Here is a 57,671-nt window from a genome sequence, read left to right on the forward strand (position 1 = left end):
ACTAACAACTATTCCCCAGAACCCCCACTGGTCTAACAAACGGGGGAAACAAAATGGCTATTCTAAATGGACTTATCAAAAAAATGAGTGGATCGGCTGGTCAGTTGACTTTCAAGACTGTCAATGGTCGTACCGTAGTATCGGAGAAAGTGACCAAGGTACGCAACACCCGCACCAAGGGACAACAGCGTCAGCGCATGAAATGGGTGAACATCGTCCGCATGTATGCAGGACTCGTTCCGCTGCTGAAAAATGCCTTCGAGAGGAAAGCGCAGTACCACACCGACTACAACATGTTCGTCCGTGCGAACAGCGTGGCAGCTCCTGTCTATCTCACCAAGGCTGAATCGGATGGCGGCGCATGCATCGCAGCTCCCTATCAGATCACCCAAGGCACGCTGCCCTCTATCTCGGTGAAGGGTACTGGCGACGAGGCGGTAACCAGCATCAACCTCGGAGGTCTCGCCATCGACGAGAATACCACGGTGAAGGACTTCGCCAAGGCGGTGGTGACCAACAATCCGGAGTTTGACTACGGCGACCAGATCAGCTTCTACAAGGTGTTGCAGCGTCTGAACGCGGAAACTCAGATTCCCTACTGCGCCTTCAGTGCAAGCTACGTAGTGCTCGACAAGGAATCGACTGCAAAGCTCTGGGATCTCGTTGACAAGGTGGGATTCGCTGCAAAGGAGGGCTTCCTCGCCCATGGCGAGAACGAGGGCGACGGTGTGTTTGCCTGGGTACACAGCCGCAACGACTACGGCAAGACCAAGGTATCGACCCAATACCTCATCGACAACAACAGCATGTTGCAGGCGTACAAGACGGACGATGCGTTCACCAAGGCGTGCAAGAGCTACGGCAGCAGCGCCGATGTGTTCCTCACTCCCGACGGCAACGGTTCGGTAGCTCCCGTCACTCCCGCTGTCCCCGATGTGACTCCCTCCGACGGGAAGTTTGAGGTCAAGCTCCTCGCCAATCCCTCTGTCGGTGGCACGGTGACCGGTGCAGGTCGCTACCCTGCGGGTCAGTCGGTGGAGATTAGTGCCTCGCCTGCCGAAGGCTACCAGTTCAACCGATGGAGCGATGGCGACACCAATGCCTCACGCAGCATCACGCTCAGTTCAAACACCGCCCTCACTGCCTACTTCCAGTCGGATAGCGACACTGGTGGTCAGGAGCCCGGTGGTGGTGGTGGACTGGAAGGCTGAACCACAGAGTCCTGCGGAACGTCCGCGGGACTCTTTAACCCTCACTTTTAGCGTATGAAACGAATACTCTCATTAGCCAGTTTCGTCTGTGCTATCCTCTTCGCTGTAGCTGGCATGATAATGCCTCCGCAAGGTGAGATTTCGGGATCCGTCCTCATCCTCGTTGCCCAGCTCTTGATACTGTGTGCCACCTTCCTCGGCATTAAAGACTATCACAACATCATCAACAGAAAATTATCATGACTCAAGATTCTAAAAACAAGTGGAGCGTCATCATCAACATTGCTTTGACCACCATCACCGCCGTGCTCTCGGCCCTTGGTTTCACCATCGGGTGACACTCCCTCTGGCAAACCCATGAACCGCCCCGTGTGGTTCGTGGGTGTTTTTTATCCACGGATCACACTCTAAGCGGATTCTTTTGGGGGTTGCTTCGCAAGAAATCTTTGGAGGAAATCTTCATGTAAAATCTAAGGACCTAAACGGTCCAGAAATCTATATTTAGTTTTAATCCGACAACCCTAAAATATTTCTTGTGAAGCAACATCTTAATCAAGATTTCCACATAAGATTTCTTGCGCTCGCGCAACCCAAAAATAAAGGATGCAAAGGTAAGAGGTCAATATCATCAATCCCAAGCGTTACAGTTGACAGTTGACAGTTTCCAAAAACGTTTTTGCGTTTCAAATAACAGATAACAGATAACAGTTTCCAAAAACGATTTTTTTTGTGTTACAAGCGTTACAGTTTGACAGTTGACAGTTTTGGGAAATGGATTTTTTTTGGGGGGGGTGCTTCGTAAGATGTTTTGGAGTAGCGAAGACAGAGTGAGAGACGCGGCTTTCACTATGCTGAGTCACGACAAAACAAACCATAGGTAAATCTTTGGAGGAAATCTTCATGTAAAATCTAAGGACCTAAACGGTCCAGAAATCTATTTAAGATTGCTATCTCCCTAAAATATTTCTTGCCGTAGGCAACATCTTAAACAGGATTTCCCCAAAAGATTTCTAGCCTTCAGGCTACCCCAAAAAAATCCACGGATCACACGGAGGACACGGAGAAAGATTTTCGTTAAAGATTTTTTTTGTGTTACAGGCGTTACAGTTGACAGTTGACAGTTTCCAAAAACAATTTTTTTAAGATGCCACAGAGAAAGGTCAATGTCATAACGGAACGTCGGATATTTGGGGATGACAACGACCTACCCCGTGACATACGTGACATGAAGAGTGGGGTTTCGGGGGATTCTCTGCTCCGTTATAGTAGCGACACTGGAAGTATGACCAGTGTCGCTTATCTTCCTTTATGTATATTATACCTTGTCTTTGTCTTCGTCAAAGTAACTGCCTATAGGCATTTCACGTTTGCAGTATAGACATTCATTATAACGCTCTCGGCTTCTGCGCTCCTTGGCGAACATTCTTTCTGTTGACTCGGCATCTTCGGTAAATGAAAGGTGGTTGTCAATGGCCATGGAACCTGCCATGCCTTCCACATCGAGGTCTTCTGTACCAATGAGCGTGAATGTCCAGCCTTGCTTCTTCAGCTTCTCAATGAGGTTCTTGACCATCTTGAGATTGTACTCCACAGAACAGTTTTCCTCGCCGTCGGTGATGATGGTAACAAGAACATTATCATCGGCTTCTGTCTGTGCGTTGATCTTGGCAATTCCCTTGCCGATAGCATCGTAAAGTGGAGTGGCTGCACATGGCTTGTAATCCTTCAGAGTCAATGGACATGCCTCTGCTGCATTGATATTGTCATAGTGGAGCTTGAAATGATCGCTGTCAAAGGTGATGAGGGTGATTCGCTGCTCCAGGTCTTTGTGGGCTTTCTGCATCTTCTGACAGGTGGTGATGGTCTCGTTGATACCTGCTAGTGCTTGTCTGCGGATGATATTCATACTGCCTGATTCATCGATGATAACAAGGTTATATACTCTCTTGGTGGTTTTGCTTTCTGTTGTCATAATTGTTGGAATTTAGATGATTAAACATTGATTTATAAGACGTCTTTATACATTAAGAAGAATATAGGGTAAAAAAATTAAGCAGAAAACTGTAAAAACTCGATTTTTTTGATTGAAAAAGATTATCTTTGCAGTTAACTACAAAAGTTCAATATGATGGAACATGCTGATAAATACATCATTGACGGATTCCGCTCGTTCGATCCTGCTATAACCAAAGAATACTTCTATGGTTACTGCCGTCGCGCATATAACATATATGATTATAAATACCAACTCCGCAACAAGACGGGACTGGACTTCTACTCACTGGCACATGAGTATTACATCCATCTGCTGAAATTCAAGTTCAAGCCTCTATTGGATAAGCCAAAGGAGATGAAACTCTCCACTTGGATGGCCAAAGGTTTTCACTTTGTTGTACTCGATGCGCTGAAAGCATACAACAAGGAATTTGAACACAAAGCTGAGGAAGCTGCTGACGTGGTACTGGAATATGTTCGATCTACCGATAAGGAAGAGGGATTGCTCTCTTATGTGGCAGAGGCTGTTGCAGCTCACTACCATGACCGTATCATGCATGAAATTGCATTCATGATCTTCCGTGCCGGTTTCAAACAGAAAGAGGTGGCTGCGCAACTGGGAATAACTCCAGCAGCCGTTAATCAACGATACAAGAAAATGATGGAAGAGGTGGTGACTCCTTTCGTTATAGAAAACTATGGATCCGGTCTTTACACAGGCACTATGGAATTGTTGTGTAAAAGAATGGACAAGGAGACTCCACGCGGCACATCTTGTTATGCTCGCATGTACGAGGAGCTCGGACATTCTATTATGGCAAAAAATCAATCATATATGGACAACAAGCGTATTACTCCTTCTTTTATATCTTCCCTCAAATCAAACGAGATATTTGTTTTCGGTTCAAACCTTCAAGGTATTCACGCAGGTGGTGCAGCACGTATGGCTCACACGAACTTCGGTGCTGTCATGGGTAACGGTGTCGGTATTCAGGGGCAGTCGTATGCCATTCCTACCATGCAAGGTGGCGTAGAGACTATCAAACCTTATGTGGATGAGTTTCTGGCATTCGCTTCTCAGCATCCTGAAATGCACTTTCTCGTGACTCCTATAGGTTGCGGCATTGCTGGCTTTGAACCAGAAGACATCGCTCCACTATTCATAGCAGCTAAGAATGTGGAGAATATATCTCTGCCAGAAGAGTTCTGGAGTATAATAAGCTAATTTATTGAAAACAAACATGAAACAAGGGGACTTGCCCCCGTGTTTTCACTTTTGTCCTTACAGGACGTAGTTGATAATATGCCATGATATCCTCAGGGCGTTGCCCTGAGCTAGGAAAACCATTGGGCTTTCAGCCCGTTATTGCTTGTTACGTGATTCCGTGTCGTGTGATCCGTGTGACATTTAAAAATTTCTGTAGTTTCTATGTGATATAAAGAAAAAGGGAAGCGTCTTCACAGATTGCTTCCCCCGAGGAAAATGATAAATATAGATTAAAATTACTAGTTGCGTGATACAAAGGTACAATTTAATTTCAGAATAGCAACACTCTATCAACACCAAAATGCATTTTAAGCACGTTTTTTAACCATTTATGCATATTATAAGTGTGCTATTAACATTTATTAAGCGCCTCATAGATGCGTTGCACCGGTAATCCCATCACATTGAAGTAACTGCCATGAAGGGAAGTCACGCCAATATATCCTATCCACTCTTGAATGCCATAGGCGCCAGCCTTGTCGAAAGGACGATATGTGCGGATGTAATAATCAATCTCGTCGTCTGACAATGTCTTGAAAGTGACATCAGTAGTGACAGAAAACGATTCGCGATGATGACGGGTAACCAGACACACTCCGGTTGTCACTTGATGGGTTTTACCACTCAGCTTGTGCAACATGGTGCGGGCCTCTTCCTCATCGGCTGGTTTGCCGAGCACTTCCTGTCCTACAATAACCACGGTATCGGCTGTAATGACAAGTTCGTCATCATGCAGGGTCGGCAAATAGGCGTCTGCTTTCTTCTGCGAGATAAATCCTGCCACCTGATCTACGGGAAGCGATGGTGGATAATTCTCGTCGATGTCGGGTATTACCCTTACCTCAAAATCCACATCAATGCCTGCAAGTAATTCGCGACGACGCGGAGAATTGCTTGCAAGGATTATCTTGTATTTGCTGTTTAACATCATTTGTCGTGTCCCTTAACTTCTCTCTAACTTCCCTAACTTCCCTTAACTTCCCCACATGCGCAACTGAGGGAATTACCACCCGAAGGCTTTTTCATTCTTCAGCCATTTGCCTTGTGCTTTCAATACTTGCTCCAATACGTCGCGACCGCAGCCGTAGCCTCCATCGTAGTCGCTGACATAAAGACTGGCTGCCTTGACTTCGGGACAGGCGTCGTGCGGACATACAGGACAGCCTGCCAAGCGTAGCACTTCGAGATCGGGTATGTCATCGCCCATGAACATGACCTCTTCGTCGGTCAGTCCGTATTTCTCCTTGAACTGCTGATAGACCTTGATCTTAACGGATGCTCCAAGATGGATGTCTGTCATTCCCAGGCCTTCGTAGCGTTTGCGTACTGACTCGATAAGACAACCTGAGATGATGGCCACACGGAGTCCCATCTTCACCGCCAGTTGAATGGCATAACCGTCTTTGATATTGACGGTACGCAAAGGGGTTCCGTCGGCACCAAGTGAGATGGTTTCGGCAGAGAGAACTCCGTCCAAATCGAAGATTACGGCTCGAATCTTTTGTAAATCGTAGTTTATCATTTTGTCAATGCTGTGCGTTGTATGTCTTTGGAAAACTCTTCATAGATAGTTGCCAACCAAGGTGTAGAGGACAACAGATCGAGATGGTGGGTGACCACATTCATGTCGTTGCGAACGGCAGGACCTGTCTGTGCTTCAACAGGAGTGAGCTGATGGACTTTTCGCGCTGTCTCGTCGATCAACGGCAACATGACACGGAAGTCTATGCCGTGACGTTGCAACACCTCTGCCGACAACGCATAACAATGGTTGGCGAAATTGCAGGCAAAGACGGCTGCAACATGCAGGTATTGGCGGTCGGCGCTGGACAACGGATAGGCTTTTGCCTTGATGCTGTCTGCCAAGGCTAAAGCGGTCTGCAAGGTCTGATCGTCGCTTCCCTCTACAAACAAGGGAATGACTGAGAAATCGACCAACCGCTCCTTGGAAAACGACTGCATGGGATAGAACACTCCGTAATGGCGGGCATGCGCCAACACGTCAATAGACATGGATCCTGCGGTATGAAAGAAGATTTGTTCTTCCCTACCCTTCACCACTTGTCGGGCTATGTCTTCAAGGGCATTGTCGGAAACCGAAAGGATAAAGGCGTCTGCCCTAACAGGCAGTTTGTCTATCCTGTCGGTAGGACACGCACCAACACGCTGCGCCAGTTCCTGGGCAGACTGCATGGTACGACTATATACTGCCACGATGTCATGGCCCACTTGATGGAGGGCAACGGCAAGATTGGTGGCGAGGCGTCCTGCGCCAATCAATACGATCTGCATCAGAACTTGTTGAGGTGTACGTTCTCCCACTTCAGCCGGTCTTCATTCTGAGGCTTGCGTTCGTCTGCTTTATGACCGACTGCCAAGATGCAGAGGCAATGAAGGTTTTCGGGAATGTCGAGCACACCCTGGATAACCGTATCGGCACTTGTACCGTCGGAAAGTCCTCTGCCTCTCATCTGCACCCAGCATGAACCAAGTCCGAGGGCCTCTGCCTGATACTGCATGGAAATGGCAGCAATAGAACCGTCTTCCACCCAACAGTCGTTCTGCAGGGGATCACCCAGCACAACAATGGCCAATGCAGCACCCTTCAGAAACTGTCCGCCCAAATCTTTGGCGTCGGAAAGTTTTTCCAGGTCGGTCTTGTCGTCAACCACGACAAACTGCCAGGAGCGCTGCCCCTTGGAGGTGGGTGACATCAGTCCGGCACGCAATATTGTCTTTACATCGTCTCCGTCGATTTCCTGTTCGGTAAACTTACGGTGGGAACGACGCATCTGTACTAAATCCTTAAATTCCATATTCTGTGTTTATAACTTATTATGATGGGATTGTCAACAAGGTCCGTCCAGATCAGATGCTCAGTTCATCAAGCACCTTGATCAGTCCTTTGTTTAATGGTTTGTCGCTGCGGATGGCTTCGCTGAATGGCACAAAGACCACTTCGTTATTGCGCACGCCAATCATCACATTGCGCTGGCCCTGCATCAGTGCCTTGATGGCTCCTACGCCAGTACGGGAGGCCAGGATGCGGTCGTGGGCGGAGGGACTTCCACCTCGCTGCAAATGTCCCAGAATAGATACTCTCACGTCAAACTCAGGGAATTCCTTCTTCACACGGTCTGCATAGTAGAGCGCACCGCATTTGGGACTCTCGGAAACGATGACGATACATGATTTCTTAGACTTTCGGATGCCGCGCTCCATGAAACGTGCGAGCTGATCGACATCGGTAGATTCCTCAGGAATGATGGCTGCCTCTGCACCACAGGCGATGGCTGAGTTTTGAGCAAGGAAACCAGCGTCACGACCCATGACTTCGATGAAGAAGATGCGTTCGTGGGAGTTGGCAGTATCGCGAATGCGATCGACACACTCCATGATGGTATTCATCGTAGTATCGTAGCCGATGGTTGAGTCAGTACCGTAAAGGTCGTTGTCAATAGTGCCTGGAAGTCCCACTACGGGGAAGTCGTACTCCATAGCAAAATTGCGTGCACCGGTCAACGAACCATTACCGCCAATGACCACAAGGGCATCTATCTCTTCCTTGATACATGTATCGTATGCCTTCTGCATGCCTTCAGGAGTCATAAACTCCTTGGAACGGGCAGTTTTCAGGATGGTACCGCCTCGCGTGATAATGCCACTCACATCCTCAGTCGTGAACGATTTCACTTCGTCTTTGATCAGTCCGTCGTAACCGCGGTAGATGCCTTTTACACTAAGTCCATTACAGATACCCGAACGGGTGACGGCGCGAATGGCTGCATTCATACCGGGAGCATCTCCTCCCGATGTAAGTATTCCTATTGTTTTAATCTTAGACATAATAATATGGTATTAATGAGTTATCCTTCTTAATATTATAATAGGTGTAGTTCTGCCCACAAGACGGCAAGTCCCAACAACCATCCTACTGCAACTTTCGATGTGAGATGGCGCAGATACCATCCCAAACGAACATGTTCCATCTTCATGAGTGCCACACCGCTGACCGATCCTACACAAAGCAGGCATCCGCCTACAGCCGTTGAGAACACCATAATCATCCAATATGCTCCGTTTACCGCCATCTCCCCACTCTCTGCCAGAGGATAGAGCATGATATGGTTTAAGCCCACGGTAAAGGAGTCTGCCACGGCACTAAGCAGTCCTGCTCCAATGCCAAGCAACCAATTGTTATGGAATGTTTCTGCCAACCAAATGCCTATATCGCCAAGCACTCCCGTTTCAAGCATGACACCCATGCCCATCATGATTCCCATGACAAACAGAATTTGCTGGATGGTGCCATATTGTAAGGCACGGGGGATGCGACGCTGCGCCATCTGATCAGCATTCATCAATCGGCGGTTGAAAGCTTCGTTGACAAGCCAAAGCACGCTCAAGACGCACAAAGCGCCTAAGAAGGGGGAGAGTTTGGTGATATTGTGAAATGTTGGGATGAACCACAATCCGCCGATGCCCACAAAGAGCATGACCAATCGTTGCCAACGGTTCAGACGAGTATCGTCACCACGGTAAGGAGAGGCTATCCACTCGGTATCGAGGCGGTCGGGCAACTCACGATTGATGAGCATGGTAGGAACTATCCAGGCTATCAGGGCAGGCAACAGCATATAGGCTGAGAAATGGCTGGCGGTAACCATGCCATCGCCCCATAGGATAAGTCCGACGGGATCACCTATTACCGTAAAGCATCCGCCACAAGTTGCAGCAAGCACAATGGCAGAACCTACGAGCATCCGTTGGCGTCCGCTCTGCAAAACATTATTCATGATGACAAGCATCATCGTAGTGGTGGTAAGGTTGTCAAGATTGGCAGAGATGATGAAAGTGGCCAGGGTAATGGTCCACAGTAATCGTTTGGAGTTGCGTGTCCGGATCCATTCGGAAATGAAATCGAAGCATCCGTTGTTGTTCAACAGTTCGATAATCGACATGGTGGCCAACAAGAACATAACGATTGCCGCAGCCTTGCCTACATACTTCAAGAAGACATTCTCGCAAATGAAATACTTGACTGTTTCACTATTTGGAGTGCGGCCTGATAGGTATTCGAGGTAATCCGCAGGGTGTTGCTGCATGACAAAGTCTGTGCCATAACAAACATAGACCACCCATCCAGCCGTGCCAAGGAACATGGCAATTGCAGCTTTGTTGACACCGGTAAAATGACCAGTGGCAATCAGCAAATATGCCGCAACGAACATGAGTACGATAATCAGTGTCATAGGTTTACGCCTTTTATTTTGTTGCGACTACAAAGGTAGGCTATTTTCAGCAAATGCGCAACGTTTTTGGAGAATATTTCAATCACGGTCATCGAGCACAGGGAATTTTTCACGTCTTCTTAACAGTTCCGACTGGGAGAGTGCTACGCTGACAGCCTCTGCTGTATCGCCAAGAGAAACCATCGTGCGACCGATAGGGTCAATGGCGCAACTCCCACCAATATAATGTGTGACTAAATCGTCACCGACCCTGTTGACTCCTATGAAATAGGATTGATTCTCTATAGCCCGGGCGGCTGTAAGTATCTGCCAAGCCGATTGGCGACCTTGGGGCCAATTAGCCACCAAGAGGATGACATCATACGCCCGATCGTCTGCATAACGTATCCAGCAGGGGAAGCGCAGGTCGTAACAGGTCAGCAGAAGGATTCTCATTCCTTCATACTCGACAATGGTGTGATGCTGTCCGGGAGTATAATGTAGGTTTTCGCCGCCATAAGAGAAAAGATGATGCTTGTCATAATACACCACACGGTCATGGCGTCCGTCAACAAAATAAAGTCGGTTGCGATATGCCCCTTCATCATCTCGTACGGCAAGACTGCCACAGATGGCACAACGGCGCCGTGCCGCTTCTTCCTTCATCCACTGCAAAGCCACGCTATGCTTTTCATCTGGAACATTCTCCATGGTGTCTGTTACAAATCCGGTACTCCACATTTCCGGCAAGACATATAAATCGCTTCCTGGCTGGGAGTCCATAAGAGCTGTTGCACGCAAGATATTCCCGCGTTCATCCATCCATTTAGAGTCAATCTGTAACAGCGTGACTTTCATCTTTTTAACGCCTTATCAATAATTCATTTGTTTAATAGACATTTTGCCATTCAGCGATACAACGACTTCTGCCTGATAACAACTGGCATCATCTGGAATTCCTATGGTTGCCAAGAAACGGAATCCGTCGGCACCGACCTTATCATATTCCAAATTTCCCAATACCGACTGTTCCAAGACACCTTTGGGCACATATTTTTTAAACATCTGTTTGCGGAAATCCTGTGAATAAACGCGTGCTGAACCCTGGAAGATACTCAGATGGATAATATTGTCGTAATAGACATTCTCCACTTGAAGTCCGTCGTCATTATAACTGTTTTTCGTCACCTTGTATTTGGACGGATTGACTGCCACATAACAATGATAGCGGTTTTTGTCGTACATCACCACGGTATCGGTCTTTGTGATCTGTCTGCTTGTAAGAACCTTGCCGTGGCGTTTTCGCTTAAAGACATTCGCGTCTTCCGGATCGGTACTCTTGACAAGTTTCACCACGTCACCTCCGGCATTCTTGAACCACAATACATGGGGCATTTGCTTGACGATAGGATATTTGATGTCGTTGTCGCCAATAAACAAGGTGTCGTTGATCACACGGAAATAGGCAGGCACACTGGTAGAGTCAGAAAAATAGACGGTATCGCCCTGCATCTTAAAGACCACCATCTCTGATTCCTGATCCATCCAAACGCCTTGCAACAACTGTTTGGCTTGCTTGCTTTCTGCACGCTCTTCTACTTGACCAGCCGATTGTTGTTTACAACCGACAGATAGAAAGACAGACACAACGAGACAAAGAGTATATTTCAATTTACACATTCACTTACCAATACATTGATATTCAAATCCATTTTCTTCAAGTTCCTCGCTATCAAAAATATTACGACCGTCGATGACCAGCGGGCGTCGCATGGCCTTACGAATCACTCCCCAGGTGGGCAAGCGAAACTCTTTCCATTCGGTCAGCAACAGAAGTGCATCTGCTTCAAGTACAGCGTCATACATATCACGACAATAAGAAATACTATCGCCGATACGACGCTTACACTCTGCCATGGCCACAGGGTCGTAGGCACGAACCGTACATCCTGCCTCAAGCAGCAATCCGATCATGACGAGTGCTGTGGACTCACGCATATCGTCGGTTTCCGGCTTGAACGAAAGTCCCCAAAGGGCTATCGTCTTACCTTCAAGCGACTCTCCGTCGAAAGCACGTTTCAGTTTATCGAAGAGTATGCTCTTCTGACGCTCGTTGACGCGCTCCACCGCCTTGAGCACCTCCATGGAATAGCCGTTTTGATCGGCAGTTTTGATCAGCGCCTTCACATCTTTAGGAAAACAACTTCCACCATAGCCACAACCTGCATAGAGGAACTTGCGGCCAATGCGGGTATCTGCTCCTATTCCTGCACGTACCATATTGACATCCGCACCCACGCGTTCACAAAGGTTGGCAATATCGTTCATAAATGAAATACGCGTGGCAAGCATGGAATTGGCTGCGTATTTAGTCATTTCCGCAGACGGAATATCCATAAAGATGACACGGAAGTTATTGATAAGAAATGGCTTATAGAGTTTTGTAAGCACCTTCTTGGCCTGTTCACTCTCCACACCAACCACTACACGGTCGGGAGACATGAAATCCTTAATAGCATTTCCCTCTTTAAGGAACTCAGGATTAGACGCCACATCGAAAGGAACATCCACTCCACGCTTGGCAAGCTCTTCCTCTATAGCCTTGCGCACCTTACGGGCCGTACCAACAGGAACTGTCGATTTGGTAACCACAACCACATAATGATTCAGATTCTGACCGATGGTGCGTGCAACCTGCAATACATATTTAAGGTCTGCAGAACCATCCTCATCGGGAGGTGTTCCAACAGCCGAAAATACAATCTGCACATCATCAAGTACAGCAGTCAAATCGGTAGTGAACTTCAGACGACCGGCTGCCACATTCTTCTTAACAAGTTCGTCAAGTCCGGGCTCATAAATGGGAATCTCCCCATTCTTAAGTCGCTCGATTTTGCCGGCATCAACGTCCACACACGTCACATTAGCTCCCGTATCGGCAAAACAAGTACCCGATACAAGACCCACGTAACCAGTTCCAACAATTGCTATATTCATATTCCTTAATTAATATTATTATAAAGAGACTGACATAAGCCACCTATCTCTTTTTTTGTGGTTTTATGTTTGCAAAAGTAACAATTATTCTTTTAATACGGAAATTTTTTTTTGCTTTTATAGCGCTTTTATCTTTATTTTTATTTGTAATTCTCGTAAAAAATGAGTAATTTTGCACACGTGATTGAACTGAAGAGACATTTAGAGATATTGTTGCTTGACAACGATTGCGTCGTGGTCCCCGATTTCGGAGGCTTCGTAGCATATCATGTATCTGCACATTTTGACGAAACAGACAATACGTTTATTCCGCCAATGAGAACTCTTGGCTTCAATCCGCAACTCAAGATGAACGACTCGCTCTTGGCACAGTCATACGTGGAAGCCTACGACATCAGCTATCCCGAAGCCATACAACGCATCGAGAATGAAGTGGCCGAGTTGCGCGAAACAATCGCTCAACAAGGATCATATATACTCGACGGAATAGGTACGCTGTCAGGCAACGATGAAGGCGGATACCTCTTCACACCCTGTGAAGCAGGAATTTTGACACCAGACCTTTACGGCTTAAACACCTTCAACCTTGCTCCAATAGCCGAAAGCCTCTCTCTTGCCGACACAAACCAAAAGACAGAAGAAACTGCGAAAGCCGACGTTCCTGCTCCAAAGGTACAAACGCCCGCAACTCAAACAAAGAGCGTTGCAATCCCCCAGCCCACCCTTACTGAGATCTTGGATGAAGACGAAGACGAAGAGCGAACCATCAGTATCAAACTCTCGTGGATTCGCAATACCGTTGCCGTGGCTGCATCTGTCATTCTCTTCCTCATGATGAGTACGCCCATAGCCAACAGCAACTATAGTTCGCAAGCCATCACAGGACTAAAGCAAGACATGGTCTATCAACTGGTCAATAAAGATGCGTCTGACAAGCCGGCTATTACAAAGTCCGTAGTGGAAACGATTCATAAACCAGTAGCTGACGCCACAAATACGCAAGAGTTCAATAGCGAGCCGGTACGTAAAATAGAAAAAGAGGCTATCAGCGAAAAAAGCGCAGAGAAACCGGCTGTGACCCGTCCAAGCAATACCGCACGCCCCTACTGTTTGGTTCTGGCAAGTCGCGTGAAGAAGGCCAATGCCGAAGAATTTGTAAAGAAGCTCAAAGACCGTGGATTTAAAGACACGGAGATCTATATTCACAACAATGTGGTAAGAGTGACCTATGGACATTTTCGTACTGAAGACGAAGCCTATAGTGAACGCAACAACCTCCGCTTTGAAGATGATTTCACCGAAGCGTGGGTTTATAAAAAGACTAATGTATGAAGCGTATCCGTTGCCCAAAATGTGATGCGTATATCACGTTCGACGAAACAAAATACGAAGCAGGACAATCCCTGGTATTTCAATGTGCCGAATGCGGAAAGCAGTTTGGCATAAGAATCGGCGTTTCAAAACTCCGAGAAACTCAACGTAAGGAGAACGAAATTGCCAATGCACAATTCTCCAATCTGGAAACAGACTGCGGAAGTATTGTTGTGATCGAAAACGTATTCCACTACAAGCAAGAATTACCACTACGCATGGGTGATAATGTCATAGGACGCTATCAAAAAGGAAATCCTATCAACACTGCTTTCGAAACTGTTGACCCAAGCGTGGACCTCAATCATTGTACCATCACGGTAAGTCGCAACAAGCGTGGCGAACTGCAATATACACTCAGCGACAACAATAGCAATACTGGAACATTTGTTGACAATGTAGAGCTTTCACCTCGTGAGCGCAGAAGTATTGAAGACGGAACTCTCTTCACCCTTGGTGCAACAAGTATTATACTGCGCACCCCACAAAAGGAAGAAGAATAATCCCAGTCATATTTCCACCTCGCAGAACTTTACAAGCAAATAAGTATAACTTACTTATTGACAAAAACATAATACATATCAGGTAATACAACAGGGTTGCCTGATGTGCATCTTTGTATTCAAAATTTACGTCAAAACATACTTACGATTTACCTTCCACATCCGAACGCCACATCCCGACCCCATCCCGACGGCTTCCCGAAGCCGAGAGCAGAGCTGAAAGTTCACTTTTGAGCTTTGCCGAGGCAAAGAAGACCAGGTCAAAGACCGCCAGCATTTACCCACATAAAGAATGCAAACAGCATTATTATGCAGAAGAAATTGCAGAATAGCCATTTTTCATTCATTACCTTTGGTAATGTAACAAAAAAACAGTATCTTTGCAAGGAATTAAATCAAAGATACAAACACCCTTAAAGAAAATGAAAAAACCAACAGCCATTCTGCTCCTACATTGCCCCGACCAACAGGGCATTATCTCTGAAGTGACCCGTTTTATCACAGACAACCAAGGCAACATCGTATACCTCGATCAGTATGTTGACAAACAAGACGGGATGTTCTTTATGCGAATTGAATGGGAATTAGAAGGCTTCACGATTCCACGCGAAAAAATTTTAGAGTATATCAACACACTCTACGCACAACGCTACCAGATGACCTGCAACCTATATTTTTCTGACAAACGCCCAAGAATGGCCATCTTCGTATCCAAAATGAGCCATTGCCTCTACGACCTGTTGGCACGTTGGAAAGCCGGAGAATGGGAGGTTGACATTCCATGCATCGTATCCAACCACGAAGACCTGCGCTATGTGGCAGAGCAATTCAATATTCCATATTATGTCTGGAGCATCAAGAAAGACCACTCCAACAAAGCCGAGGTAGAGGCTGCTGAAATGGAACTGCTCAAGAAAGAAAAAATCACTTTCATCGTTCTCGCACGATACATGCAGATCATCAGCGACGATATGATTAAGTCCTACCCCAACCATATCATCAACATCCACCACTCATTCCTCCCGGCTTTCGTAGGCGCAAAGCCCTACCACCAAGCATGGGAACGTGGTGTGAAGATCATCGGAGCCACCAGTCATTATGTAACAGCAGAACTCGACGCAGGCCCCATCATCGAACAGGACGTGACACGAATCTCCCACAAAGACACACCAGAAAGCCTCGTGCTGAAAGGTAAAGACTTGGAGAAAATCGTGCTCTCACATGCTGTATCCAAACATATTCAGCGTAAAATTCTGACATTCAAAAACAAGACAATCATATTCTCATAATATGCAGGTAGCCATCGTAAAATATAATGCAGGCAACATCTTCTCGGTAGTCAACGCACTACGCAGACTGGGTATAGAACCCCTGCTGACCGACTCTGCCGAAGCGCTGCAACAGGCAGACAGGGTGCTCTTCCCTGGACAAGGTGAAGCACGCGGTGCCATGGAATACCTCAAGGCTCGACGCCTCGACGAAGTAATCCGCTCGTTGCGCCAGCCCGTGCTCGGCATCTGCGTCGGCCAACAACTGCTCTGCCGCCACTCAGAAGAAGGCAACGTCGATTGCATAGGAATATTTGAAGCAGAAGTGAAGCGATTCTGCCCACAACATCACGAAGACAAAGTTCCCTGCATGGGATGGAACAAGATTATCAAGCCATCTGCCGACACGACCGGACACGATACGCCTTGCGCCCTCTTCAAAGGACTACCAACCTTCGGACCAAGCGAAGGAGAGGCTTACGCCTACTTCGTTCATAGCTACTATGTTCCCCTCTGTCAGCAAACGGCTGCCGTGGCAGACTATATCCTCCCCTACTCGGCAGCACTTCAAAAAGACAATTTCTATGCCTGCCAGTTCCACCCGGAAAAGAGTGGAAAGACAGGCGAAACAATCCTCAAAAACTTCTTGGCCCTATGATAGAACTCATCCCTGCCATTGACATCATCGACGGACAATGCGTCCGACTGACCAAAGGTGACTACAACCAGAAGACCGTCTATCACAACCGGCCTGCTGACGTTGCTGCCGAATTTGAAAAACTCGGTTTCAAGCGCCTCCATGTCGTTGATCTCGATGGGGCAAAATCCAAACATATCGTCAACAAGGAGACACTACAGGATATCACAACAGAGACACAGCTCACCGTAGATTTTGGAGGAGGCATCAAAACCGACGACGATATCGAGAAAGCATTCCGTCATGGAGCAAGCATGGTTACCGTAGGATCCATTGCCGTGACAAATCCAGAACTCTTCATCTCATGGCTGGAGAAATACGGAGCTGAACGCATGATTCTCGGAGCGGATGTACGCAACGGAATGATTAGCATCAACGGATGGAAAGAGGACTCTGCTGAACCGCTGCTTCCCTTCCTCAAACGCTACATCGACGCAGGCGTCAAATACGTACTCTGTACAGAAATCTCAAAAGACGGAACACTACAAGGGCCTGCCATTGACCTTTATCGTCAGATCATGGAGACTTACCCCCAACTGCATCTCATCGCAAGCGGAGGAGTATCCTCACTCGACGACATCAAAGCACTCGACGCTGCAGGAATCCCTGCCGTGGTCTTTGGAAAAGCCATCTACGAAGGACGTATCGACATGAAAGAACTCATGGCTTACCATAACGCCTCGGCACAATGACAACATAAGAACAACAAGAGAATATTCAATAATATGGGACTTGCCAAACGAATCATACCTTGCCTCGACGTAAAAGACGGACAAACCGTCAAAGGCACCAATTTCGTCAACCTCAGAGCTGCAGGAGATCCTGTGGAACTGGCTAAAGTATATAGCCAGCAAGGAGCCGACGAACTGGTTTTCCTCGACATTACCGCCTCCTACGAAGAGCGCAAGACCTTTACAGAAATGGTCACACGGGTGGCACAGGAAATCAATATCCCCTTCACCGTCGGCGGAGGCATCAACGAACTTGCCGATGTGGAGCGCCTGCTCTATGCCGGCGCAGACAAGGTGAGCGTCAATAGTGCGGCCTTGCGAAATCCGAAACTCATAGAAGATATTGCCAACCGATTCGGTTCTCAAGTCTGTGTATGCGCCATCGACGCTCGCAACGATGAGGACGGATGGCATTGCTACCTCAAAGGCGGAAGAGAACGCACCGAACACAACCTCTTTGAATGGGCACACGAAGCACAAGAGCGCGGAGCAGGAGAAATCCTGTTCACAAGTATGGACCACGACGGAGTAAAAACAGGATTTGCCAACGAAGCCCTGCGCCAACTCACAGACAACCTCTCCATACCCGTCATCGCAAGCGGAGGAGCTGGAGCAATGGAACACTTCCGCGACACTTTCATAGAAGGACATTCAGACGCAGCACTCGCAGCAAGCGTTTTCCACTTCGGCGAAATCGCCATACCGACACTCAAACAGTATTTACACCAACAAGGCATCAAAGTAAGATTATGAAAATAGATTTTGAAAAAATGGACGGCCTCGTGCCTGCCATCATCCAGGACGCAACAACAAAAAACGTGCTCATGCTCGGCTTCATGAATGAAGAGGCCTATAAGAAAACCATCGAAACAGGTCATGTCACATTCTGGAGCAGAAGCCGTCAGACCCTTTGGACAAAAGGTGAGACGTCTGGACATTTCCTCAATCTCGTCAGCATCAAAAACGATTGCGACAACGACACGCTCCTCGTCAGAGTCAATCCCGTTGGACCTACCTGCCACACAGGTACCGACACCTGCTGGGGAGAAGACAACGAAACAAGTCCCATACTTTTCCTCACCGAACTGCAGGATTTTATCGACAAGCGCAAAAAGGAAATGCCTGAGGGATCTTACACAACAAGCCTTTTCAACAAAGGCATCAACAAAATATCACAAAAAGTTGGAGAAGAAGCACTTGAAACAGTAATAGAAGCCACAAACGGTACTGACGAGCACCTGGTCTATGAGGCATCAGACCTGCTCTACCATCTCCTCGTCATGCTTACCGCCAAAGGACTCCGCATCGAGGATGTCGCAGCAGAACTGCAAAAACGCCACGACCCCAACTGGGACAAAAAACGCCGCCAAGAAAAGGCTAAAGGAACTATGAAATAAAACTTTTTAAAGCTTCCATATATGCTGATAGACTATAAAAACGCCACCATCCGCCAAGATGACGGGTCTCTCGTACTCGAACATGTGGATTTCCATGTCAACGAGGGCGAATTCATCTACATCATCGGTCGTGTAGGTTCAGGAAAGAGTACACTACTCAAAACACTCTACTTCGAACTCGACTTGGACGAGGCAGACAATGCCATGGTTTTCAACCACGATATCCGCAAATTGAAACGCAGATACGTACCTGCCTTGCGCCGACAGATGGGAATTATCTTCCAGGATTTCCAACTCCTGAGCGACAGAAACGTTCACGACAATCTGCAGTTTGTGCTCAAAGCTACAGGATGGAAAGATAAGGAAGAAATCGAACAGCGCATCAGCGAAGTCCTTGAAGACGTTGAAATGACAGAAAAAACAGAGCGAATGCCTCACGAACTCTCCGGCGGAGAACAGCAACGCATCGCTATTGCACGCGCCATTCTCAACAAACCCAAGGTTATCATAGCCGATGAACCAACAGGCAATCTTGACCCAGAAACAGCCAACAACATCATACAGCTGCTGAGAAATGTTACACAGACAGGAACGTCCGTCGTAATGACTACCCACAATATTCCTTTGCTGAAGGATTATCCTGGCATCGTCTATCGGTGCTGCGGAAAACATCTCGAACTGGTTACCGACGATTACAACAAGATCATGATGCTCTCCGACGATACTGACAGTTCGCAGGAAACATACAACAGCGGATATGAAGTGCGAGAAGACCTGTCTGTTTGAAGCAAAATACAAAGTAGAACAAAATTAAAATAAACATACACTATGAAAGTAATGAAATTTGGCGGTACTTCGGTAGGTTCACCAAGCCGCATGAAGGAAGTTGTCAACCTGGTTACGAAATCAGGTGAACCCGTTTTCATCGTTCTCTCTGCCATGTCAGGAACAACAAACTCTCTGATAGAAATCTCTGATTATCTCTACAAGAAGAATCCGGAGGGAGCGAACGAAGTGATCAATATGCTTGAAAAGAAATACATGAAGCATGTTGAAGAACTCTACACCACCGACGAGATGAAACAAAACACCCGTGAATTCATCGCATCGGAGATGAACTACCTGCGCTCCTTCACCAAAGAGCTCTTCACTTCGTTTGAAGAGAAAAGCATTGTGGCTCAAGGTGAAATGATGTCAACCAACATGGTGGTCAACTACATGAAAGAACAAGGTATCAAGGCTGTACTGCTCAACGCACTCGATTTCATGCGCACCGACAAAAACTCGGAACCTGACCCCACCTACATCCGCGAGAAACTCTCTGCCATCATGGAGAAGAACCCTGACAATCAGGTATATATCACCCAAGGATTCATCTGCCGTAATGCCTATGGCGAGATAGACAACCTCCAACGTGGCGGTTCTGACTATACTGCATCGCTCATCGGAGCAGCTATCAACGCCGAGGAAATCCAGATCTGGACAGATATTGACGGTATGCACAACAACGACCCACGTGTCGTTGAAAAGACCGAACCCGTACACCACCTCCATTTCGAAGAGGCTGCTGAATTGGCATATTTCGGTGCTAAAATCCTGCACCCCACCTGCATCCAACCTGCAAAATATGCCGGAATCCCCGTACGTCTGCTCAACACGATGGATCCTGAGGCTGAAGGTACTACCATTTCCAACCAGACTGAATATGGCAAAATCAAGGCTGTTGCTGCAAAAGACAATATCATCGCCATCAAGATCAAGTCTAGCCGCATGCTCCTCGCAACAGGTTTCCTGCGCAAGGTATTCGAAATCTTTGAGAGCTACCAAACTCCTATCGACATGGTTTGTACGTCAGAAGTGGGAGTTTCCATGTCAATAGACAACTCCGCACACCTTGGAGAAATCGTTGACGAACTCAAGAAATACGGCACAGTAACCGTAGATACCGGCATGTGCATCATCTGTGTGGTAGGTGACCTCGACTGGTCAAACATCGGATTCGAAACCATGACGCTCGACGCCATGAAGAATATCCCTGTTCGCATGGTCAGCTATGGTGGTTCTAATTATAATATCTCATTCCTTATTCGCGAGGAAGATAAGAAACGTGCACTTCAAAGTTTAAGTGATACCTTATTCAATAAGTAAAACCAACGACAAAGGGAGGAGACCTCTCTACTAAGGCTCCTCCCGATTGCCTGAAATGCAAAATAGACAACACAATGACAAAAGGACAATTTCCCACCCATAAATTTCAACAACTCCGCACCCCTTTCTACTACTATGACACAGAACTGTTGCGCAAGACTCTTCAGACCATCTGTCAAGAGACTATGCGACATGAAGGTTTCTGCGTACACTATGCCGTAAAAGCTAATGCAAACCCATACCTGCTCCGCATCATCAGAGAGGCTGGACTGGGAGCCGACTGCGTGAGTGGCGGCGAAATAGAAGCAGCTCTCAAAGCAGGATTCCCTGCCTCTAAAATTGTCTATGCGGGCGTAGGAAAGAGCGACTGGGAGATCAACCTCGGACTCGACAAAGATATTTTCGCTTTCAACGTGGAGAGTATTGCCGAATTAGAGGTTATCAACGAACTGGCTGCCGCCAAGGGAAAGGTGGCTCGCATTGCCCTTCGCATCAATCCTAACGTAGGAGCACACACCCATGCCAATATCACCACCGGACTGGCTGAAAATAAATTCGGTATTGCCATGGACGACATGCTGGCAAGCATCGAAGAAGCTGCCAAACTCAACAACGTGAAATTTGTAGGCCTCCATTTCCACATCGGAAGCCAGATCCTCGACATGGGCGATTTTGAAGCGCTCTGCAACAGAATCAACGAACTGCAGGACCTACTGGAAAAACACCACATCCAGATAGAAAACGTCAACGTGGGCGGAGGTCTCGGCATCGACTACCAACACCCCAACCGAGTCCCCATTCCCAATTTCCAGGATTATTTCAACGTATATGCCAAAAAGTTGCGCTTGCGTCCAGGACAAACCCTACATTTTGAGTTAGGTCGTGCCGTAGTCGCACAATGTGGAACGCTCATCGCGCGTACCTTATATATAAAACAAGGCGCCGTCAAGCAGTTTGCCATCATCGACGCTGGAATGACAGACCTCATCCGCCCTGCCCTCTATCAAGCCTATCATAAGATAGAGAACATTTCGAGCGACGAACCTGCCGACACCTACGATGTGGTAGGACCAATCTGTGAGTCAAGCGACGTATTTGCCAAACAGATAGACCTCAACAAATGCCATCGTGGTGACTTGATTGCCATCCGGTCTGCTGGAGCTTATGGAGAAATCATGGCTTCACAATACAATTGCCGCCAACTGCCGAAAAGCTACATGAGCGAAGATCTATAAACACCATAACACTCTCATCATCAAAGGACTATGACTATCACATTCGACTATTTCTCTATTGCAATATCTGTTTTCCTATTGCTGTTGGCCCTCATCTCTCCTTGGTTCAGCAGCATGGCAAGACGTCCCCGTATCAAAATGGCTGACGACATACAGAATGCCTCGGAGAACGATGTCGATGAAAGCACCTGCAATAGTGATTCTACAGAGACGACGGAGGTTCATACCCCAACAGGGGCAACCTCCGCACTACCGTTTGTTTCCATTGTCCTGGCCGTACACGACAATGCCTGTGAATTGGAAGAAAGACTGCCCCAACTCTTGGAACAACAGTACCGGGGAAAATGGGAGGTCATCATTGTCGATGAATCATCAACGGATGATACACAAGACGTGCTTACGCGTGCAAAAGCTAAATATCCACGGCTCTACACCACTTTCATTCCCGAATCAAGCCATTACATCAGTCGCAGGAAACTCTCGCTTACCATGGCCGTCAAGGCCTCAAAGGGCGATTGGATTTTGATAACCGACATAGACTGCAAACCCACAGGCAACCGCTGGTTGGCAACCATGGCGGAACACGCAACCGACGACAAAGACCTGGTCATGGGCTACACCAGTTATGATGCCGACACTCCTGCCTATTGGCGCTATGACCGCCTCAACACGCTGTGTTACCAACTGCATCGCATCAAAAACGGAATTGCCTATCGTAACATCGGCTGCAATCTGATGTTCCGTAAATCAGACTTTATCCAACAAAAGGGATTTCTCCACAACCTGGTTCATCTTCGGGGAGAATACGACTTCATTGTCAACGAGATGGCAACACCAGACCGCACCGCTTTTGTCTATGATTTTCAAGCGCAGCTCTGTCAGCGTTGCCCTGCTGACAAGACGTGGCTTTACGACCATCTCTACTATTTAGAGAGTCGCACGCTGATGAAGCGCGGATTACGACATCGACTGCTCTGCAACACCGACCAATGGATGCTCCATCTGGGATGGCTGCTTCCCATGGCAGCGCTTGCCTATGCCATATCCGCATCAAACCTCGTCGTGACCGTTGCTGCCACCGTAGCCCTTCTGCTGACATTGGTAACACGACTGACCATCTTCCTCAGCACCTGCAGACAGTTTGACGAACACATCTCCTGGTGGAAGGCACCATGGCTTGAAGTGCGAACCATCTGGCAAAACGCATGGTTGATGTGGCGGCATCGGCGAGCCGACCGCTTTGATTTTATCCGAAAATAATTTCAGAGAAGCACACACAGCCTATTATCACAATTTTCAAACTTCACATCAAGTTTACGTCTCATGAATATCCTACACTACTTCGACAAGACAGACAGCATGACCGACCAATATATCGCCATGCTGTCAAGAGTGTCTTCACATGAGACTGCGATGTTCTTCGCCACAGACTGCCAGGAGGCGCTGAAAATACTCCAGATGGCAGACATCAACATCCTCCACATACACGGATGCTGGCGTACATCGACTGCCAGACTTTTTACCAAAGCTCGCACCAAGGCCATTCGCTTGGTCGTCTCTCCCCACGGACAGCTGGAACCTTGGTTTTTCAACCAGCGGTATTGGAAAGAGAAGCTCCCTAAAGCCTTACTGTTCCAACGCCGTATCATCAGTCAGGCATATGCCATCGTTGTGGAGGGAGCCATGGAAGAAGAGTGTCTGCGCAAACTAAACTGGAACAAACGCATCATCATTGTGCGCAACCCCATTATCACCTGTTCCATCACAGCCGAAGAAACACTCCGACAACTGACACAGATCTACCGACGCATCATGGACAGCAATACCATCGAACTGATGCAACCGGAAACCTTGTCAACACTCCGACTGGCCATCAAGGCTGGAATCACCCAAGATATCCGCTGGCTTAATCTGCCGGCATCACACACGCCGCCACACCTTGACGAAGAAGGGTGGCGCCAGATCCGCTGTTATGCACAGCAGGAGCAAATTGAACAGCTGATAGACAGAGGACTTCGTATCCTGCAATGCGATTGCCCTCACATCGACGAAATGAAGTCGCACCCCTTCTTTCCCGACCACTACCAACCGTCAAAGGGAATAGAAGAAACCATCGGAATGAGTTTCACCAGCGAAAACAAACGACTGATAGAAACCTTCCGACTGTTGCATCGTCTCATATCCCGTAACAAACTAACTGTCTGTCACCTATGCGAACTCGACAAAGAATTACGCGAACACGACTGCAACGAAGAGAAACTCACAGAGAGTTTAGAAGAACTCCGGCTGCTGAAAAGCGCCAGACGCCTGATGCAGGTCATGGTTGAGGAAACCGGCTTCGACGAAGGATTCATGCCATTCCCCCCACTCAACGACCGCGTCACCAGAAACATAGAACGACAAATCAAAAACCATCTGAAGATATGACGAAAGAATCCGTTACCCTCCGTCGCGACATGCACTATTTGCAACTCCTGTCCAACAGTTTCCCTACTGTTGCGGCAGCATCGACGGAAATCATTAACCTTGAAGCAATACTCAATCTCCCCAAGGGCACAGAACACTTCCTTGCCGACTTACACGGTGAGAGCGAGGCTTTCCAGCATGTTTTGAAAAACGCATCTGGAAATATCAAGCGTAAGGTGGGCGAACTCTTTGCCGGCGACATCCGCGACAAAGAACAGCGAGAACTGTGCACGCTCATCTATTATCCCGAACAGAAAATCGAACTCATCAAAGCCGCTGAATCCGATCTGGAGGACTGGTACCATATCACCATCCATCGGTTGGTGGCTGTTTGCCGCGACGTCAGCAGCAAATACACACGTTCTAAGGTTAGAAAATCGCTGCCTCCCGATTTCTCTTACATCATCGAAGAACTGCTTCATGAGCGTACCGACGATACTGACAAGGCTGCCTACGTCACCGTGATTGTAGATACGATTATTTCTACAGGACGTGCCGACGACTTCATCATCGCCCTCTGCCACGTCATCCAGCGACTCGCCATCGACCAATTACACATCCTGGGCGACATCTTCGACCGAGGCCCCGGTGCCCACATCATCCTCGACACCATGCGCCATTACCATTCCTGGGACATCCAGTGGGGCAACCACGATATTCTATGGATGGGCGCTGCTGCCGGCAACGATGCCTGTATCTGCAATGTGCTGCGCCTTTCGTTGCGCTACGCCAACTTAGCCACTCTCGAAGAGGGCTACGGCATCAACCTCGTACCATTGGCAACCTTTGCCATGGAGACCTACGGCGACGATCCCTGCAAAGAGTTCAAACCCAAACTTCTGAAAGGTTCCCACCTCGATGAAAAGACCATGCGCCTCACGGCATTGATGCACAAGGCCATCACCGTCATACAGTTCAAGACAGAAGCTACCATCTTCAAGCGCCGCACTGAATGGGCAATGCAGGACCGTTGCCTGCTCGAAGCGATTGACTATGCTCACGCCACCTGCACCATCGGCGACACCGCTTACCCCATGACTTCCTGCCTCTTCCCCACTATCGTATCAGGTCCCGACTGTCAACCGACATTCGAACTGACTCCCGAAGAGACACAGTTGATGGAGAAGCTCCACCACTCGTTTCAAGTCAGCGAGAAGCTCCACAAGCACGTCAAGATGCTCCTGTCACATGGTTGCATGTACAATATCAGCAACCACAACCTGCTGTTTCACGCCTCCTGTCCGCTCAATGCTGACGGTTCGCTGAAGAGCGTTGCACTCTATCATGGAGAGCATTACAGCGGTATGGAACTGATGACACGCTTGGGCATGCTCATCCGTTCTGCATTCAATAGCGATACAGATCCGGAACTTCGTCAGTACGCCATCGACTATTTCCTCTATCTTTGGTGTGGTAAAGACTCACCCTTGTTTGACAAATCCAAAATGGCTACGTTTGAGCGTTATTTCCTTACTGACTGCGAGACCTATAAAGAGGAGAAAGGCTACTATTTCCAGTTGCGCGACTCCGAAGAAGTCTGCGACCGCATCCTTGATGCATTCGGTGTGGCAGGCCCCAACCGCCACATCATTAACGGCCACGTTCCAGTCCATGCCTCCAAAGGTGAGAACCCCATCAAAGCCAATGGCAAACTGATGGTCATCGATGGAGGATTCTCCGAGGCGTATCATAGCGAGACAGGTATTGCGGGCTACACCTTGGTCTATCACTCACGTGGATTCCAGTTGGTTCAACACGAACCCTTCACAAGTGCTTCCGATGCTATCAGAAAAGGTTCCGACATCAAGTCAACAACCCAGTTGGTCGAACTCTCCACCCATCGCATGCATGTGGCAGATACCGACAAGGGTGACGAACTGCGTGCACAGATTGACGACCTCCGACAGCTGCTCTATGCCTACCGTCATGGTTTTGTGAAAGAAAAGAAATAGTGCCCTACCCTATGGCAACAGTAATCATCTCGCTCGGTTCCAACCATCGGCAGGCCGCCCACATCCAGTGGGCGTCACAATGGCTGCAGACTATGCTGACCGACACCACATGCAGTCGCCTCTTATGGACTACCGACATCAAAGGCAGCGGCATCATGTATATGAACCGCTTGATCAAAGGCACGACCGACTTGTCTGCCGACTCCCTCAACGCGTTGCTTAAGGCTGCAGAACAGCGTTGCGGCCGACAGGGAAGTCGGGTGTCTGTCGATCTCGACCTCATGCAGTACGACCAACAGCGGCTGCACCTTCGCGACTGGCCTCGTCCTTATATCCAACAACTAATCAATGACATCTTATGAAACGTTACGTCTCATTCCTTGTCCTGCTCATGACCGCCATCTGTCTGCAGGCACAAGATTTCCAACAGTTCTTCAACGACAGCACCCTGCGCCTCGACTACATCTTTGCCGGTGACAAGAAGAGCCAGCATATCTACCTCGACCAACTCCACAAGAGTGCCGGATGGTACGGTCGGCGTCATCATCTCGACCAACTGCCTTTAGAAGGCAACGGCGACATCACCATGAAAGATGCAGCCACAGGAACCGTCATCTACCGCCACTCCTTCTCCACCCTCTTTCAGGAATGGCTCTCTACTGCCGAAGCACGGCAGACCAGTCGGTCATTTGAAAACGTATTCCTCGTTCCCTACCCCCGCCAAGCTGTAGAGATCACCGTCACCCTGCGCGACTATCATGCCCGCACCATGGCATCGATGACCCATCGTGTCAATCCCACCGACATCCTCATCCGTCGCCAGCACCAACAGAGCCATTACACCACGATTCATGCTGCTGCCGACACCGCCCGATGCATCCATGTGGCTTTTGTTGCCGAGGGCTACACCATCGGACAGATGGATCAGTATCTTGCCGACTGCCGTGCAGCCACCGAGGCGCTGTTTCGCCACGAACCATTCAAGCAACTGCAAGATCGTTTCAATATCATCGCCATCCAATCGCCTTCCCATGATACAGACGTCAGTCAACCCGGTAAGAACATCTGGCTCGACACCGCCCTGGGAAGCCATTTCGACACCTTCTATTCCACACGCTACCTGACCACCCTGCACCTCAAGCGCCTTCACGACCTGTTGGCAGGAACACCATACGAACATATCATTATCCTGGCGAATACAGCCCACTATGGCGGCGGAGGCGTCTACAATTCCTACAACCTCTGTTACACGCGTGGCCAACAGTTCCTTCCTGTGGTGGTTCATGAATTCGGTCACTCCTTTGGCGGCCTTGGCGACGAATATCCCTACGGTGACGACGACCCCATGTATTTTGCCGATACCGAACCCTGGGAACCCAACCTCACCACCCACACCACGCATCCTGCCAAATGGCAGAAACTCATCGATGAAGGACGCGCCTCGCTGGTAGAGGGTGGCGGCTATCTCACCCATGGCGTATGGCGCGGACAGGAAGATTGTCGTATGCGCACCAACGAGCACCCCGACTTCTGTCCCGTCTGCCAAGAAGCCCTCACCCGCCTCATCAAGTTCTATACCGAAAAATAAACCGGAGCTGGTTTCCGTCCGACAGCGATCCAACACCCATTGGGTCGCTGTCGGTGTGAATAAATCTTAAATAACAGACCATCATCATCATTATCTGTAATTTTTCACTACCTTTGTATCATACTTACAAGAAGAAATAAGGGGTGCGTCACGATTGTGTTGCTGAGATTATACCCATAGAACCTGATGCAGGTAATGCTGCCGAAGGGATTGCTTCTTTTTTCTCACCTTGATGGTTCAGGCAGAAATCCAGAAGCTGTTTCTATTCCGTATCGTCTTTGAAAGTACGTCAGCAGATGTACCTCAGAAAAATGAAAACAAAATGAGGTATATTAGCGTACTGACCATAGCAGGATCCGACAGTTGCGGTGGAGCCGGCATCCAGGCAGACCTCAAGACCATGTCGGCCTTGGGCATTTATGCCGCTACCGCCATCACATCCGTCACCGTTCAGAACACCACTGGCGTGCAGGCGGTACAAGCCATCCGTCCAGACATCGTAGCCGGACAGATCAAGGCGGTCATGGACGACATCGCCCCAAAGGTAATCAAGGTGGGAATGGTCAATAATGCAGAGATCATCCGTGCCATTGCCGACACCCTCTCCCCTTATCCCCATGCCACATTGGTGATCGACCCCGTTATGGTTTCTACGAGCGGGGCGCTACTCATGCAACCCCATGCGGTTGAGGCGTTCTGCCAACGCCTCCTCCCCCTATGCACCCTGCTGACTCCCAACATCCCCGAAGCCGAAGTCCTCTCCCACACCTCCATCCGCAGCATAGACGACACAGAACGTGCCGCCCGCCACATTCTGCAACTCGGTTGCAGGGCGGTACTCATCAAGGGCGGACATCTGGAAGGACAGGCCAAGACCGACGTACTCTACCAAGCCGACACCCCTCCGTTGTCATTCTCCCATCCCACCGTTACTACACGCAACACCCACGGCACGGGTTGCACCCTATCCTCCGCCATTGCCTCATTTATCGCCCGTGGCTCATCCCTTCCCGAGGCGATACAACAGGCCAAGTGCTACCTGTCCTCTGCCATAGAAGCCGGCAAGGATGTCAGCATAGGAAGGGGCAACGGCCCAGTAAACCATTTGTTTAACCCAGAAAAGCTAATCATACAATGATACAGTTTATTACACACACCAACGACCGTTACGACTACGTAGAAGGAGCACGCCTCGCCTTGGCAGGCGGATGTCGCTGGATCCAGCTCCGCATGAAAGACGCGCCGAAAGATACGTTCATGGCGGCAGCCACAGCCATCGGCCAACTCTGTAAGACATGTCATGCCACATTCATCCTCGACGACCATGCAGAATGGGTACAGGAGGCAGGTGCCGACGGCGTACATCTCGGCAAGAACGATATGCCCGTGAGTGAGGCACGCAAACTCCTGGGCAGCCGATATGTCATCGGCGGCACCGCCAACACCTTCGACGATGTCGAACGACTCTACCGCGATGGAGCCGACTACATCGGCTGCGGTCCGTTCCGCTTCACCACCACCAAACAAAAACTGTCCCCCATCCTCGGTGCAGACGGTTACCGCCGTATTGTCAGTCAGATGAAGCTCCACCACATCACCATCCCTATCGTAGCCATTGGCGGCATTTTGTCCTCCGACATCCCTGACGTCATGGCAACTGGAGTCAGCGGTATTGCCGTAAGCGGCGCCATCCTCAATGCCGACAGTCCTGTGGAAGAGATGCAACGTTTCATCCGTCTTACAGAGAAAGAAATAGCCAAATAACTCAATATAAAAGAAATGGAAACAAAAATCAAGATCAATTATCCATCTTCCGAGAAAGTCTATCTGCAAGGAAAACGCTATCCGGAACTGCGCGTGGGTATGAGAAAGGTAAACCTCACCCCCACCGTCACTTTCAAGGGCGATGTGCGCCATGAAGAAGCCAATGCCCCCGTCTATGTCTATGACACCAGCGGACCGTACAGCGACCCCGATATGGCTATCGACCTGAAACAGGGACTCCCTAAATTGCGTCAACCGTGGATTGACGGTCGCAAGGCGGGAGAGACACAGATGTACTTCGCCAAACAGGGCATCATCACGCAAGAGATGGAGTATGTGGCAATACGCGAGAACATGAACTGCGAGGAATTGGGCATTACCACCCACATCACCCCGGAATTTGTCTGCAAGGAGATTGCTGAGGGACGTGCCGTAATCCCAGCCAACCGCAAGCATCCCGAAAGCGAGCCGATGATTATCGGTACAAATTTCCTGGTGAAGATCAATACCAATATCGGTAATTCCGCCACCACATCGGGCATCGAGGAAGAGGTGGAAAAGGCCGTATGGAGTTGCAAATGGGGCGGCGACACGCTGATGGACCTTTCCACGGGAAAAGACATCCACGAAACGCGCGAATGGATTCTGCGCAACTGCCCTGTTCCCGTAGGTACCGTACCGATGTATCAGGCTTTTGAGAAGGTCAACGGCAAGGCAGAAGACCTGACGTGGGAGATTTTCCGCGATACGCTCATCGAGCAGTGCGAACAGGGTGTGGACTATTTCACCATCCATTGCGGCATCCGTCTGAAGAACATCCATCTTGCCGACACCCGTCTGACGGGTATTGTCAGTCGCGGAGGCAGTATCATCTCCAAATGGTGTAAGGTACACCAGAAAGAGAGTTTCCTCTACGAGCACTTCGATGACATCTGCGACATCTGTGCCCAGTACGATGTAGCCATCTCCCTTGGTGACGGCCTCCGTCCCGGTTCTACCTACGATGCCAACGACGCGGCGCAGTTTGCCGAACTCGACACCATGGGTGAACTCGTAGAGCGTGCTTGGGCCAAACACGTACAGGCATTCATCGAAGGTCCCGGTCATGTTCCCATGCATAAGATCAAGGAGAATATGGAGCGCCAAATCGAGAAATGCCACGGAGCACCCTTCTACACCCTCGGTCCGCTCGTCACCGATATTGCCCCCGCCTACGACCACATCACCTCTGCCATCGGCGCCTCGATGATCGGATGGTACGGCACCGCCATGCTCTGCTACGTCACCCCTAAGGAGCACCTTGCCCTCCCCGACAAAGACGATGTGCGCACTGGTGTTGTAACCTATAAGATTGCCGCCCATGCTGCCGACCTTGCCAAGGGTCATCCCGGTGCCACCGTCCGCGACAATGCGCTGAGCAAGGCACGCTACGACTTCCGTTGGAAAGACCAGTTCAACCTCTCGTTAGATCCCGAACGCGCCCTGGAATACTACAAGGCAAGCAATTCCGTCGATGCCAACTACTGCACCATGTGTGGCCCTAATTTCTGCGCAGCACGCATCAGCCATTCCCTAAAGAGCTGCGAAGAAGAAAAGTAACAAATCTATAACCCAATAAACAACAACAAACAATGATTGAAACACAAGTATCAAAAGGTATCATCAGTACCTATTTCGACAAACTCCAACGTAATCTGAATCTCGACGTAGCCATTGTGGGCGGAGGCCCCTCAGGCATCGTCGCCGCCTATTACCTCGCCAAGGCAGGTCTCCGTGTAGCCCAGTTCGACCGCAAGTTGTCTCCTGGTGGCGGTATGTGGGGAGGCGCAATGATGTTCAACCAGATTGTCATTCAGGAAGAAGCCATGCACATCGTCAAGGACTTCGACATCAACTATCAGGCCTTTGAAGACGGACTCTACACCATCGACTCCGTAGAGAGCACATCTGCCCTGCTCTACCACGCCGTTCATGCCGGTGCCACCATCTTCAACTGCTATTCGGTAGAAGACGTCATCTTCAAAAACAATGTTGTCAGTGGTGTTGTGGTCAACTGGACTCCAGTACTCCGTGAGGGCCTCCATGTTGACCCGCTCAATATCATGGCGAAATGCGTTATCGACGGCACAGGTCACGACAGCGAGATGTGTAAGGTCGTTGCCCGCAAAAACGGCATCAGCCTCGACACAGCCACCGGCGGTGTTATCGGCGAGCGTTCCCTCGACGTAATAGAAGGCGAGCGCATGGTCGTAGAAGGCACCCGTGAGATCTACCCCGGCCTCTACGTCTGCGGCATGGCATCGTCTGCAGTGGCAGGCACTCCTCGCATGGGGCCTATTTTCGGTGGCATGCTGATGTCAGGAAAGCGCGTTGCCGACCAGATCATCGAGAAACTCAAGAAATAACCATCCATCTTCATCCTGCAACCTATGAAATGGATTGTCATCACCTCTCCTGACTTTCTGCCGGGAGAGGTTTCTACCATCGACACCCTCTTCCGCAGCGGTATCGACCTGCTCCATGTGCGCAAGCCCACCGCCTCGGCAGACGCCGTCAGACAGTTTCTTGCCACCGTTCCTACTCAGTGGCTTGATCGCATCGTGCTCCACGACCATTTCCACCTTGTCGAAGAGTTTCCCCTCCACGGCATTCACCTCAACCGTCGCAATCCCCAGTCCCCCGCCGCCTTCCACGGCAGCCTTTCCGCTTCGTGCCACAGTCTTGCAGAGGTAGCAGAGCGCAAGACCCAGTGCGACTACGTATTTCTCAGTCCCATCTTCAACAGCATTTCCAAGACCGGTTACCACGCCGCATTCCAGGAGTCCGTCCTGCGGCAAGCCGCCCATTCTGGCATCATCGACCATCAGGTAGTAGCCTTAGGTGGAGTCACCGCCCGCCATCTCCCATACCTCAAGTCCCACCATTTCGGTGGTGCCGCATTCTTAGGCGACATCTGGCAGCGCACCACTCACCCCTCCTTCACCGCCTATCTGCAACAGATCTCGCAAGAGATCTAATGTCTCACAGATTTTCATGTTGGTACTTCCGAGGTTTTTGTTAAGAAAAAAGTCCGTAATCCGTGTGAGATATTAAAAATCCGTGTAACACATTACTTTCGTATGAGCTTGAGTTTCTGTGGGTTGATAGTCAGAATAGCAACGGCAACGAGAATCAGCATCCCACCGACAACACCAATAAATCCCAAGGGCTCACCCAGTATCACAACACCAACCACCATGGCAGTCAGCGGTTCAAAAGCACCAAGAATAGCCACGATCGTACTGTCGATGAGTTTCAGCGAAACAGTCACGCAGATATTACTTATTGCCGTAGGAATCAAACCTAAGAGCGCCAGGTCAAGCCAGCAACTGCTGTCAGGAACTTCTTCCACCCCACCGTTGGTCATCAGACTATAGGCAATCAGTAGCCACATACCCGTGAAAAACACATAAAAGGTGAGTTTTAGACTCGCGATGTGCTTCACTTTCAATCGAGGCACAAGGATGAGATAGATACCATACGCCAGTCCAGACGCCAATCCCAATAGGAGACCAATCATCGAGAAGGTGCCATCTCCAGAAAACACACCAGTCATCATCATCACACCCAGAGAGGCTAACAAAATACTAGAGGTGAGTTTGATGGAGAACTTATCACCGAGAAATGCCAGTCCGATGAGTGCACACCAGATAGGGTCGGTATAAACCAAAGCCGTTGCAATACCCGACGACAGATACTTGTAACATTCAAGTGTTGCGAGGGCTGTGGTAATATAGAAGATGGCAAGCAACACGATACGCAGCAGTTCTGACAGACTCACACGCATATTCGTCTTACGCAACAGGAGAATGGCAAGCATGGCTGCCGAACCAAACAGAAAACGATATACCAGGATGCTAACATTATCCATTCCTGCAGCAATAACAGGAATTGAAAACAAAGGTATCATTCCAAACGATACACCAGAAATGATACCATTAACCACACCGCGTAACTGACTATTCATATGCTTTGTACAAAAGAGCTGCAAAAGTACATGATTTTTTTTGAAACACAAAACATTCTGCATCAAATTTCCATTAAACCTTCATGACTGATTCAGGCCATACCCTAACCATTGTAAAATACATCAAAAAGTAATAGGCAGAAGGCTTGGCTGTCTAAGAAAAAAATAGTATTTTTGCAGCCCGTGATTGACGGTCAACCAAACGATAAAAGAAAAATGGCAAGCAAAACAAAAAAAGATTCTCGCGAACGCCGAATCTATCAAGTAACCCTCATGGGCAGCGTGGTCAATATGGTGTTGCTATTGGCAAAATTCGCAGCTGGCATTTTCTGCCATTCCGCAGCCATGATAGCCGATGCCGTACACTCGCTAAGCGATTTCCTTACCGATATCGTAGTGATAGTCATGGTCAGGCTAAGTAGCAAACCTGCCGACAAAGACCACGACTATGGACATGGAAAGTACGAAACCATTGCCTCGTCGATAGTAGGAATGGCGTTGATGCTTGTAGCCATCCTGCTGGCATGGAACGGCATCATGAAGATCATTGACGCCATCCACGGCAAACAGTTAGAAGTCCCAGGAGTGTTAGCATTCTTTGCTGCCATCGTCAGTATTGTTGCCAAAGAAATCGTATTCCGCCTGACGCGCCAAACTGCACGTGCTGTCAAATCACAAGCCCTTGAAGCCAATGCCTGGCACCATCGTAGCGATGCCCTTTCGTCAATCGGCACAGCCATAGGTATTGGAGGAGCCATCATGCTTGGTCAGCAATGGGCAGTCCTCGACCCCATTGCCGCTGTTGTAGTGAGCTTCATGATCTTCTATGCCGCCTTTCGCATTTTGCGTCAGGCATCAGGAGAACTCTTAGAAGAAAGTCTTCCTGAATCCGTAGAACAAAAGATTTGCGACATCGTCTATCGTGATCCGTTGGCAAGCGACATCCACCAACTCTACACGCGTCGTATAGGCAATAATATCGCCATCGAAATGCATCTGCGTTTACCAGGCGACCTCAAGCTCTCCGATGCCCATCAGCATGCCTCCTCCATCGAACGGGCCATCCGAGCTGAGTTTGGTGCCGACACCCACATTATGCTGCATATTGAACCAACAAAAGATTAGTTCTGATCTATGATTTTCGTTAAAGATTATATTTCCGTCTAAATTCCGATGATTGATTTCTGGCCACAGGCCATATTTTTATTAAAGATTTCCTCCAGGATTTAAATTCTCCTTCCATTAAAACATGTTATGCAGAGCGAAATTACAGCCAAGACGACTCCAACCGCACACACACCCATCCATCCCTCACGCATCCAAGCCAATCCGGCACAATAGGTGCCAAGAGAACCACCGATAAAATAGGTAGTCATGAAGATGGTATTGGCCCTGTTTGAAGCATGAGGCACCTCCTGAATGCAACCAATTTGATTGCTTAGCTGCAGACATTGCAAACCAATATCCACCAAGATGATAGCCACCACAAGTCCCATAAAAGTATCACCAAACAGATAGGCCGTAGCCCACGCCACCAGTTGCAGGCAAGCCCCATAAACACTCATCTTTCTTATGCCCCATTGGTTCACGAGCTTGCCCACACCGCTTGCCGCTATGGCACCAGCGATACCACACAATCCCAATGTTCCAACCATCTCGCTACCAGAGAAGAACGGCGCTTCAGCCAACCGGAAGGCAAGACACGACCAAATAGCCATCATACTGCCGAAACTGAAAGCGGCACGTATGGCATAAAGCCGTATGCGCCCGTTGCTCTTAACCATATCAAACACGCTAACCATCAATCCCCTGTATGAGCCCACATAGTTGCTTTTTATCTGCGGCATAATCTTGAGCGTAAGCACCATACACAGCACCATCACCAGAGCTGCGATGACAAACATCTCGCGCCAGCCAAGCCATTCACCGACGTAACCGCTAACCACCCTCGAAGCGAGAATACCCGTCAGCAGTCCCGACAGAACGACCCCCATATTCCTACTTTTGTTCTCCTTCTTAGAATATTGTCCTGCTATAGGTATGAAAAACTGCGGAATGACAGAGCAGGCGCCCAATAGCAGAGACGCCCCCCATATCATCCATACCCGATGGGCAACAGCAATGACGACCGCCATCACGGCAGCCACCGTCATATTCACAACAATGATGAGTCGGCGCGAGTAGAGGTCGCCCATAGGAATCAGGAAACACAAGCCAAGCGCATAGCCTATCTGCGTGACAACAGTTATGAGGTTTGCCTCATGTTGGCTCACCCCAATATCGTGACGTATCATCTCCAGCAGAGGCTGGTTGTAGTAGCAATTAGCCACAGTCAGTCCCGCAATAACAGCCATTGTGATCAACAGGCTGCGCGCTATACCTTCATTCTCTTTCAGTTGTTTCATTTCTATTTTGCTTATATTTTGCCATGTCAGAAAATTCACTTTTCTTACTGTCGCGAAACAAGCAAATCAAGCTCTGACATGACAAAAGTACAAATAAAATCTCACACCCCCCACTCCTTTTGCAGGAATATTTTCTATTGCTGTGCATTGGATGCCCCTTTTATCTCATCCGCTGTCATCCGTATGCGGTTTAGGAAACTGTTATATTGTAAGGCTTGAAATGGATATCATTGACCTGTTTCCATGACATTCTAACCCCCGCCATTGCTTGATAGGTTACTAACGCCCCGAATGGGGCAAAATTTTCATAGCCTAGGGTAATACCCTGGGTGTGTGGATTATTTGGCCTAAGTCCTGTAAGTACAAAAGTAATTCAGTTCTGCTCATTTGGCTTAACGTTAGGAGCCAGAAAGCTGCCTTTCCCATCAAGTTGAGCAGTTTCTCGTCGAATTTTCGATAGTTTCTCGCTATTTTCTCGACCGACATTCGTTGCTCTTTCGTTCGTTTTTCGCTTGTTCCTCGTTCGGTCCTCGTTCGGTCTTCGATAGACTAACGAATAAGCAACGAGAGACGAACGAGAGACGAACGAGGACCTAACGAGAACCCAACGAGAACCGAACGAGAAGTTATCGAGAACTGGTCGGGTGTAAATCGAAGAACCATGGTCCTTCTGTTGTAACCAGTTTGAGGTGCTTAGAGTTACATTTGTAAACATAATTGCGAATTTTTAATTGATAAGACTTGTGGGTTATTGCAAAGGCCTCATCCTTGTTTTGGAAATCAACCTTGGGTTCGCGTGCAAAGATACAATATCACACCCCCCGTTGTCAACCCTTTAGTCTGGATTTTAATTTTATTTAACCAATAATTTAGATTTTTTAATGTTATAGAGACAAAATCCCATCAAAAACCACACCTTTTAGATGAGAAACAACAGTTTATCAAGGTGCCGTGTATTCCGTGGATCATAAAAAATCCGAGTAACTGGTCAGAACAAGACATGAGATGTGAAATTGGTAGTAAATGCTGTGTTTTAGCGCATGGCGTTCTCACGACTGGCGATTGGCGTTATCGTGACAGGCGATTGGCGTTCTCTCCCCCAGCGATTGACGTTCTCTCCAACAGAGAGCGACATTACCATTAATTTCCACAAGACTATAATCTATTATTTTCCACAAATACCTGGGCAACAAAAAGTTCTCGCTTTGGCAAGCGGCCTCAGCGTTATAGTTAACATTTTTCATAAACGATTTTGAATTTCAAGCGTTATAATATAACAGTTTCCAAAAAGCAAAACGCACACGGATGGCAATGGCGTTCACGGATTTAATAGTTGAAAACTCCGGAAATAAGCAGACGATGACAACCTCGGAAGGTATACCATCGCCTATAGATATTGAATTCTTGGAATTAAACGTCAATCCCTAACGTAACGATAGGTGGTTAGCCCACAATACGGCTAACCAGCTATTATATATAAAGTGTAACCTGTTCGAATTATCATATTAAGTCGTTGGATTTATGAACACCGGACTGATTGATGAAAAGATCCACCAATTTTGTATTGATGTAGAATGACACGGGGACTGGTCTATGTCATCAACCCCAAGCGTTACAATATAACAATATAACAGTTTCCTAAAACGATTTTTAAAGGAGGGTGCATCATAATGGGCAATGCACCCTCCTTGTCATCTGCTGGAAGGTATCATTTGAACTTCCATTCGTCGAATGTGATATTGTTTCCTTTTAGGACAAAACAGAGGTCCATTGTACCTGTCATATTCTTTTGAAGTTGGGATTCTATGAGTTTCATTTGCGGGGTACCGACTTTGATTGAAGCTATGACTTCTCCGTCCGGCCTATCCCGGCGGACTTCTATGATTCCGTTTCCGGATGCCTTAATTTCCAGACTGGAAGGTACTTTGTTGAATGCCACACCTCTGACAGCAATGATGCCAGTCTTGTTGGGAACGGTAACGGCATACATGTCCCCGATGCTTTTTCCATTTGTGAACTTGACACCTTGTGTGGCTGCTGTGGTTTCAGCCTGCTGGATGATGAACGGATTCATAGGCTGTATCTGTTTTGCGCCTTTCAGAGTCTGATTACCCATGTGGATATTCACAGTATTCTCGTCAACTTGTATTTCATCGACACAAACATTACGATAACCAGCTGTTGTATTGAAACTATGTTGCAAACTCATTGTATGATAGAATACATACCATTTCCCACGGAATTTGTTTAGATGTGTATGATTGTTGCTGTAGTCATATCCATAATCTCCAGGGTTTTTCATATAGTTGTGCTGGTATTTCCAACTTTTGGTTACCAGCGGAGTTTTGCTAGTCATGTAACTCATGCAACAGGTGGTTGGTTTCTCTGTCTGGAGAGGCCAGTCGCTAAAATCTTGCCAATCTATGTTATAAGTATAAACGTATGTGCCGTTGATGTAGTTTAATTCGTTAGCTTCGAAATGATGGGGAGCCCTAATGGGCTTTATCGGGCCATCCACACTAATCATGTCTTTTCCCAAACGCATAATACGAGCACATCCTCCGCCTACTGTCAGCCAACCTCTTCCTTTGTCATCGATGACTACACCCGGATCGAAAGCGGCTTTGCATTCTCCTGCTATGCCTGGAGTGTTTGTGTCTACCAAACTATGATTCAGCGGGCTTGACCATGGTCCTATGGGGGATGTGGATGTCAGCACTGCGGTTCCATCACCGCTATTGGAGAAATAGAGGTAGAAGTGAGTCTTGCCGTCCGCTTCCTCACGTTTTGCGATCGACGGTGCCCATGATGTTTTTATCCATGGGGCAATGCTGTCTGTTTTAATAATTCCGTGATAGGTCCAGTTTGTCATGTCATCGGAAGACATCATCACCAGAGATTTGATGTATTCGTAGGAGTTTTTTCCGTAACCGCCTATTGAATCATATTGTTGCTGATCGTTTGTTGCGTACACATAAATTCTGCCATTATATTCTACTGCAGTTGGATCCGCTGTAAACATAAAATCCAGCAGGGGATTTCCATCTCCTGTGGTGAGTTTAGGGGAAACGTCCGGCATGGTTACATAAGGCACGGAATCATTTTGCAAGGACGGATTTTCTCCGGCCTGCGCATTTTGCTGGTGAGATATCAAACATGCAGCAATGACCATTGATAAAACGGAGGTCTGGATGTTTTTCTTTTTCATTGTATAATTGGTTTAAAATAGTAATATGTTCGTTTACTGGCGTGTCATCGTTTTGGGCGGATGATGACCCTTCTGTAACTCGTCAGTGCAGGAGTTCCATTGTCTGTCACTTCACAGATTATATGCAGTTCTTTTCCTGCCGCATCTTGGGGGATACGTAGAAAGGCTTTAGCTTTGTCTGCCTCTCTGATACTTACCGTTGAGGTGTAAGTACCCGCTTCCGGCATTATCCACCAATGAAAAGTCAGTTTATCTTTATCCGGGTCCGCAGATTCTGAAGCGTTTAACTGGAGTTCCTCTTCTGTTTTTGGTTCAATTATAATCGGACTCAATCCCTTTTTACCGTTTACGATGACTATCGGGTTACGGTTTCCTTTGCCGTATGCAGCCCAATCCATACGTGCTACGAAGTTGGCGAATATTGCGGGATAGAAGTATTTTTCATATTTCTCCGATATGCATTTGACTGCTGGATCTGCATTTGTGTAGCATGTTGTCAGACTGTCTGGTGACAGTCCCCATCGGAAATAGCCACCCCAACCTGCCTGGCTACATACGGTCGGATCGTTTAATCCATTGGGGGTTACATGTAGGAAAGAAGGAGTGTCGCCTTCCACTCCGTATTTGTTTTTCGGATATATTTTCCCTAGATTCCCGTGATTTTGTATATGAGTTGCGTATTCGTTCCAATTCTGGCTTCCTATGGCGTTCTGCACGATCCAGGCACTGTCGTCCCAGAAAAAGCGGATATCCTTGCCACAAGTCTTGCGGATCCATTGATGAGAACTGAAGGCATAATCCACAGGGGGGCCTCCGCATACATCTTGGTCTGTAATTGTATAAACACACAACTTATTCACAAACTTTCTAACTTCCATTTCGCTTCGTTCCTGCTTGACAGTCCATATCGCTTGAGCCAGTGTATTTGCACCGCCCCAAACCAAGACCCATAAGGGACGGTCGTCCTTTTCGTCAACTAAGTCGATAATCATTTTGCTACCTTGTGAGCGATTCTTCTCTCCAAGTTTGGCTACGCCTAAATCTCTGCTGCCAAATGCAGTCCTGCTACGCAAATAGGCAACACTTGGCCAATAGCCCAACGTTTGTTTGCCAGCTTCCTTTTCTACTGGCAGAAAACCCTTTTGTCCGGATCGTTTCATTAGATTCGGTAGATCCTTCTCGTAGGCATTAATTACTTTCTGCATGTTTTCCATCCATTCGTCCGGATAACTTCTCCCGCAGTTGTTCCATCCTCCTGTCGCAATCAGTCCCTCTATTTCATAAAGGTCAGCATGGACCAGCAGGCGGACCATTGATTCCATGTCATCGGGTTCAATGTCTGTCGGTGCAATATCCGTCAGTACGACAATCCGTGGTTTCAGGGAGGAATCCGCAATTGTTTTCGCTGCAGTTTGCATTGAGCCTAGAAGCAAGGTGCCCAGCACTCCAGCGATTCCCCATTGTAGTTTAGTAGCATGTCCCATTGTCCATAATTTCGCAACACTATTATTAATTAAACTTTTTAAGCACCTGGGCAACAAAAATTCTTGAACAAGTCAAACGGCAGAGCCGAGCGGCCCAGAATTTTGCCATGTCGAAGAATTCACTTATTTTAGTGTTGCAAAAATAAACAAGAGAATCCGACGATAGACTTAGCAAAGTTACAAATTAAATTTGGAAACTCACTCCTTTTGGAGGGAAATTTTCGGGTCATGGAGCAATTTGACTCCACATTGTCTTCTTTAATCGACTCAACCCTCGGTTTTAGGTATAGATCGGTCCATTTCATGGCACCTTTTCTCGCCATGGCAGAATTAAAGCGAGCTTTATTCTGCTCATCTGGCTTAATGAATAGTCTATAATTTACTTGCCAGCCAATAACCTACGATAACCGCTATAAGTCCACAGATAAGACTTAATACCATATAAAGTAGCGTTAAGGATTGTTGGCCATCTCGTGCTAAAAGCAAATTCTCGTTCATAAAGGTACTGAATGTGGTAAAACCGCCACAAAAGCCAGTAACCAACAATAGCTTAGCATTTGGCGAGAGATGTCCCCCTATTGCACATCCTGAAAGAATGCCGATAAGGAAACATCCCAATACATTGACGATGAAAGTTCCCATTGGGAAAGTGAAGGCAAGCCATTGGCTTGTAAACTTCGATACAAGATATCGAAGTCCACCGCCAAAAAAGCTTCCTACACATACCAATAATAATTGTTTCATAGCAGAATCTATCAAAGTCCTCTTGCCTTCAGCAAGCCTGAAGCATCTGGCTGTTGCATACCGGTAAAGTCTGTAAACATCAACATCTGGTCTTTGGTATTGCCTCTGCTGAGAATCTTGTCACGGAAAGCCTGACCTACGGCAGGATTCAAAGCACCATGCTTGGCAAAATAGTCAGCTACATTTACTGCCAGCACCTCTGTCCACAGATAACTGTAATAACCTGCTGCATATCCTCCACCCCATACGTGGTTGAAATACGAGGTGATGTAACGAGGCGGTATTTGGTTGTTGAGCAATCCCACTTGCTGCAACGCCTGTCTTTCAAACTCCTGGGCTTTATCGGCAGTAGGAATCTCTTGCTGGCCGATGTGGTGCCAAGCCATATCAAGACAAGTGGCAGCGAGATTCTCTCCCAAGGCATAGGCTGCATGGAAACTGATGGATTTCAACATACGCTCTTTAAGTGCCTCAGGCATTGGTTCTCCTGTCTGTGTATGGCGCGCGAAATGGTCGAACACTTCGGGTACTGTGGCAAATGACTCATTAAACTGTGAAGGCATTTCTACGAAATCGCGAGGTACGGCAGTTCCGGATAATGTGTTGTATTTGCAATCAGAGAGTATGCCATGGAGAGCATGTCCAAACTCATGGAAGAGTGTGCAGACCTCATCCCAAGTGATGAGGGTAGGCTGACCGTCCGGTGCTTTGGCAAAGTTGCACACATTATAAATGACAGGCAATTGATGACGCAGTCCGCATTGTTTGGCAAAGGCACTCATCCACGCACCGCCACGCTTTGTGGGGCGACGGAAATAGTCGCTATAGAAGAGTGCAATGGGTTTTCCATCTTTGTCGATTACCTCAAAGACCTTCATGTCGGGATGGTAGGTCGGAATATCTTTGCGCTGCTTGAAAGTCAATCCATAGGCACGATGGGCTGCATAGAAAACGCCATTGACCTGTACGCTGTCGATATTAAAATAAGGCTTGATCTCATCTTCGGAAATGTTGAGTTGTTCTTTTTTCATTTTCGATGAGAAATAGAACCTGTCATAGGGTTGCAACTTAAAGTCGCTGCCCATAGTCTTTTTAGCATAGTCTTCTATCGCCTTCGTTTCCTGGTCTGCCTTTGGTGAATAATCAGCAATCAGCTGATGGAGGAAATTATATACATTGCCCGAATTTTTTGCCATGGCTTTTTCCAGAGAATAGTCAGCATAATTGTCGTAGCCCATCAATTTCGCCTTTTCAGCACGCAGTTTGGCTGTTTCAACAACAATAGAGAAAGTATTGAACTGAGGATTAGTACCATCTGCCCGGTGTATAGAAGCCTCATATACCCGACGTCGCACATCGCGATTGGCGAGGTTTGCCAGGATGGGCTGCTGTGTGGTATTGATGATCACAATACAATAAGGAGCCTTGCCTCCCCTACTCTGTGCATCTTTCTCACACTGTGCAATATCAGCCTCTGAGAGTCCAGCCAATTCGTCTTTGGTATTGATCCATACGACAGCATGATTGGTAGCATCAGACAAGAGTTTTCCCCATTGCTGACTGAGTTTTGAGAGTCGCATATTGATTTGCTTCATCCGCTCCATGTCGCTGGCAGAGAGCAGTGCGCCAGCCCTGACGAAGCCTTTATAAATGACTTCCAACAGTCTTGCATCTTCGCCCTTGAGCTGATTTTTCTCATGCTCATAGACATATTTTATGCGTTTGAAGAGTTCAGGATTGAATGTAATCTCATTTTCCAAATCAGCAAGAATCGGCGTCACCTTCTCTTCTGTATCGGCAATAACCTTTGTTTTGTGTGCGCTGGTCAGTCCGAAGAATACATTACTGATACGGTCAAGCAACACCCCACTCTCTTCATAGGGCAGGATTGTGTTTGCAAAGGTCGGTGTTTCCTTACTATTGACAATCTTCTTGATATTGTCGCGTTGAATTTTCACAGCTGCTTCAATAGCAGGCAAATAGTCTGCCTCGTTGATCACATTGAAATCGGGAGCGCCAAAAGGCAGTTTGCTTTCAATGAGCAAGGGGTTGACTCTTTCCGCTCCTGACATGGTGGTCATTGCAGAAGCTTCTGACATCAGTATGATGCCCGAAGCCAGTCCAATTGTCATAAATGTTTTGTTTAGTTTCATCATTGCCGATATATAAGAAGTTTATTTGAGTTCCTTATCGAAGAATTTCACACACTGGCGGAAGAGATGATTGCGTGTGTTTCCTCCTGCGATACTATGGTTGCGATTGGTATAAACCAATTGACTGAAATCTTTATCAGCCTGCACCAGAGCTTCTGTGTATTCTGCTGTATTTCTGAAGTGGACATTGTCGTCAGCCATTCCATGGCAGAGCAACAGACTGCCTTGCAACTGCGCAGCACGCTTGATGGGGTTGATATCGTAACCATTGGGATTCTCTTTCGGTGTACGCATGAATCGTTCGGTATAAATGGTGTCGTAATACTTCCAAGATGTTGGCGGGGCAATAGCAATACCTGCACGGAATACGCCACGTCCTTCAGACATAGACATCAACGTGTTGAAGCCTCCAAAGCTCCATCCCCAAATGGCCATGCGCTGCCCATCAACGTATTCCTGTTTTGCCAGCCACAAAGCCGCTTCCACCTGGTCATGTGATTCGAGTTCACCCATCTGCAGATATGTACACTTTTCAAATTCTGCACCCCTTGCACCTGTTCCGCGTCCATCAACACAGACACACAGATAGCCACGTTGCGCCAGATATTGTTCAAGCATGGCACCTTGACCTGCCATTCCCACTCCCCATGCATTCTTGACACTCTGACTACCGGGACCGCTATATTGGAACATGATGACCGGATATTTCTTCGACGGATTGAAATCTGCAGGTTTTACCATCCATCCATTGAGGTTGACTCCATCTGCTGTGGTCAGCGTGAAGAGTTCGCGTTTACCCAAATTCATGCTCTTCAACCAACCGTTGAGTTCTCGGTTATCTACAAGTGTCGAGAGAGTTTTCCCCCGTTGGTCGCAAAGTGAGAATACGGCAGGTGTATTGATATCGCTCCACTGGTTGATGAAGTACTTGAAGCCCTTGGCAAAGATGGCGCTGTTCCATCCTTTTTTGGGTGTCAGGCAATTGCGCTTTCCATTCGAGTGAGCCACATAGACCTGTTGTTCTACGGCACCCTGTTCGTGACTTGCGTAATAGACATCTCCTGTTGCATCATCCACGCCATACACATCTGCCACGTCATAATTTCCTGTTTCTACCTGACGCAGCAATTGTCCGTTGGTATTATAGAGATACAAATGCAACCATCCGTCACGCTGACTGGGCAGAAGGATGTAACGGTTTGTCACAACGAGACTTGAAACACACTCTTCCTTGACATATTTAGCGTCACGCTCTTCTATGAGCAGTTGGCAAAGGGTTGACAAGGGGTTGACCGCATAGATGCGCAGACAATCCTGATGGCGGTTGAGTGTTGTCACCATCACCTTGGAGGCATCCCCCATCTGCTTGATGCGAGGCACATAGCCATCAGCATCAATGGGTACTTGCAACTGGCGTGTCTGACGACTTGCAATATCAAAGCTCCACACCGAGGTTGTGGCATTGTCGGCACCAGCCACAGGATACTTGTAAGTATAAGCGCCAGGATACTCATCATACTGCTTGTATTCGGGATTCAGCCCTTTGAAGAGCGGCATGCTGTACTGTTTTACCTTACTCTCATCATATTTCACCCAGACCAGCACACGGCTGTCGGCTGTAAATATAATAGAGCGGTCGTTGGCAAACTCCTCCTCATTGACCCAGTCAGGGATTCCGTTGATGATGGCATTGCGCTTTCCGTCCTTCGTCACTTGCACCTCAGCATTATCATAGAGCAATTTGACCAGAAATATGTTGCCGTCACGCACAAAAGCCACCAATGATCCATCAGGTGAGAAAAGCGGAGTCTGCTGAGGTCCGTTTTTCGACAGGGGAACCATTCTGTTGCTTCCCATATTATACAAATAGTACTCTGCTTTGAACGAGTGGCGATAAATACTTTCCGTATGCGTCTGTATCAGCATCTGCCGACCGTTGGGGCTGACCATATAACCATCGATATAATCGACGCCGGCGGTTTTCACCACATCAAGGTCGAAAAGCACCGAAACGGTCTTTCCTGTTTTAAAGGAATGACTCTCTACCTTACGTCCGTCTGACGACAGTTGCGTATAAGTCTCACCATCTTGGGCAGTTTTCACCGCTCTGATGCCATCGCCGCGGTATTGCCATTTGCTGATTTCCGCAAGATTCAGATTACCTGCAAACATAGCGCTGACTAATGGAAATAATAGCACTGCAGTCCAAAAAAATCTCTTCATATCTTTTCATTGTTTTATGTTATGTATCTTTCTTGTTTTGATGTTGCGAAATTACAAAAATTCATTGTCATCACCAAATATCTTCATGTATTTTGTGGAAATGAATAGAAGATAAGGGCAACAAGTACAATTCAACAGACAAAAAGATGGTTTTTATCGTGAGATTTCATCCAACTTACTTCTTATGCTGTCAGGAAGTCTCTCCTATGAGTGTCCCAATACCCAATAAGTTTTTGGGACTTACTGAGGACTCACTACGTAGGAAGAAGGATGATAACATCCCGAACTCATCCCGACGGCATCCCGAAGCCGAGCGCTAAGACTCTCGTCAAAAGTTGCGTCCGTCAGTCAAATATAAAAAGCAGAAAGTCTGCACAAAAAAAAAGAGCCTTTCGTTTGGCAATAAGAATTATAACCTGTAAATTTGCACCTAAGAAACCCAAATACCCAAGCAACAATGACTAATAACCAAGACGCCAAAGTACCCTCATGGGAAGAACTCGTCAACTCTATCTCAACAGGAAGTTCACATCCCGAAGCAACTTGTTGGGAAATATACAGATACCTGCGCCAAAACTACAAAACCATTGGCTCAGAAACTTCACGCACTTTATTATTTGCTTATATCAAACTGCGCACCGACAAACCGTCACTCATCAATTCCTGTATGATGGATATGGCGGTTAAGATTAGCACAACCTATACAGACTTTCAACTGCCTCGCTTTCTCGACATGTGCAACCACACTTCCTGTCTGAGAGATGAGGACCGCCAAAAACAAAAAGGCAAAGACGGAAAACTGTACCTATCCCTACAAGAACGAATAGATCGGGCCTTGCAATCCTACAGACTGCATCATCCTGAGGCACGCAATGAAAACTCCAAGGATATTATAAGCATGTACGCAGTATCATTGTTTGAGAAAATCAAAGCAGGACGCACCTGCCGGTTTGTCAAAATGGTTGCAGCAAATGGTATGTCGCTGATTGCAGACAGCCACCAATTCCCTTGTCGACCTTACGAAATCATCGGAAAGGTTTACGATGTTTCCGTCACGTCCAGCAAAGAAGACAACAAAAGGATTGTCGAGATTGTAGCCTCAACAAAAGCGCCAAGCCACGTCTTTCCTATAAAAACCGGATATATCGACGGAATTGACGAGACATACGGACACATCCACATCTTTGACAATATGTCACACCATTACGTTGCCGACAGAAAAACAATTACCGCAACACTACCTGCACGAACAACCGTTCAAAAAGGAATGTTCATCCAATTCTGTCCTATTATCAGCAACGGAGACCCATTCAAATCGGCAGCAATCGTCAATATTTTAGACCGCTACAAAGGACACGAATCCTTTGGATCCTATTCTGCAAAGATCACATACGCAAATCCCGCACAACATTACATCAGATACACCATCCTGTCAGACATTCCAACCACTCCAGAAGGCACCATCTCCAAAGAAGGCTTCGCCAGTACATCAACAATGAAACCGGATATGGAAAAAGAAATGACCGTAGGGAAAAACATCCAACTGATTCTATTCCTCAAGCGCGGAATAAACGGTCAGAAAAGCAACCACGTGGCTGAGATTTATTAGCCAATACAGTTTTTACGCCCATTTTCATGCTTTAAAACCGTTTTCTGTAAGTACTTTACACCTTTTATATAAAGAAAACAACGTTTTTCTTTTGATATTCCGTAGGATTGCAGTACCTTTGCAAGCTAAAAGCACTATTTTAAACAGAGAATGAGTAAATACCAAAATAAAACATTCCCTCTAATTGCTGATATAGAGGGAGATTACAAAGATTTAACAAGCATCGAAGTACCGGAAGTCTTGCCAGTATTGACAGTACGCAACGTTGTAATGTTTCCGGGAGTTGTCAACCCCATCCTCGTGGGACGGGACCAGAGTCTTAAACTACTCAAGAAAGCAGAGAAAGAAGACTCGCTCTTTGCCGTATGCTGCCAGTATTCAGCCAATACGGAAGTTCCAACCCAAAACGACATCTACAAGATTGGAGTAATGGCCAAACTCGTAAGGATTATCAGTTTGCCTAACAACAAGGTCACCGCCATCGTGCAGGGACTACGACGCATCGTATTGGGTGATGAAATACCCAACGACAACTTCATGCTTTCACACGTACTCCCATACGATGAGAAAATCCCAGAACAGGACGATACTGAGTTCAACACAGCCATAGGCACCCTGCGCGACGTTACAACAGAGTTTATCGACATGAACGATGAAATGCCCGATGAAGCATCATTCTCCGTGAGAAACATCGGCAACAACCTCATCGCGCTCAACTACATCTGTAGCAACTTTGTGGAAAACGTAAGCGAACGCATAGACCTTCTGAACACCTCAAACCTCAAGGATCGCCTCTTCATGATGATCAAACACATGAACAAGCAGCAAGAATTGCAGACCTTGAAACTTGAAATTCGCAAGAAGACCCACGAAGACCTCGACGAGCAACAGCGCAACTACTTCCTCCAGCAACAGATCAAGAACATTCAGGCTGAAATGGGCAATGAGGCTTCGCCTGAAAAGAAAGACCTGCTGGAAAAAGCTGCCAAAAAGAAATGGAGCAACGAAACCGCCAAAGTATTCAAGCGCGAGATGGAGAAACTCGATCAGCTCAACCCACAAAGTCCGGACTACAACATCCAACTGACGTACCTCCAGACTCTTGTTTCGTTGCCATGGAACGAATACACCAAGGATGACCTCAATCTGAAGCGTGCACAACGAATCCTTGACCGCGACCACTACGGCATGGAGAAAGTCAAGGAGAGAATACTCGAATACATCGCTGTGCTCTCGCTCAGAGGCAATCTCAAGTCGCCTATCCTTTGCCTCTACGGCCCTCCAGGAGTCGGAAAAACCAGTCTGGGCAAATCCATCGCCGACGCACTAAACAGAAAATACGTGCGCGTCTCACTTGGAGGACTACACGACGAAGCTGAAATACGCGGACACCGTAGAACCTACATTGGAGCCATGCCCGGACGCATCATCAAAAACATGCAGAAGGCAGGGACTGGTAATCCCGTATTCATACTCGACGAAATAGACAAGGTGACGCAGAATACCCATAACGGCGATCCTGCCTCAGCACTTCTCGAAGTACTCGATCCTGAGCAAAACAATGCCTTCCACGACAACTATCTCGATCTGGACTACGACCTGTCGAAAGTCATGTTTATTGCAACGGCCAACAATCTCGGCACCATTCCCAAACCCCTACTCGACCGCATGGAAATCATCGAAGTAAGTGGCTATATTACCGAAGAGAAACAAGAGATTGCTAAGCGACACCTCATTCCACGCGAAAAAGAGAATACGGGACTGGCAGACAGCCGACTCACCTTCACCAAGGCTGCCACAGAGAAAATCATCGAGCAATATACGCGGGAAAGTGGTGTGCGCCAACTGGAGAAACAAATCAACAAGGCCTTGCGCAAAATAGCCTTTAAAGTGGCGGAAAGCGGAACCCTGCCTTTCTCTAAAATCACTCCCGTTGAACTCGAAGGACTGTTGGGCAAACCACCTTACTATCGCGACATCTATCAAGGCAACAGCTATGCAGGAGTCGTTACAGGACTCGCATGGACAAGCGTTGGCGGCGAAATCCTCTTCATCGAAACCTCACTCTCGAAAGGAAAGGGCGCAAAACTCACGCTGACAGGAAACCTCGGTGACGTCATGAAAGAAAGTGCCATTCTCGCTCTTGAATATGTAAAAGCACACGCAGATACACTTCATATCGATTATCGCATTTTCGACAACTGGAACATACACATCCACGTTCCAGAAGGTGCGACGCCCAAGGACGGACCATCAGCAGGAATCACCATTGCAACCAGCATCGCCTCTGCCCTGACCCAACGTAAAGTGCGTCGCAACACAGCCATGACCGGTGAAATAACGCTTCGAGGAAAAGTTCTTCCCGTTGGCGGCATCAAGGAGAAGATCCTCGCTGCCAAACGTGCCGGAATCACAGACATTCTGATGTGTCAGGAAAACCGCAAGGACATTGAAGAGATTCCTGAAGTTTATCTCAAAGGCGTAGAATTCCATTATGTCGAAAACGTACAAGACGTATGGAACTTCGCATTAACAGACGAGATAGTAGATAACCCATTGGACTTCACCATCCAAGACGACAACAAAGACAGCAAATGACATTTGAACTGCAACATACAGATTCTGCCAGCGACGCACGAACAGGCCTTATCACCACAGACCACGGACAGATCAAGACGCCAATCTTCATGCCCGTAGGAACCGTTGGAAGCGTCAAAGGCGTACATTTCTCAGAACTCCGCGAACAAGTCAAGGCACAGATTATACTTGGAAACACTTATCATCTCTACCTTCGACCAGGACTGGAAGTGCTCCGTCAAGCAGGCGGACTCCATCAATTCAATACATGGGACCGCCCTATCCTAACCGACTCCGGCGGTTTCCAGGTATTCTCATTGACTGGCATACGAAAACTCCGCGAGGAAGGCTGCGAATTCCGTTCACACATCGACGGTTCCAAACACTTCTTTACTCCTGAAAATGTGATGGATACCGAACGCGTGATAGGAGCAGACATCATGATGGCCTTCGACGAATGTCCACCAGGACAAAGCGACTATAACTATGCCAAGAAATCGCTCATGATGACCCAACGCTGGCTCGACCGATGCATCAAGCGACTCGACGAAACCGAACCACTTTACGGCTATCGTCAAAGTCTCTTCCCTATCGTACAAGGCTGCACCTATAAAGACCTCCGCCGAGAGGCTGCCAAATTTGTGGCAGACAAGGATGCCGACGGAAATGCTATCGGAGGATTAGCTGTCGGCGAACCCACAGAAGTGATGTACGAGATGATTGAAGTGGTCAATGAGATACTGCCTAAAGACAAGCCTCGCTACCTGATGGGTGTAGGAACGCCACAGAATATTCTCGAAGCTATCGAACGTGGTGTTGACATGTTTGACTGCGTCATGCCTACTCGCAACGGCCGTAATGCCATGCTGTTCACCTATGAGGGCACAATGAACATGCGCAACAAGAAATGGGAGGCAGACTTCTCGCCCATTGATCCCGACGGCTGCGACATCGACCGCATACACACCAAAGCATACCTCCACCACCTGTTCAAGGCTCAAGAGTTACTTGCCATGCAGATTGCCAGCATACACAATCTGGCATTCTACCTGCGCCTTGTGACCGACGCACGCCAACACATCGAACAGGGTGATTTCGTGCAATGGAAACGCTCGGTGATTGACAACCTTGGTCGTCGAAGATAAGAACCCTACAGACACACTTACCGATGAAGAGAAAACTCAAAGAAATAGCTGCACGTATCAGACGCATCTGGTTGCGCCTGCTCATCCTGCTTCATCCCATCATCAAATGGCTCAGGAAACTCCCCTGGCACAAATTGCGATGGATGAAGAAATGCAATCCGCTGCATTACATCAAGCGCATCGACTGGTACATCATCAAGAAGTTCATTGGCACATACATCTACTCCATTGCACTCATCATCTCGATATCTATCGTGTTTGACGTCAATGACAACCTCACCAAGTTCACCAACTATCACGCACCATTGCGTGCTATTGTGTTCGACTACTATGCCAACTTCATCCCCTATTTTGCCAATCTTTTCTCGCCACTATTCGTTTTCATAGCGGTCATCTTCTTCACCTCTAAACTGGCAGGCAACTCAGAGATTATTGCCATGTTGGCGTGCGGAATGAGTTTCAAGCGCTTGCTCCGCCCCTATATTATCTCTGCAGCACTCATCGCCTTGCTCAACTTCTATCTTGGCGCTTACGTCATCCCTAAAGGAACGGTAGTCCGCCATGACTTTGAATCTCTCTATAAGAATAATAAGAAGAATACATCGGCAAGCAATATTCAGTTGATGGTGGATAAAGGTGTCGTCGCTTATATTTCACAATACGATGATGTCCACAAGACCGGATTCGGCTTTTCACTCTACAAATTTGAAAACAAGAAGATGGTAAGCCACATGACTGCCAGCGTTATTCAATACGACACGATTTCTGATTCACGCTACCATTGGAAAGCTCGCAGTTACAAGATTCGTAAACTGAAAGGTTTGAGAGAGGAAATTCAAAGTGGCATGGAACTCGACACCCTGATCCAAATGGAACCGATGGACCTCATCTTCTCCAAAGGTCAGCAGGAAACGTTCACCTCTCCTGAACTCAGGCAATACATCTCGAAACAACAGTCTCGCGGTTCAAGCAATGTTGTACAATATGAGGTAGAATACCACAAGCGTATCGCCTCATCATTCGCCTCCTTTATCCTCACCATTATAGGTGTTTCACTATCTTCAAGAAAACGAAAAGGCGGCATGGGACTATACTTAGGCATTGGCCTCGCATTGTCATTCGCCTATATTCTTCTACAAACGGTATGTGCCACCTTCGCTATCAATGCTGACACACCACCGGCATTAGCCGCATGGATTCCAAACATTCTCTATGTGTTTATAGCATACTATTGCTACCGACACGCCCCTAACTAATACATTATTAATTTAAAATAGGAAAAGTGACATTCGAAGAAACATACCTCAACGATAATATCCTCGACGCGCTCTATGACATGCGCTTCGAGGAAATGACTCCCATCCAGGAACAATGCATTCCGCAAATTCTCGATGGGCGCGACCTTATTGGTGTCGCCCAGACAGGAACAGGTAAGACGGCAGCCTATCTCCTGCCGGTACTCAGCATGCTTGACGATGGTGGTTTCCCACACGATGCCGTCAATTGCATCGTCATGTCTCCGACTCGCGAACTTGCCCAACAGATAGACCAAGCCATGCAAGGCTTCGGCTATTATCTCAACGATGTGTCGAGTGTTGCCATCTATGGCGGAAACGATGGTTCTCGCTTTGACCAAGAGACCAAGGGACTTAAAATGGGCGCCGATGTGATTATTGCCACCCCAGGACGTCTCCTGTCCCATATTCGCATGGGGCATGTAGATCTCTCCCGTCTTTCATTCTTCATCCTCGACGAAGCCGACCGCATGTTGGACATGGGATTCTCTGACGATATCCTGCAGATTGCCAAACTGCTGCCCGACAATCACCAGACCATCATGTTCTCTGCCACCATGCCCGACAAAATTCAGCAATTGGCACGTACACTTTTGACCAACCCTGTCGAGGTGAAGATTGCCGTATCAAAACCGGCAGAAAAGATTCAGCAGTCAGCATACGTATGCTACGAACCGCAGAAGATCAACATCATCCGCCATCTCTTCAAGGCAGGAGAACTTCAACGAGTCATCATCTTCTCCGGCAAGAAAGACAAGGTAAAGGACATTACTCGCGAACTCAAACGCATGAACATCAACTGCGCACCCATGCACAGCGACCTCAGCCAGCAGGAGCGCGACGATGTCATGTATCAGTTCAAGACGGGTCAGGTAGATGTGCTCGTTGCAACAGACATTGTGTCGCGAGGCATTGATATTGACGACATCTTGATGGTCATCAACTACGATGTACCTCATGATGCAGAAGACTACGTCCATCGCATCGGACGCACAGCACGTGCGCAACGCGATGGTGTTGCCATCACTTTTGTCTCTGAATTGGACATGCGTGCCTTTGCCGACATAGAGCGTTTCCTTGAAAAGGAAATTGTCAAGATTCCTATCCCTGAAGGATTGGGCGAAGGTCCTAAATACGAGCCCAATGCACCACGTAAGAACACGCGCGGTCGTGGTGGTCGCAGCAACAACCGTAAGCCTAACGGCAACAAAACTCGCAACAAGCGACGCAGCACCAAGCCATCGTCAGGTGAGCAACCTTCCGTAAAATCTTCCCAAGACTCTGTGACAAGCACACAGTCGAAAGACGGACAACAGAAGCGCAAACGTAGGAGACCCAATGGCAATCACCACAAGAAATCCAATACGCCTCAAAGCAAGACCACTCCTGCCACACCAAAGTCTGAAGCTTGATTGCCTCTTTACGGTAAAAAATTGCTTTGCAGCAAACAATAAGAACTTACGATAAACTATAAAAATCATCCCGTTGGACTTGTCCTCTCCAGACACTCCAACGGGATGATTGTCTTCATGTGGTTTCCACAACCTCTATGCGTTTCGCTCAACCATTTTACTTATAACATTCTCTTATGCGCTGAGCCAAAACGCGTTATGACAGTCGGGAATCATATCAATCCATAGCCGTTACTTCACCGTCGCAACAGAGAAATAGTGTTCTCGTAAAGGTTTGGTTATTTTCTTACCTTTAAGAACTATAGTTTGCTTCAGTCTGATGTCCTGTGAAGAAGAAGCCACCTTAACTTCATATTTACCAGGATCAACATTCCATTGACGCTTTCCATTGTTCGAATAATAGCCAAACTGCTCGGTATAAAGTTTAATCCCAACAGTTTTTGTTTCTCCAGGCTCAAGCGTCACACGTGCAAATCCTTGCAATTGTATCGGTCGGATTTGTTGCTTTTTGTCTGTTGGAGAGAGATAAATCTGCGCCACCTCATCGGCTCTCATCTTTCCTGCATTAGTCAAGGTAAATGTCAATTCCACCGCATCGTTATCAGTAGGACACTCCTTAACCATGTTCAGATTTCCATACGAGAACTGCGTATAAGACAGTCCGTATCCAAACGGCCATTCTATGCGTTCATCCTGTTCGATTTTCTCATTATAACAGATTGGTTCATCTATTTCCGTGTTGGGATAGCTCACCGACAATTTTGCAGACGGCGAAATTCTACCATAAAGGATGTCTGCTACCGCATGACCACCCTCTTCACCAGGGTACCATGCTTGTATGACAGCAGCGCATCTCTTAGAGATTTTCGAGATAATCTGTGCACGTCCTCCAAAGACAACGAGCACAACAGGTTTTCCTGTTGCCAGCAGTTTTTCCACAAATTCCTCTTGCTTACCAGGTAAGCGTAAACCTTGTCTGTCTCTGTTTTCTCCGCAAAGCATTACATTTTCACCCACCGCAGCGATAATCACATCACTTTCGCGAGCCATGTCCAACGCCACTTTTTGATCAGCTTTCTCCCCAGAATCCACCTTACGGTGCAACAACTGGTATTCCCATGCACGCTTGTCACCTGTCTCTGCATATTTCGTCTCTATCTCTTCCGTCCAGTCGCATCCCCGAGCATAAGCCACGTCAACCCCTTCTGGTTTACGAGTTTCCATAGCCTCCTTCAGTTTCACGATCTTCGGCAGATTCTTGTCGCTCCACTGTTTCTGCCATCCTTTCCAGAAGTAGAACATGCTTGGGAAAGAATAGTCTCCACACATCGCCCACATAGAATTGGCATTAGGCCCTGTCAGCAGAACCCTTTTGACATTTTTCAAAGGCAACACCCCATTGTTTTCAAGCAACACAACAGACTGTGTGGCAATATCGTATGCCGTTTTTCTTTCTTCCTCCGAATCAAGCACCACTTCATCATCGCTATAGAGGTAACGATTCTCGTCCATCATTCCTGCCTGTATTTTGAAACGTATGACATTCTTGACAGCCCGTTCCACGACTTCTGGTTTCACCAGTTTTTTCTCAATTGCCTCTTGCAAATATTTATAGTTGTCGCCTTTTGGAAAATCAACATCGTTTCCCCCATTAATCGCAGCAACCGCTTTTTCCAGTGGAGTGTCAAGGTTGGGAATCTGGTCAATGGCGGTATAGTCGCTCACCACCATCCCTTTGAATCCAAGGTATCCTCTTAGAATATCATTCAAGATTTCGCTGTTAGCCACACATTTTGTACCGTGTACTGCATGATATCCAGGCATGATGACTTGACTTCCCGCCAGTCGGATCATCGTCTCGTGAGGCAATAGAATTTCTTCCATCATCACCTTTTCGTCAGCATCTCCTCCGCCACCATATCCAAGATAATGCTTTGAGCACACTCCCACTCCTTTCTTCAGGTCACCCATCTGCAACCCTTTAGCAAATGCCGTACCCATCATGGCCGAGAGATACGCATCTTCACCATAGGATTCTTCAAGCCTGTTGAAAGACGGTATTCTACACACATCCACCATAGGAGACAGTGACAGAATGCCTCCCATCCTTCGCAAGTCGTTTGCAGTCTGTTTGGTTTTCAGTTCAGCCAATTCAGTATTAAAGGAACAAGCCTGTCCGATTTGCTGCGGATAGATTGTTGCATCTTGCGTATTAACTCCCGATAGCACTTCTTCATGAAACAAAGCAGGAATGCCGTTCGGTGTGTTCTTTATAATCCATTGCTGCAAGGCAACAACTTTTTTTCTGATGTTATCAGCAGATTCAAGATTCTGACTTGCATATTGTGAGAAGTGTCCGATACCGTTAGGAATGATTTTCCGGCATTGTGCCGTATCCAGCTGACCATTCTGATCAAACAAGTCATCCATATAGATACTTCTCAACTGTGCGAGGCGTTCCTCTTGCGACATTCGTCCGTAGAGTTCATCAACCTGTTGTTCTATTCCCTTCTGCTGGTTGCAAGCCACCAACATCGTAGTGCACGCCATAGTGGCCATAATTTTCATTTTACCCATACCACATAATCGCTTTTACGTTCAACCTGTGGTTTCAAAGCATCAGGCGCAGCATATCCCACAATACAATTTCCAATACCCTCATATTCATCCTTTATTCCGAGTTCCTGAAGGATTTGTTTTCCCTCTTCCGTCTCAAAGGTCTCCTTAGCCCGATGAATCCAGCAGGAGCCCAATCCCAGACTTTGTGCTGCAATCATCATATTTTCCATGACGAGAGTACCGTCATATACTCGTGTTGCCACATCCTTTTTAGCAAGCACCACCAGAACGACAGGAGCTCCATAGAACGGGTCAGCATGTCCGCTGGTTGTATTCATGTTTCTTGCCATGACGATATCGAGGTTTATCCTGCTCAACCTATCTCTCATTTCTTTGTTAGTCACAGCCAGTATGATAGCCGCTTGTTTGTTCATTCCCGAAGGAGCATAGGTTCCAGCTTTGACAATTTGTTCTATGAGTTCATCAGGAACACTTTTAGCCATATACTTTTTTACGCTTCTCCTTTCGATGATGTCTTGAATAGTTTTGTTCATAATCGGTAGTTTATTGTTAGATGGTTTGTTTCTTATCTTGCAAAATTACAAAAAAAGCAAGAGAATCAAGATAGAATGGTATAAAAGATAAAAAAAGACTGATATCTTTATGATACCAGTCTTCTTTCAATATGTATTTCTTATCTATTAGTTCTTGAAGAAATCTTTTACTTCCTCGTTGGGAACCATCTGTTCATCGAAGATGTAAGCACCAGTCTTAGGGCTCTTCACCATCTTGATAACCTTTGAATAAGCGCGACCATCCTTTGAACCTTCATGGAGGGTAGCGACGGTTTTCTTTGCCATAGTCTAATTGCTTAATTATTTAATCTCCTTATGAACGGTCATACGTTTCAGGATGGGGTTATACTTCTTGAGTTCCATTCTCTCGGGAGTGTTCTTACGGTTCTTGGTCGTTACGTAACGGCTTGTTCCGGGCAGTCCACTCTCTTTCATTTCTGTGCACTCCAGGATTA

51 protein-coding genes and 1 riboswitch (1 of these 52 running past the window's edge) are annotated in these 57,671 nt (G+C 47.5%); of the genes, 30 read left to right on the forward strand and 21 right to left on the reverse strand.

Annotation, left to right across the window (positions count from 1 at the left end):
• Nucleotides 1–53: 53 nt before the first annotated feature.
• From CIK93_RS03895 to CIK93_RS13595, 3 genes are read left to right on the forward strand one after another with little or no spacing between them, the layout of a single operon-like run.
• Entirely contained in the window at nt 54–1,211 is a 1,158-nt protein-coding gene (locus tag CIK93_RS03895; protein ID WP_144007582.1) for a hypothetical protein, read from the forward strand.
• A gap of 54 nt (nt 1,212–1,265) precedes the next feature.
• Nucleotides 1,266–1,454: a hypothetical protein gene (locus CIK93_RS03900; RefSeq protein ID WP_094446646.1), complete on the forward strand. Its 189-nt coding sequence runs from the start codon at nt 1,266–1,268 to the stop codon at nt 1,452–1,454.
• A complete protein-coding gene (locus tag CIK93_RS13595; RefSeq protein WP_158214619.1) occupies nt 1,451–1,549 on the forward strand; it encodes a smalltalk protein in 99 nt (32 codons plus the stop codon). The genes CIK93_RS03900 and CIK93_RS13595 overlap by 4 nt, the downstream gene beginning before the upstream one ends.
• 977 nt (nt 1,550–2,526) lie before the next feature.
• On the opposite strand, the gene CIK93_RS03905 is transcribed toward CIK93_RS13595, so the two are convergent.
• Nucleotides 2,527–3,183, reverse strand: coding sequence for a VWA domain-containing protein (locus CIK93_RS03905; protein WP_254046730.1), 657 nt, complete (start codon nt 3,181–3,183; stop codon nt 2,527–2,529).
• An 858-nt stretch (nt 3,184–4,041) separates the two neighbouring features.
• Here CIK93_RS03905 and CIK93_RS03910 point away from each other — a divergent pair.
• The gene (locus tag CIK93_RS03910; protein WP_173815113.1) at nt 4,042–4,431 is read left to right on the forward strand and encodes a hypothetical protein; all 390 of its coding nucleotides are present in this window, start codon (nt 4,042–4,044) and stop codon (nt 4,429–4,431) included.
• Between the two features lie 394 nt (nt 4,432–4,825).
• Here CIK93_RS03910 and CIK93_RS03915 read toward each other — a convergent pair whose 3' ends face one another.
• The 9 genes from CIK93_RS03915 to CIK93_RS03955 all read right to left on the reverse strand — a co-directional run bounded on the left by CIK93_RS03915 (nt 4,826) and on the right by CIK93_RS03955 (nt 12,701).
• Nucleotides 4,826–5,401 carry a Maf-like protein gene (locus tag CIK93_RS03915; RefSeq protein WP_094446675.1) on the reverse strand — a complete coding sequence of 192 codons (576 nt, stop codon included), beginning with the start codon at nt 5,399–5,401 and terminating at the stop codon, nt 4,826–4,828.
• 75 nt (nt 5,402–5,476) lie between these two features.
• On the reverse strand, nt 5,477–5,995 hold the full coding sequence (locus tag CIK93_RS03920) for an HAD family hydrolase (RefSeq protein ID WP_094438921.1): 519 nt from the start codon (nt 5,993–5,995) through the stop codon (nt 5,477–5,479).
• Nucleotides 5,992–6,765, reverse strand: coding sequence for a Rossmann-like and DUF2520 domain-containing protein (locus CIK93_RS03925; RefSeq protein WP_094391047.1), 774 nt, complete (start codon nt 6,763–6,765; stop codon nt 5,992–5,994). The genes CIK93_RS03920 and CIK93_RS03925 overlap by 4 nt, the downstream gene beginning before the upstream one ends.
• Nucleotides 6,765–7,289: a nitroreductase family protein gene (locus tag CIK93_RS03930; RefSeq protein WP_094391048.1), complete on the reverse strand. Its 525-nt coding sequence runs from the start codon at nt 7,287–7,289 to the stop codon at nt 6,765–6,767. The genes CIK93_RS03925 and CIK93_RS03930 overlap by 1 nt, the downstream gene beginning before the upstream one ends.
• A 52-nt stretch (nt 7,290–7,341) precedes the next feature.
• Nucleotides 7,342–8,319, reverse strand: a complete 978-nt coding sequence (gene pfkA, locus CIK93_RS03935) for a 6-phosphofructokinase (RefSeq protein WP_094446647.1) — start codon at nt 8,317–8,319, stop codon at nt 7,342–7,344.
• Nucleotides 8,320–8,354: 35 nt separating this feature from the next.
• Nucleotides 8,355–9,725, reverse strand: a complete 1,371-nt coding sequence (locus CIK93_RS03940; RefSeq protein WP_094446648.1) for an SLC13 family permease — start codon at nt 9,723–9,725, stop codon at nt 8,355–8,357.
• 78 nt (nt 9,726–9,803) lie between these two features.
• Nucleotides 9,804–10,562, reverse strand: coding sequence for a nitrilase-related carbon-nitrogen hydrolase (locus tag CIK93_RS03945; RefSeq protein ID WP_094446649.1), 759 nt, complete (start codon nt 10,560–10,562; stop codon nt 9,804–9,806).
• A gap of 15 nt (nt 10,563–10,577) precedes the next feature.
• Nucleotides 10,578–11,384 carry a DUF4738 domain-containing protein gene (locus tag CIK93_RS03950; protein ID WP_094446650.1) on the reverse strand — a complete coding sequence of 269 codons (807 nt, stop codon included), beginning with the start codon at nt 11,382–11,384 and terminating at the stop codon, nt 10,578–10,580.
• Nucleotides 11,385–12,701, reverse strand: coding sequence for a UDP-glucose/GDP-mannose dehydrogenase family protein (locus CIK93_RS03955; RefSeq protein ID WP_094446651.1), 1,317 nt, complete (start codon nt 12,699–12,701; stop codon nt 11,385–11,387).
• Nucleotides 12,702–12,863: 162 nt separating this feature from the next.
• Here CIK93_RS03955 and CIK93_RS03960 point away from each other — a divergent pair, with 162 nt between their 5' ends.
• The 20 genes from CIK93_RS03960 to CIK93_RS04055 all read left to right on the forward strand — a co-directional run bounded on the left by CIK93_RS03960 (nt 12,864) and on the right by CIK93_RS04055 (nt 32,838).
• A complete protein-coding gene (locus tag CIK93_RS03960; protein WP_094446652.1) occupies nt 12,864–14,033 on the forward strand; it encodes an SPOR domain-containing protein in 1,170 nt (389 codons plus the stop codon).
• Nucleotides 14,030–14,575, forward strand: a complete 546-nt coding sequence (locus tag CIK93_RS03965; RefSeq protein WP_094438910.1) for an FHA domain-containing protein — start codon at nt 14,030–14,032, stop codon at nt 14,573–14,575. Before CIK93_RS03960 ends, CIK93_RS03965 begins: the two co-directional genes overlap by 4 nt.
• A gap of 422 nt (nt 14,576–14,997) precedes the next feature.
• The gene (purU, locus tag CIK93_RS03970) at nt 14,998–15,864 is read left to right on the forward strand and encodes a formyltetrahydrofolate deformylase (protein ID WP_094391056.1); all 867 of its coding nucleotides are present in this window, start codon (nt 14,998–15,000) and stop codon (nt 15,862–15,864) included.
• Nucleotide 15,865: 1 nt separating this feature from the next.
• Nucleotides 15,866–16,501, forward strand: a complete 636-nt coding sequence (gene hisH, locus CIK93_RS03975) for an imidazole glycerol phosphate synthase subunit HisH (RefSeq protein ID WP_094446653.1) — start codon at nt 15,866–15,868, stop codon at nt 16,499–16,501.
• Nucleotides 16,498–17,232, forward strand: coding sequence for a 1-(5-phosphoribosyl)-5-[(5-phosphoribosylamino)methylideneamino]imidazole-4-carboxamide isomerase (gene hisA, locus CIK93_RS03980; protein WP_094446654.1), 735 nt, complete (start codon nt 16,498–16,500; stop codon nt 17,230–17,232). Before hisH ends, hisA begins: the two co-directional genes overlap by 4 nt.
• Nucleotides 17,233–17,265: 33 nt before the next feature.
• Nucleotides 17,266–18,024, forward strand: a complete 759-nt coding sequence (hisF, locus tag CIK93_RS03985; RefSeq protein ID WP_094391059.1) for an imidazole glycerol phosphate synthase subunit HisF — start codon at nt 17,266–17,268, stop codon at nt 18,022–18,024.
• Nucleotides 18,021–18,668 carry a bifunctional phosphoribosyl-AMP cyclohydrolase/phosphoribosyl-ATP diphosphatase HisIE gene (hisIE, locus tag CIK93_RS03990; protein ID WP_094391060.1) on the forward strand — a complete coding sequence of 216 codons (648 nt, stop codon included), beginning with the start codon at nt 18,021–18,023 and terminating at the stop codon, nt 18,666–18,668. The genes hisF and hisIE overlap by 4 nt, the downstream gene beginning before the upstream one ends.
• A gap of 21 nt (nt 18,669–18,689) precedes the next feature.
• On the forward strand, nt 18,690–19,454 hold the full coding sequence (locus CIK93_RS03995; protein ID WP_094391061.1) for a cell division ATP-binding protein FtsE: 765 nt from the start codon (nt 18,690–18,692) through the stop codon (nt 19,452–19,454).
• Nucleotides 19,455–19,496: 42 nt separating this feature from the next.
• Entirely contained in the window at nt 19,497–20,816 is a 1,320-nt protein-coding gene (locus CIK93_RS04000; protein WP_094433973.1) for an aspartate kinase, read from the forward strand.
• 74 nt (nt 20,817–20,890) lie between these two features.
• The gene (gene lysA / locus CIK93_RS04005) at nt 20,891–22,051 is read left to right on the forward strand and encodes a diaminopimelate decarboxylase (protein WP_094391063.1); all 1,161 of its coding nucleotides are present in this window, start codon (nt 20,891–20,893) and stop codon (nt 22,049–22,051) included.
• Between the two features lie 30 nt (nt 22,052–22,081).
• Nucleotides 22,082–23,311, forward strand: coding sequence for a glycosyltransferase (locus CIK93_RS04010; RefSeq protein WP_094446655.1), 1,230 nt, complete (start codon nt 22,082–22,084; stop codon nt 23,309–23,311).
• A gap of 63 nt (nt 23,312–23,374) precedes the next feature.
• A complete protein-coding gene (locus CIK93_RS04015; protein ID WP_094446656.1) occupies nt 23,375–24,478 on the forward strand; it encodes a hypothetical protein in 1,104 nt (367 codons plus the stop codon).
• Nucleotides 24,475–26,469 (forward strand): fructose-1,6-bisphosphatase, encoded by a 1,995-nt coding sequence (locus CIK93_RS04020; RefSeq protein WP_094446657.1) that lies wholly within the window; start codon nt 24,475–24,477, stop codon nt 26,467–26,469. The genes CIK93_RS04015 and CIK93_RS04020 overlap by 4 nt, the downstream gene beginning before the upstream one ends.
• Nucleotides 26,470–26,480: 11 nt before the next feature.
• Entirely contained in the window at nt 26,481–26,831 is a 351-nt protein-coding gene (locus CIK93_RS04025) for a 2-amino-4-hydroxy-6-hydroxymethyldihydropteridine diphosphokinase (RefSeq protein ID WP_094446658.1), read from the forward strand.
• Nucleotides 26,828–28,057 (forward strand): M64 family metallopeptidase, encoded by a 1,230-nt coding sequence (locus tag CIK93_RS04030; RefSeq protein WP_094446659.1) that lies wholly within the window; start codon nt 26,828–26,830, stop codon nt 28,055–28,057. The genes CIK93_RS04025 and CIK93_RS04030 overlap by 4 nt, the downstream gene beginning before the upstream one ends.
• A 129-nt stretch (nt 28,058–28,186) precedes the next feature.
• Nucleotides 28,187–28,285, forward strand: a riboswitch (TPP riboswitch).
• Between the two features lie 94 nt (nt 28,286–28,379).
• Nucleotides 28,380–29,195, forward strand: coding sequence for a bifunctional hydroxymethylpyrimidine kinase/phosphomethylpyrimidine kinase (gene thiD, locus CIK93_RS04035; RefSeq protein ID WP_094434013.1), 816 nt, complete (start codon nt 28,380–28,382; stop codon nt 29,193–29,195).
• Nucleotides 29,192–29,821: a thiamine phosphate synthase gene (locus CIK93_RS04040; RefSeq protein WP_094433967.1), complete on the forward strand. Its 630-nt coding sequence runs from the start codon at nt 29,192–29,194 to the stop codon at nt 29,819–29,821. Before thiD ends, CIK93_RS04040 begins: the two co-directional genes overlap by 4 nt.
• 15 nt (nt 29,822–29,836) lie before the next feature.
• Nucleotides 29,837–31,420: a phosphomethylpyrimidine synthase ThiC gene (thiC, locus tag CIK93_RS04045; protein ID WP_094391070.1), complete on the forward strand. Its 1,584-nt coding sequence runs from the start codon at nt 29,837–29,839 to the stop codon at nt 31,418–31,420.
• Between the two features lie 32 nt (nt 31,421–31,452).
• Nucleotides 31,453–32,226, forward strand: a complete 774-nt coding sequence (locus CIK93_RS04050; protein ID WP_094391071.1) for a sulfide-dependent adenosine diphosphate thiazole synthase — start codon at nt 31,453–31,455, stop codon at nt 32,224–32,226.
• Between the two features lie 24 nt (nt 32,227–32,250).
• Nucleotides 32,251–32,838, forward strand: coding sequence for a thiamine phosphate synthase (locus CIK93_RS04055; RefSeq protein WP_094438892.1), 588 nt, complete (start codon nt 32,251–32,253; stop codon nt 32,836–32,838).
• Nucleotides 32,839–32,930: 92 nt separating this feature from the next.
• Here the strand turns inward: CIK93_RS04055 and CIK93_RS04060 are convergent, their stop codons facing one another.
• On the reverse strand, nt 32,931–33,827 hold the full coding sequence (locus CIK93_RS04060; RefSeq protein WP_158214809.1) for a DMT family transporter: 897 nt from the start codon (nt 33,825–33,827) through the stop codon (nt 32,931–32,933).
• A gap of 216 nt (nt 33,828–34,043) precedes the next feature.
• Here CIK93_RS04060 and CIK93_RS04065 point away from each other — a divergent pair, with 216 nt between their 5' ends.
• On the forward strand, nt 34,044–34,952 hold the full coding sequence (locus CIK93_RS04065) for a cation diffusion facilitator family transporter (RefSeq protein WP_094446676.1): 909 nt from the start codon (nt 34,044–34,046) through the stop codon (nt 34,950–34,952).
• 101 nt (nt 34,953–35,053) lie between these two features.
• On the opposite strand, the gene CIK93_RS04070 is transcribed toward CIK93_RS04065, so the two are convergent.
• From CIK93_RS04070 to CIK93_RS04100, 6 genes are all read right to left on the reverse strand, one after another.
• Nucleotides 35,054–36,232, reverse strand: coding sequence for an MFS transporter (locus CIK93_RS04070; protein WP_094446661.1), 1,179 nt, complete (start codon nt 36,230–36,232; stop codon nt 35,054–35,056).
• A gap of 1,708 nt (nt 36,233–37,940) precedes the next feature.
• Nucleotides 37,941–39,440, reverse strand: coding sequence for a glycoside hydrolase family 43 protein (locus tag CIK93_RS04075; protein ID WP_254046659.1), 1,500 nt, complete (start codon nt 39,438–39,440; stop codon nt 37,941–37,943).
• A gap of 44 nt (nt 39,441–39,484) precedes the next feature.
• The gene (locus CIK93_RS04080; RefSeq protein WP_094446662.1) at nt 39,485–40,924 is read right to left on the reverse strand and encodes a DUF1593 domain-containing protein; all 1,440 of its coding nucleotides are present in this window, start codon (nt 40,922–40,924) and stop codon (nt 39,485–39,487) included.
• 372 nt (nt 40,925–41,296) lie between these two features.
• Nucleotides 41,297–41,668: a fluoride efflux transporter CrcB gene (gene crcB, locus CIK93_RS04090; protein ID WP_094391793.1), complete on the reverse strand. Its 372-nt coding sequence runs from the start codon at nt 41,666–41,668 to the stop codon at nt 41,297–41,299.
• Nucleotides 41,669–41,679: 11 nt separating this feature from the next.
• Nucleotides 41,680–43,821, reverse strand: coding sequence for a M3 family metallopeptidase (locus tag CIK93_RS04095; RefSeq protein ID WP_371327183.1), 2,142 nt, complete (start codon nt 43,819–43,821; stop codon nt 41,680–41,682).
• 21 nt (nt 43,822–43,842) lie between these two features.
• Nucleotides 43,843–46,044: a S9 family peptidase gene (locus CIK93_RS04100; protein ID WP_094446663.1), complete on the reverse strand. Its 2,202-nt coding sequence runs from the start codon at nt 46,042–46,044 to the stop codon at nt 43,843–43,845.
• 457 nt (nt 46,045–46,501) lie between these two features.
• Here CIK93_RS04100 and CIK93_RS04105 point away from each other — a divergent pair, with 457 nt between their 5' ends.
• From CIK93_RS04105 to CIK93_RS04125, 5 genes are all read left to right on the forward strand, one after another.
• On the forward strand, nt 46,502–47,653 hold the full coding sequence (locus CIK93_RS04105) for a hypothetical protein (RefSeq protein WP_094446664.1): 1,152 nt from the start codon (nt 46,502–46,504) through the stop codon (nt 47,651–47,653).
• Nucleotides 47,654–47,803: 150 nt separating this feature from the next.
• Nucleotides 47,804–50,251, forward strand: coding sequence for an endopeptidase La (gene lon, locus CIK93_RS04110; protein ID WP_094446665.1), 2,448 nt, complete (start codon nt 47,804–47,806; stop codon nt 50,249–50,251).
• The gene (gene tgt, locus CIK93_RS04115) at nt 50,248–51,375 is read left to right on the forward strand and encodes a tRNA guanosine(34) transglycosylase Tgt (RefSeq protein ID WP_094446666.1); all 1,128 of its coding nucleotides are present in this window, start codon (nt 50,248–50,250) and stop codon (nt 51,373–51,375) included. Before lon ends, tgt begins: the two co-directional genes overlap by 4 nt.
• 23 nt (nt 51,376–51,398) lie before the next feature.
• The gene (locus CIK93_RS04120) at nt 51,399–52,631 is read left to right on the forward strand and encodes an LptF/LptG family permease (RefSeq protein WP_094391799.1); all 1,233 of its coding nucleotides are present in this window, start codon (nt 51,399–51,401) and stop codon (nt 52,629–52,631) included.
• A gap of 80 nt (nt 52,632–52,711) precedes the next feature.
• On the forward strand, nt 52,712–54,082 hold the full coding sequence (locus CIK93_RS04125; RefSeq protein WP_371327182.1) for a DEAD/DEAH box helicase: 1,371 nt from the start codon (nt 52,712–52,714) through the stop codon (nt 54,080–54,082).
• A gap of 231 nt (nt 54,083–54,313) precedes the next feature.
• Here the strand turns inward: CIK93_RS04125 and CIK93_RS04130 are convergent, their stop codons facing one another.
• The 4 genes from CIK93_RS04130 to rpmG form a co-directional block, all read right to left on the reverse strand.
• Nucleotides 54,314–56,659, reverse strand: a complete 2,346-nt coding sequence (locus tag CIK93_RS04130) for a glycoside hydrolase family 3 C-terminal domain-containing protein (protein WP_094446668.1) — start codon at nt 56,657–56,659, stop codon at nt 54,314–54,316.
• Complete coding sequence (locus CIK93_RS04135; protein WP_094391802.1) at nt 56,647–57,195, reverse strand: nitroreductase; 549 nt, start codon at nt 57,193–57,195, stop codon at nt 56,647–56,649. The genes CIK93_RS04130 and CIK93_RS04135 overlap by 13 nt, the downstream gene beginning before the upstream one ends.
• A 147-nt stretch (nt 57,196–57,342) precedes the next feature.
• Nucleotides 57,343–57,501, reverse strand: coding sequence for a DUF4295 domain-containing protein (locus CIK93_RS04140; protein WP_094391803.1), 159 nt, complete (start codon nt 57,499–57,501; stop codon nt 57,343–57,345).
• Nucleotides 57,502–57,516: 15 nt separating this feature from the next.
• Nucleotides 57,517–57,671, reverse strand: partial view of a 50S ribosomal protein L33 gene (rpmG, locus tag CIK93_RS04145; RefSeq protein ID WP_094391804.1) — the 3' portion only. It continues 34 nt past the right edge of the window; the window shows 155 of its 189 coding nt (coding positions 35–189); its start codon lies off the right edge, out of view; it ends in the stop codon at nt 57,517–57,519.

The sequence above is a fragment of the Prevotella sp. P3-92 genome, from assembly GCF_002251205.1.
Lineage (GTDB): Bacteria > Bacteroidota > Bacteroidia > Bacteroidales > Bacteroidaceae > Prevotella.

Coding starts and splice junctions, on each gene's coding strand:
- thiD (WP_094434013.1), top strand. CDS start 28,380: ATGAGGTATATTAGCGTACTGACCATAGCAGGATCCGACAGTTGCGGT.
- CIK93_RS03900 (WP_094446646.1), top strand. CDS start 1,266: ATGAAACGAATACTCTCATTAGCCAGTTTCGTCTGTGCTATCCTCTTC.
- CIK93_RS03910 (WP_173815113.1), top strand. CDS start 4,042: ATGGACAACAAGCGTATTACTCCTTCTTTTATATCTTCCCTCAAATCA.
- CIK93_RS03895 (WP_144007582.1), top strand. CDS start 54: ATGGCTATTCTAAATGGACTTATCAAAAAAATGAGTGGATCGGCTGGT.
- CIK93_RS04125 (WP_371327182.1), top strand. CDS start 52,712: ATGCGCTTCGAGGAAATGACTCCCATCCAGGAACAATGCATTCCGCAA.
- pfkA (WP_094446647.1), bottom strand. CDS start 8,319: ATGTCTAAGATTAAAACAATAGGAATACTTACATCGGGAGGAGATGCT.
- hisA (WP_094446654.1), top strand. CDS start 16,498: ATGATAGAACTCATCCCTGCCATTGACATCATCGACGGACAATGCGTC.
- CIK93_RS04055 (WP_094438892.1), top strand. CDS start 32,251: ATGAAATGGATTGTCATCACCTCTCCTGACTTTCTGCCGGGAGAGGTT.
- CIK93_RS03960 (WP_094446652.1), top strand. CDS start 12,864: ATGAGTAATTTTGCACACGTGATTGAACTGAAGAGACATTTAGAGATA.
- CIK93_RS04075 (WP_254046659.1), bottom strand. CDS start 39,440: ATGAAAAAGAAAAACATCCAGACCTCCGTTTTATCAATGGTCATTGCT.
- CIK93_RS04135 (WP_094391802.1), bottom strand. CDS start 57,195: ATGAACAAAACTATTCAAGACATCATCGAAAGGAGAAGCGTAAAAAAG.
- CIK93_RS04130 (WP_094446668.1), bottom strand. CDS start 56,659: ATGGGTAAAATGAAAATTATGGCCACTATGGCGTGCACTACGATGTTG.
- CIK93_RS04100 (WP_094446663.1), bottom strand. CDS start 46,044: ATGAAGAGATTTTTTTGGACTGCAGTGCTATTATTTCCATTAGTCAGC.
- CIK93_RS03950 (WP_094446650.1), bottom strand. CDS start 11,384: ATGTGTAAATTGAAATATACTCTTTGTCTCGTTGTGTCTGTCTTTCTA.
- CIK93_RS04060 (WP_158214809.1), bottom strand. CDS start 33,827: ATGAATAGTCAGTTACGCGGTGTGGTTAATGGTATCATTTCTGGTGTA.
- CIK93_RS04030 (WP_094446659.1), top strand. CDS start 26,828: ATGAAACGTTACGTCTCATTCCTTGTCCTGCTCATGACCGCCATCTGT.
- CIK93_RS04040 (WP_094433967.1), top strand. CDS start 29,192: ATGATACAGTTTATTACACACACCAACGACCGTTACGACTACGTAGAA.
- CIK93_RS03930 (WP_094391048.1), bottom strand. CDS start 7,289: ATGGAATTTAAGGATTTAGTACAGATGCGTCGTTCCCACCGTAAGTTT.
- CIK93_RS03965 (WP_094438910.1), top strand. CDS start 14,030: ATGAAGCGTATCCGTTGCCCAAAATGTGATGCGTATATCACGTTCGAC.
- CIK93_RS04010 (WP_094446655.1), top strand. CDS start 22,082: ATGACTATCACATTCGACTATTTCTCTATTGCAATATCTGTTTTCCTA.
- CIK93_RS04025 (WP_094446658.1), top strand. CDS start 26,481: ATGGCAACAGTAATCATCTCGCTCGGTTCCAACCATCGGCAGGCCGCC.
- lysA (WP_094391063.1), top strand. CDS start 20,891: ATGACAAAAGGACAATTTCCCACCCATAAATTTCAACAACTCCGCACC.
- thiC (WP_094391070.1), top strand. CDS start 29,837: ATGGAAACAAAAATCAAGATCAATTATCCATCTTCCGAGAAAGTCTAT.
- hisIE (WP_094391060.1), top strand. CDS start 18,021: ATGAAAATAGATTTTGAAAAAATGGACGGCCTCGTGCCTGCCATCATC.
- CIK93_RS03955 (WP_094446651.1), bottom strand. CDS start 12,701: ATGAATATAGCAATTGTTGGAACTGGTTACGTGGGTCTTGTATCGGGT.
- lon (WP_094446665.1), top strand. CDS start 47,804: ATGAGTAAATACCAAAATAAAACATTCCCTCTAATTGCTGATATAGAG.
- CIK93_RS13595 (WP_158214619.1), top strand. CDS start 1,451: ATGACTCAAGATTCTAAAAACAAGTGGAGCGTCATCATCAACATTGCT.
- CIK93_RS04120 (WP_094391799.1), top strand. CDS start 51,399: ATGAAGAGAAAACTCAAAGAAATAGCTGCACGTATCAGACGCATCTGG.
- hisH (WP_094446653.1), top strand. CDS start 15,866: ATGCAGGTAGCCATCGTAAAATATAATGCAGGCAACATCTTCTCGGTA.
- crcB (WP_094391793.1), bottom strand. CDS start 41,668: ATGAAACAATTATTATTGGTATGTGTAGGAAGCTTTTTTGGCGGTGGA.
- tgt (WP_094446666.1), top strand. CDS start 50,248: ATGACATTTGAACTGCAACATACAGATTCTGCCAGCGACGCACGAACA.
- CIK93_RS04050 (WP_094391071.1), top strand. CDS start 31,453: ATGATTGAAACACAAGTATCAAAAGGTATCATCAGTACCTATTTCGAC.
- CIK93_RS04140 (WP_094391803.1), bottom strand. CDS start 57,501: ATGGCAAAGAAAACCGTCGCTACCCTCCATGAAGGTTCAAAGGATGGT.
- CIK93_RS03945 (WP_094446649.1), bottom strand. CDS start 10,562: ATGAAAGTCACGCTGTTACAGATTGACTCTAAATGGATGGATGAACGC.
- CIK93_RS03905 (WP_254046730.1), bottom strand. CDS start 3,183: ATGACAACAGAAAGCAAAACCACCAAGAGAGTATATAACCTTGTTATC.
- CIK93_RS03995 (WP_094391061.1), top strand. CDS start 18,690: ATGCTGATAGACTATAAAAACGCCACCATCCGCCAAGATGACGGGTCT.
- CIK93_RS04070 (WP_094446661.1), bottom strand. CDS start 36,232: ATGAAACAACTGAAAGAGAATGAAGGTATAGCGCGCAGCCTGTTGATC.
- CIK93_RS03915 (WP_094446675.1), bottom strand. CDS start 5,401: ATGTTAAACAGCAAATACAAGATAATCCTTGCAAGCAATTCTCCGCGT.
- hisF (WP_094391059.1), top strand. CDS start 17,266: ATGGGACTTGCCAAACGAATCATACCTTGCCTCGACGTAAAAGACGGA.
- CIK93_RS04105 (WP_094446664.1), top strand. CDS start 46,502: ATGACTAATAACCAAGACGCCAAAGTACCCTCATGGGAAGAACTCGTC.
- CIK93_RS03920 (WP_094438921.1), bottom strand. CDS start 5,995: ATGATAAACTACGATTTACAAAAGATTCGAGCCGTAATCTTCGATTTG.
- CIK93_RS03940 (WP_094446648.1), bottom strand. CDS start 9,725: ATGACACTGATTATCGTACTCATGTTCGTTGCGGCATATTTGCTGATT.
- CIK93_RS04065 (WP_094446676.1), top strand. CDS start 34,044: ATGGCAAGCAAAACAAAAAAAGATTCTCGCGAACGCCGAATCTATCAA.
- CIK93_RS04080 (WP_094446662.1), bottom strand. CDS start 40,924: ATGGGACATGCTACTAAACTACAATGGGGAATCGCTGGAGTGCTGGGC.
- CIK93_RS04095 (WP_371327183.1), bottom strand. CDS start 43,821: ATGAAACTAAACAAAACATTTATGACAATTGGACTGGCTTCGGGCATC.
- purU (WP_094391056.1), top strand. CDS start 14,998: ATGAAAAAACCAACAGCCATTCTGCTCCTACATTGCCCCGACCAACAG.
- CIK93_RS04015 (WP_094446656.1), top strand. CDS start 23,375: ATGAATATCCTACACTACTTCGACAAGACAGACAGCATGACCGACCAA.
- CIK93_RS04020 (WP_094446657.1), top strand. CDS start 24,475: ATGACGAAAGAATCCGTTACCCTCCGTCGCGACATGCACTATTTGCAA.
- CIK93_RS03925 (WP_094391047.1), bottom strand. CDS start 6,765: ATGCAGATCGTATTGATTGGCGCAGGACGCCTCGCCACCAATCTTGCC.
- CIK93_RS04000 (WP_094433973.1), top strand. CDS start 19,497: ATGAAAGTAATGAAATTTGGCGGTACTTCGGTAGGTTCACCAAGCCGC.